General features: G+C 43.5%; 47 protein-coding genes and 1 tRNA gene (2 of these 48 only partly in view). 8 read left to right on the top strand and 40 right to left on the bottom strand.

The window, feature by feature from the left end; translation table 11 throughout:
- The 7 genes from HMPREF1212_RS03880 to HMPREF1212_RS03850 form a co-directional block, all read right to left on the bottom strand.
- A protein-coding gene (locus HMPREF1212_RS03880) for a hypothetical protein (protein ID WP_225607919.1) crosses the window boundary here: on the bottom strand, positions 1–212 show its 5' portion. 172 nt of this gene lie to the left of the window's left edge; only the first 212 of its 384 coding nucleotides appear in the window; its start codon is at positions 210–212; its stop codon lies off the left edge, out of view.
- Between the two features lie 316 nt (positions 213–528).
- Complete coding sequence (locus HMPREF1212_RS03875) at positions 529–2,061, bottom strand: sulfatase family protein (RefSeq protein WP_028726176.1); 1,533 nt, start codon at positions 2,059–2,061, stop codon at positions 529–531.
- An 11-nt stretch (positions 2,062–2,072) separates the two neighbouring features.
- Positions 2,073–3,293: a glycoside hydrolase family protein gene (locus HMPREF1212_RS03870; protein ID WP_157316946.1), complete on the bottom strand. Its 1,221-nt coding sequence runs from the start codon at positions 3,291–3,293 to the stop codon at positions 2,073–2,075.
- 20 nt (positions 3,294–3,313) lie between these two features.
- Positions 3,314–4,897, bottom strand: coding sequence for an arylsulfatase (locus tag HMPREF1212_RS03865; RefSeq protein ID WP_046148496.1), 1,584 nt, complete (start codon positions 4,895–4,897; stop codon positions 3,314–3,316).
- Between the two features lie 107 nt (positions 4,898–5,004).
- Positions 5,005–6,771, bottom strand: a complete 1,767-nt coding sequence (locus HMPREF1212_RS03860; RefSeq protein ID WP_052349760.1) for a RagB/SusD family nutrient uptake outer membrane protein — start codon at positions 6,769–6,771, stop codon at positions 5,005–5,007.
- Positions 6,772–6,782: 11 nt separating this feature from the next.
- Positions 6,783–10,199: a TonB-dependent receptor gene (locus tag HMPREF1212_RS03855; RefSeq protein ID WP_046148495.1), complete on the bottom strand. Its 3,417-nt coding sequence runs from the start codon at positions 10,197–10,199 to the stop codon at positions 6,783–6,785.
- Positions 10,200–10,432: 233 nt separating this feature from the next.
- Positions 10,433–11,452: a FecR family protein gene (locus HMPREF1212_RS03850; protein ID WP_046148494.1), complete on the bottom strand. Its 1,020-nt coding sequence runs from the start codon at positions 11,450–11,452 to the stop codon at positions 10,433–10,435.
- A gap of 128 nt (positions 11,453–11,580) precedes the next feature.
- On the opposite strand from HMPREF1212_RS03850, the gene HMPREF1212_RS03845 reads away from it, so the two are divergent.
- Complete coding sequence (locus HMPREF1212_RS03845; RefSeq protein WP_046148493.1) at positions 11,581–12,171, top strand: RNA polymerase sigma-70 factor; 591 nt, start codon at positions 11,581–11,583, stop codon at positions 12,169–12,171.
- Between the two features lie 4 nt (positions 12,172–12,175).
- On the opposite strand, the gene HMPREF1212_RS03840 is transcribed toward HMPREF1212_RS03845, so the two are convergent.
- From HMPREF1212_RS03840 to hisH, 13 genes are all read right to left on the bottom strand, one after another.
- Complete coding sequence (locus tag HMPREF1212_RS03840; protein WP_046148492.1) at positions 12,176–13,222, bottom strand: DUF3810 domain-containing protein; 1,047 nt, start codon at positions 13,220–13,222, stop codon at positions 12,176–12,178.
- A gap of 24 nt (positions 13,223–13,246) precedes the next feature.
- Complete coding sequence (locus HMPREF1212_RS03835; RefSeq protein WP_046150221.1) at positions 13,247–15,328, bottom strand: PAS domain-containing sensor histidine kinase; 2,082 nt, start codon at positions 15,326–15,328, stop codon at positions 13,247–13,249.
- An 83-nt stretch (positions 15,329–15,411) separates the two neighbouring features.
- Entirely contained in the window at positions 15,412–19,110 is a 3,699-nt protein-coding gene (gene metH / locus HMPREF1212_RS03830) for a methionine synthase (protein ID WP_046148491.1), read from the bottom strand.
- A 47-nt stretch (positions 19,111–19,157) separates the two neighbouring features.
- Positions 19,158–19,619: an SsrA-binding protein SmpB gene (gene smpB, locus HMPREF1212_RS03825; protein ID WP_028726166.1), complete on the bottom strand. Its 462-nt coding sequence runs from the start codon at positions 19,617–19,619 to the stop codon at positions 19,158–19,160.
- 13 nt (positions 19,620–19,632) lie between these two features.
- On the bottom strand, positions 19,633–20,199 hold the full coding sequence (locus tag HMPREF1212_RS03820; RefSeq protein WP_028726165.1) for a YIP1 family protein: 567 nt from the start codon (positions 20,197–20,199) through the stop codon (positions 19,633–19,635).
- A gap of 128 nt (positions 20,200–20,327) precedes the next feature.
- Complete coding sequence (locus HMPREF1212_RS03815) at positions 20,328–21,083, bottom strand: hypothetical protein (RefSeq protein WP_046150220.1); 756 nt, start codon at positions 21,081–21,083, stop codon at positions 20,328–20,330.
- 250 nt (positions 21,084–21,333) lie between these two features.
- Positions 21,334–22,491, bottom strand: a complete 1,158-nt coding sequence (gene lysA, locus HMPREF1212_RS03810) for a diaminopimelate decarboxylase (RefSeq protein ID WP_046148490.1) — start codon at positions 22,489–22,491, stop codon at positions 21,334–21,336.
- Positions 22,492–22,550: 59 nt separating this feature from the next.
- Entirely contained in the window at positions 22,551–23,867 is a 1,317-nt protein-coding gene (locus tag HMPREF1212_RS03805; protein ID WP_028726162.1) for an aspartate kinase, read from the bottom strand.
- Between the two features lie 64 nt (positions 23,868–23,931).
- On the bottom strand, positions 23,932–24,609 hold the full coding sequence (locus tag HMPREF1212_RS03800; protein ID WP_028726161.1) for a cell division ATP-binding protein FtsE: 678 nt from the start codon (positions 24,607–24,609) through the stop codon (positions 23,932–23,934).
- Between the two features lie 5 nt (positions 24,610–24,614).
- Complete coding sequence (hisIE, locus tag HMPREF1212_RS03795) at positions 24,615–25,211, bottom strand: bifunctional phosphoribosyl-AMP cyclohydrolase/phosphoribosyl-ATP diphosphatase HisIE (RefSeq protein WP_046148489.1); 597 nt, start codon at positions 25,209–25,211, stop codon at positions 24,615–24,617.
- Positions 25,212–25,224: 13 nt separating this feature from the next.
- Positions 25,225–25,980, bottom strand: a complete 756-nt coding sequence (gene hisF, locus HMPREF1212_RS03790) for an imidazole glycerol phosphate synthase subunit HisF (RefSeq protein WP_028726159.1) — start codon at positions 25,978–25,980, stop codon at positions 25,225–25,227.
- Positions 25,981–26,000: 20 nt separating this feature from the next.
- Positions 26,001–26,720: a 1-(5-phosphoribosyl)-5-[(5-phosphoribosylamino)methylideneamino]imidazole-4-carboxamide isomerase gene (gene hisA / locus HMPREF1212_RS03785; RefSeq protein ID WP_028726158.1), complete on the bottom strand. Its 720-nt coding sequence runs from the start codon at positions 26,718–26,720 to the stop codon at positions 26,001–26,003.
- Between the two features lie 6 nt (positions 26,721–26,726).
- Entirely contained in the window at positions 26,727–27,317 is a 591-nt protein-coding gene (hisH, locus tag HMPREF1212_RS03780; RefSeq protein WP_028726157.1) for an imidazole glycerol phosphate synthase subunit HisH, read from the bottom strand.
- Positions 27,318–27,615: 298 nt separating this feature from the next.
- On the opposite strand from hisH, the gene HMPREF1212_RS03775 reads away from it, so the two are divergent.
- A tRNA-Asp gene (locus HMPREF1212_RS03775) sits at positions 27,616–27,689 on the top strand.
- 63 nt (positions 27,690–27,752) lie between these two features.
- On the opposite strand, the gene HMPREF1212_RS03770 is transcribed toward HMPREF1212_RS03775, so the two are convergent.
- The 3 genes from HMPREF1212_RS03770 to HMPREF1212_RS03760 all read right to left on the bottom strand — a co-directional run bounded on the left by HMPREF1212_RS03770 (position 27,753) and on the right by HMPREF1212_RS03760 (position 30,417).
- On the bottom strand, positions 27,753–28,907 hold the full coding sequence (locus HMPREF1212_RS03770) for an acyltransferase (RefSeq protein WP_046148488.1): 1,155 nt from the start codon (positions 28,905–28,907) through the stop codon (positions 27,753–27,755).
- 82 nt (positions 28,908–28,989) lie between these two features.
- On the bottom strand, positions 28,990–29,553 hold the full coding sequence (locus tag HMPREF1212_RS03765) for a Crp/Fnr family transcriptional regulator (protein WP_028726155.1): 564 nt from the start codon (positions 29,551–29,553) through the stop codon (positions 28,990–28,992).
- Between the two features lie 111 nt (positions 29,554–29,664).
- Positions 29,665–30,417: a GNAT family N-acetyltransferase gene (locus HMPREF1212_RS03760; RefSeq protein ID WP_046148487.1), complete on the bottom strand. Its 753-nt coding sequence runs from the start codon at positions 30,415–30,417 to the stop codon at positions 29,665–29,667.
- 146 nt (positions 30,418–30,563) lie between these two features.
- Between HMPREF1212_RS03760 and HMPREF1212_RS03755 the strand changes: the two genes are divergently transcribed.
- From HMPREF1212_RS03755 to HMPREF1212_RS03745, 3 genes are read left to right on the top strand one after another with little or no spacing between them, the layout of a single operon-like run.
- A complete protein-coding gene (locus HMPREF1212_RS03755; protein WP_046148486.1) occupies positions 30,564–33,014 on the top strand; it encodes an outer membrane beta-barrel protein in 2,451 nt (816 codons plus the stop codon).
- A 13-nt stretch (positions 33,015–33,027) separates the two neighbouring features.
- Positions 33,028–34,065 carry a sensor histidine kinase gene (locus HMPREF1212_RS03750; protein WP_046148485.1) on the top strand — a complete coding sequence of 346 codons (1,038 nt, stop codon included), beginning with the start codon at positions 33,028–33,030 and terminating at the stop codon, positions 34,063–34,065.
- A 1-nt stretch (position 34,066) separates the two neighbouring features.
- Positions 34,067–34,771: a LytR/AlgR family response regulator transcription factor gene (locus HMPREF1212_RS03745; RefSeq protein ID WP_046148484.1), complete on the top strand. Its 705-nt coding sequence runs from the start codon at positions 34,067–34,069 to the stop codon at positions 34,769–34,771.
- Positions 34,772–34,779: 8 nt separating this feature from the next.
- On the opposite strand, the gene HMPREF1212_RS03740 is transcribed toward HMPREF1212_RS03745, so the two are convergent.
- Both HMPREF1212_RS03740 and HMPREF1212_RS26230 read right to left on the bottom strand, forming a co-directional pair.
- Positions 34,780–35,733, bottom strand: coding sequence for a nitrilase family protein (locus tag HMPREF1212_RS03740; protein WP_046148483.1), 954 nt, complete (start codon positions 35,731–35,733; stop codon positions 34,780–34,782).
- 94 nt (positions 35,734–35,827) lie between these two features.
- A complete protein-coding gene (locus HMPREF1212_RS26230; RefSeq protein WP_082099916.1) occupies positions 35,828–36,679 on the bottom strand; it encodes a helix-turn-helix domain-containing protein in 852 nt (283 codons plus the stop codon).
- Between the two features lie 796 nt (positions 36,680–37,475).
- Here HMPREF1212_RS26230 and HMPREF1212_RS03730 point away from each other — a divergent pair.
- The 3 genes from HMPREF1212_RS03730 to trxA are packed head-to-tail and all read left to right on the top strand — an operon-like array spanning position 37,476 to position 39,360.
- Positions 37,476–37,766, top strand: coding sequence for a helix-turn-helix domain-containing protein (locus HMPREF1212_RS03730; protein ID WP_046148482.1), 291 nt, complete (start codon positions 37,476–37,478; stop codon positions 37,764–37,766).
- Positions 37,767–37,769: 3 nt separating this feature from the next.
- Complete coding sequence (locus tag HMPREF1212_RS03725; protein WP_046148481.1) at positions 37,770–39,020, top strand: type II toxin-antitoxin system HipA family toxin; 1,251 nt, start codon at positions 37,770–37,772, stop codon at positions 39,018–39,020.
- Between the two features lie 40 nt (positions 39,021–39,060).
- Entirely contained in the window at positions 39,061–39,360 is a 300-nt protein-coding gene (trxA, locus tag HMPREF1212_RS03720) for a thioredoxin (RefSeq protein ID WP_046148480.1), read from the top strand.
- Between the two features lie 151 nt (positions 39,361–39,511).
- On the opposite strand, the gene HMPREF1212_RS03715 is transcribed toward trxA, so the two are convergent.
- From HMPREF1212_RS03715 to HMPREF1212_RS03645, 15 genes are all read right to left on the bottom strand, one after another.
- On the bottom strand, positions 39,512–40,666 hold the full coding sequence (locus tag HMPREF1212_RS03715) for a hypothetical protein (RefSeq protein ID WP_046148479.1): 1,155 nt from the start codon (positions 40,664–40,666) through the stop codon (positions 39,512–39,514).
- A 48-nt stretch (positions 40,667–40,714) separates the two neighbouring features.
- Positions 40,715–41,101, bottom strand: coding sequence for a DUF3244 domain-containing protein (locus HMPREF1212_RS03710; RefSeq protein WP_046148478.1), 387 nt, complete (start codon positions 41,099–41,101; stop codon positions 40,715–40,717).
- Positions 41,102–41,278: 177 nt separating this feature from the next.
- Positions 41,279–43,021: a tetratricopeptide repeat protein gene (locus HMPREF1212_RS03705; RefSeq protein ID WP_046148477.1), complete on the bottom strand. Its 1,743-nt coding sequence runs from the start codon at positions 43,019–43,021 to the stop codon at positions 41,279–41,281.
- Between the two features lie 123 nt (positions 43,022–43,144).
- A complete protein-coding gene (locus tag HMPREF1212_RS03700; RefSeq protein WP_046148476.1) occupies positions 43,145–43,924 on the bottom strand; it encodes a BFO_2992 family lipoprotein in 780 nt (259 codons plus the stop codon).
- A 42-nt stretch (positions 43,925–43,966) separates the two neighbouring features.
- On the bottom strand, positions 43,967–45,235 hold the full coding sequence (locus HMPREF1212_RS03695) for a porin family protein (RefSeq protein ID WP_046148475.1): 1,269 nt from the start codon (positions 45,233–45,235) through the stop codon (positions 43,967–43,969).
- A 9-nt stretch (positions 45,236–45,244) separates the two neighbouring features.
- Positions 45,245–45,772 carry an RNA polymerase sigma factor gene (locus HMPREF1212_RS03690; protein ID WP_046148474.1) on the bottom strand — a complete coding sequence of 176 codons (528 nt, stop codon included), beginning with the start codon at positions 45,770–45,772 and terminating at the stop codon, positions 45,245–45,247.
- Positions 45,773–45,959: 187 nt separating this feature from the next.
- Entirely contained in the window at positions 45,960–46,292 is a 333-nt protein-coding gene (locus HMPREF1212_RS03685; protein WP_046148473.1) for a cation transporter, read from the bottom strand.
- A 41-nt stretch (positions 46,293–46,333) separates the two neighbouring features.
- Positions 46,334–48,544, bottom strand: coding sequence for a TonB-dependent receptor (locus tag HMPREF1212_RS03680; protein ID WP_046148472.1), 2,211 nt, complete (start codon positions 48,542–48,544; stop codon positions 46,334–46,336).
- A gap of 155 nt (positions 48,545–48,699) precedes the next feature.
- Positions 48,700–49,137 carry a hypothetical protein gene (locus tag HMPREF1212_RS03675; RefSeq protein ID WP_046148471.1) on the bottom strand — a complete coding sequence of 146 codons (438 nt, stop codon included), beginning with the start codon at positions 49,135–49,137 and terminating at the stop codon, positions 48,700–48,702.
- 47 nt (positions 49,138–49,184) lie between these two features.
- The gene (locus tag HMPREF1212_RS03670; protein ID WP_046148470.1) at positions 49,185–50,663 is read right to left on the bottom strand and encodes a glycoside hydrolase family 10-like protein; all 1,479 of its coding nucleotides are present in this window, start codon (positions 50,661–50,663) and stop codon (positions 49,185–49,187) included.
- Positions 50,664–50,705: 42 nt separating this feature from the next.
- Positions 50,706–51,659 carry a thioredoxin-disulfide reductase gene (gene trxB, locus HMPREF1212_RS03665; protein ID WP_046148469.1) on the bottom strand — a complete coding sequence of 318 codons (954 nt, stop codon included), beginning with the start codon at positions 51,657–51,659 and terminating at the stop codon, positions 50,706–50,708.
- A 31-nt stretch (positions 51,660–51,690) separates the two neighbouring features.
- The gene (locus HMPREF1212_RS03660; RefSeq protein ID WP_046150218.1) at positions 51,691–52,365 is read right to left on the bottom strand and encodes an outer membrane lipoprotein periplasmic chaperone LolA1; all 675 of its coding nucleotides are present in this window, start codon (positions 52,363–52,365) and stop codon (positions 51,691–51,693) included.
- Between the two features lie 24 nt (positions 52,366–52,389).
- A complete protein-coding gene (locus HMPREF1212_RS03655; protein WP_046148468.1) occupies positions 52,390–54,915 on the bottom strand; it encodes an FtsK/SpoIIIE family DNA translocase in 2,526 nt (841 codons plus the stop codon).
- A 161-nt stretch (positions 54,916–55,076) separates the two neighbouring features.
- On the bottom strand, positions 55,077–57,170 hold the full coding sequence (locus tag HMPREF1212_RS03650) for a beta-galactosidase (RefSeq protein WP_028726137.1): 2,094 nt from the start codon (positions 57,168–57,170) through the stop codon (positions 55,077–55,079).
- A 34-nt stretch (positions 57,171–57,204) separates the two neighbouring features.
- Positions 57,205–57,671, bottom strand: the 3' portion of a protein-coding gene (locus HMPREF1212_RS03645) for a family 43 glycosylhydrolase (RefSeq protein ID WP_225607920.1). 1,969 nt of this gene lie beyond the right edge of the window; only the last 467 of its 2,436 coding nucleotides appear in the window; its start codon lies off the right edge, out of view; it ends in the stop codon at positions 57,205–57,207.

Here is a 57,671-nt window from a genome sequence, read left to right as displayed (position 1 = left end):
TGCATCAGGTCGATAAAAAACTCGCGGTGGTTTACTTTTATCAATTGATGATCTAAAATCAGGTCGGAACATCCGCAAGGCCCGGCTAATTGTTTTCCGTAGGTTTCAAAGAAAAGATGAGTAAAACGTATCTTCTTCGGATCGTCGCCGCCATCGGCCGACTCTTGCAGGAACCGGGCGCAATCCTGCAAAAATGTCATACTTTCTTCCATATTTTTAACTTGCTGTTTAAATCGAGCGAAGGAGCGATAGTATCCCCCGCAAAGGTGCGTTATTATATTTTCCATTCGACTGTTTATGTATAGCCGCTTTCTTCCGGAACCATCAAACAGGTAAAGGTAAATGACAATCATACAGTCTGTTAAATTTTTTGTTGACAATTTCGTGACAAATACGACAAAAACGTTTTTGTCGCATGACATGATAGTGGTAAATGTGGTAACACAGTAGTGCTAAAGGAAACAGGACTATAGTGTTATCTTAAACGACACTATAGTCCTACTTAAAAAAAGTACGGCAAACTACTTTTCAACGAGACATTTTCTTCATCCACGATAATTGTTTCCACGGATAAGGACCGTCGTTGTTTTGAGGTAGTCCCGGGGTGCTTCTTCCCTCTTCCACGTAGCGGATGAGCTGGTCGTGCAGGCGGCGGGCTATTTCGGGATTGGCACCGTAGACGTTACAAGTCTCTCCGGGGTCTTTCTCCAGATCGTAGAGCTGGCATTCGAGGGTACCTTCCTGCGGTTTGCGCGGCTCGCTCCAACCTCCGGAATAAGAAGAAAGGAGAAGCTTCCATTGGCCCTGGCGAATGGCGAAAGAGCCGTCAATGGAATGGTGGACGATCGCTTCGCGGACAGCCAGGCCCGTTTCGGGGGCGGTCAACAGAGGAAGGATATTGTAACTGTCTTCGGCCTCATCGTCAGCCAGTGGGTAGCCAGTGAGGGTGGCAAAGGTCGCCATGAAGTCCGTCAGGCAAATCGTCTGATCCACTCGTCGAGGTTCAGACTGTGCCGGCCAGCGGACAATACAAGGAACATGATGTCCGCCTTCGAAAAGATCGGATTTCATTCCACGGAAAATGTAGCTGGGGTCGTGGCCTTTCCGACCCAGCAGTTCGAAATCGGCACACGGCGAGCAACCGTTGTCGGATGTGAAGACGACAACGGTATTATCAGCAATTTTATTCCTTTCCAATACATCCAGAATACTACCTACCACGGCATCCGACTGCATAACGAAGTCGGCATACGCATTCAGTTTCGACCGGTCGGCAAACTCATCGGTCGGCACGATCGGCGTATGGGGCGATGTGAGCGGAAAATAGAGGAAGAAAGGCTTGTCGCCGACCGCCGACCGGTCAATATACTCCATCGCCTTCTTTTCTATCGTGGGTAATACATCTTTCATCTCCCAACCTTGCAATCCCCGCCCCGCACGGCTGTCCATATTCTGGTTGACCGGATAATACGTATCGGGCACCCCGTCCGTATGCCGATTTTCTATAAAACAATACGGAGGATAGTTGGGAGCATCGACCCCGAAGAAATAATCAAAACCGACATCGCAAGGCCCTCCGGTAATCTCTTTCGTGAAATCAAGATTATATTCATCCGGCTTGTCTACCGGCATCTTTCCGTCTTTTGTGGGGAAATTAAAACCAAGATGCCATTTCCCGATGCAAGCGGTGCTGTATCCCTGGTTACGGAGCATACTGGCCATTGTGGTGCGACCGGAAGGGATCAGGGGAGTATCATACCAGTGCAATACACCATTCTTCAAGATAGAACGCCAGTTGTAACGCCCCGTCAGCACGCCATAACGTGTCGGTGTACTGACGGCCGAACTCGAATGGGCATCACCGAAGACAACTCCTTCAGCGGCCATCCTGTCAAGGTGTGGAGTCTTGATCTTGCCGTTTTCATTCAGGTAAGAGAGGTCTCCATAACCCAAATCATCGGCCAAGATAAAGATGATGTTCGGGTGTTTCTTATCCCGGGCAACCATGTTCAGGGACATACCGGCTACAAAGCATGAGAATAGAATCGTTTGTGCTTTCATTTTATGTTCTTTTAGTTCACTTTCTTCAGAGGGATTTGTACATTAAACGAGCTTCCGTCGTATTTCTTGTTCAAGTCGTCAACGGAACAGGCGGAATATAACACCTGCGGATCGTCGTTTTCATCCAGAAGTAGCTGCGGACGTTCGAGGCGATCGACCTTCACCGTATCGCCCGAGGCTAGTAGCAGCTCTTTTTTCATAAACAGAGAGTTTCCAGGTAGCTTCCAGTCGATACCATCCTCCGAATACATGATGGCCAGGCAGGGACCAGACTGCGTGAAATGTCCGGTGAAGTCTTTAAATACAGCATAGAAAAGATGATCTTTCCGGTTATACCACACATAAGGATCTTCGGCTGAAAGTTTCTGCCCGTCAGTCGAAGGCAGGTCGAACACGATGGTATCCAGCGGGACGAAAGGTCCCACCGGTGAGTCTCCGAGCGCAACTCCGTGCACTCCGCGCCAATGCGGATCGTACAGGTTTCCTTTGAAGTAAAGAAGGTATTTCCTGTCTGACGGACGATAGACCACCGAGGGGTTTACCACGATGATGTTGTCCGGCTTCGGCCGGGTTCCTTCGGGAGACGGGTCGACTATATCGTTGGGTTTAACCCTTGTCCGGGGGGAGAGCAGCGGGGTTTTGCTTTTCACGAACTCGCCTTTCAGTAATTTGTCGAACGAATCGAACTCGAGGACACCGATACAGAGCATCTGCTGGATACGGCTTCGCTGGTCTAATGTGTCGGCCTTCGATTTTACAGGCAGGTCGCCGGCGTCTTTACCTCCTACATAATAGAGGTAGTATTTATTGCCGAAGCGGCGAAGATGCGGATTCATAACGGTCTGTGCATCCCAGGAAGAGGTGTCGGACGTAAAACCGTCCGCATTCAAGAAGAAGTCCAGTTGCCTGAAACCACCGTCAGGGCGGTCGGATACAGCCAGTCCCATCTTGGAGCCATACACCCAGGCATTGTTGAACGGATGCTCTCCGGCTTCGGGAGCCGAATAAACCATATAATATTTCCCGTCTTCTTCTGATTTCAGGACGGAAGCCCCCCACATGAAATGTCCGTCAACACTAAATGCGGAAGGACCTTCGCCGACCAGGCTTTCTCCCTTTTGAACAATCCCGATGTCAACCGGCGATGCCTCATAACTGCAATGGGGTACATTTGCTTCCCGGCAACCGACAAGCAAGGTGATAATACTAATACCTATTAATTGTTTATACATTGTTATATATCTTTTACTTATCATTTAGATGCTTCTTTCGGATAATTCGGGCTGTAAAGCAATGTTTTATCCCGTTTGACGAGTTGCCCGTTTTTAACAAAGCCGTCTCCTCTTTCCTGGAGGTGCTGCACCATCTCCTTCCGCATTTCCGATAATTGTTTCCGGTAGCGATCTGTTTTTGCCAGATCTTTCTTCTCGCCCGGATCGGTTGTCAGGTCGAACAATTGTTCTTCGCCGGAGTGCATGAACCAGATGTATTTGATCTTACCGTCGGTCAATGCGCACCAGTAGTTATCGGGCGAATAACAGGTTGCATGCTCCAAGTCGATGTATTTCCGCCATTCATCTTGTTTTCCGGTAACCAGTTTAAGCAGAGATTTTCCGTCCATATCAGCAGGGACTTCTCCGCCGGCTATCTCCAGGAAGGTGGGAAGGAAGTCACGCAACTCTACCGGTTGTTCCACTTTGGTTCCCGTCTTTATTTGTTTAGAAAGGGAAGAGGGCCATTTCACGACATAAGGCACTTTGGTCGACCCTTCATAGGCATAGGTTTTACGCCAATGATAGTGGTCGCCCAGCATATCACCGTGGTCGGCAGTAAAGCAGATCAATGTATTGTCGTACATTCCTCTTTCTTTCAATGCCTTGATAATCTCTCCGATTTGGTCGTCGATAAAAGTGACATTAGCATAATAGTGCCTGCGGGATTTGATGGCATATTCATCGCCCAAGTTGGCAAATGCCGCATCTTTCTTCACCTGGTCAGGTTCTTTGTGTTCAGCATATTTACCGCACCAGTCGCCTACCGAAGGAGCAGGTATATCGGCATTCTTATACATGTCGAGATAACGCTGCGGCGGATCATACGGACTGTGAGGACGGGCAAACGATACTTTCAGGAAGAGGGGTTGATCGTTGTCATAATTACGGATCAGTTCACAAGCTGTCTGTCCTGTCCAGGCCGTGGGATGCAGTCTTTCATCTAATTGGTACACACCGGCGACATGGTCGTTCCAACCGATACCAGTCAGGTCGGGATTTTTACCCGGTGCGTTTAGTTGGAACCATTCGCGGTAATCGCTTATGAAATCAGGACTTTCACTGCGTCCGCTCTCATCGACTAATGTTGCATGGAAGCCGTGCAATGTTTTCTGTGGAAACCAGTGCATCTTTCCAATACCGAACGTATAATATCCCAGTTCGCGCAACATCTTCGGCATCTCGTACTTATATTCGGTTGCCACCTGGCCGTATCCCAGCATCCCGTGGTTCCAGGGAGACAGGCCGGTCAGTAGGCCGGCACGTGCCGGAGTACTGCTCGGGGTTGAAGAATAACCGCTGACAAAGAGTGTTCCCTCGTGTGCCAAGCGGTCGATATTCGGAGAGATCACCGCTTCGTTACCCATGCAATGCAACGCGTCTCCGCGATGCTGGTCGCTCATGATAAAGACGATATGAGGCTGGCGGGTTGCTTTTGCGGGACTGATAACCGTTTCTTTCCATCCCGTTTTCTCCGCTTTACCTTCAGATGACTGAGCCAATGAATACCCGTTAAAGCCGACTCCTGCCACTAACGAGCTTTTGATAAAATCACGACGTTTCATACTATTTATTGTTTTTCAGGATATAAAAAACACCTTTTAAAGAATAAGTAAAGATAACCAATGTTCTTATCTTATAATCCTATTCTTTAAAAGGTGCATTCTATTATTTACCAGCCAGGATTCTGTTGCAGTTCCGGATTCAGTGTAATTTCATTTGTCGGGATACAATTCAGATAGTCCCTTTTTTCATCGAACTGATATCCGTTCGGTATCGATTTTTGAAAAGGATCCATAAAGCCTTCGCTATCTATCGGTGTAACGATCGGTTCCGACCATTCGTCTGCTTTGAAAGGGTATCCCTTAGGTCGTTTACCCTTAAATAATTTATGGGCGGCCCAACGGCGATAATCGTCAGAACGGAAACCTTCACAAGCCAATTCTACACGTCTTTCTCTGCGGATTTCGTACAATTCATCAGAAACCGGATAACCATAATCAATCTTTTCCACAGCCGACAGGTTTTGCGGAGTACTGAAATCGGGCATGCCAGCACGTTGTCGGAGGAGGTTAATCGATTTTGAATAATCGACATTACCGTCCAGTTCATATTTTGCTTCTGCATAATTCAACAAAACTTCCGCATACCTGAAGATGATAGCACCGGTTTGCGATGCGCCTCCGAAACCGGCACCTGAACCATCCGACAGGGGATCGACCCCTTTCCGTAACTGGAATCCGGTAGTATTCATAAATTCACCGGAGTTATCTAGGTAAGGTTTCTGAAATATGTTCTTACCATATTGGTTATTATCCCACATAACATCTCCCGGAATCCAGATCGTTTGTTGGAGACGACTATCGCATTCCGTGGCAATCAATGAGAGGTAATCGCTACCTTTAGTCTGGCCGGCAGCCTGCTTGTAATCATAAACTCCACCGTTTTTAGCCAGATATGAAGATACAAGATCCAAAGTCACATGTGCGTTGTTGGTCCCAACAGTCAGATATGACAAACAGTTGTGGGCCATGTTGAGTCCTTTATCATAATCTTTCCATAGCAACACCTCCTTGATCGGTTTATAATCTTCACGGCCCATCAAATAAGCATAATCTTCATCTGGCTTACCGGTAGAATAAATACCGACAGAATATTTACCAGGAGACATCAATTCTTCAGCTGCTTCTACTGCCGCTCTGAAATACTTATCGGGATCTGCATTGGCTGTAGCAAAGACCGTACCTTTATGATATTTTTGCCATGTTCCTTCAAATAGGGCAACCCTCGATTTAAACAACAAGGCCGCTTCTTTACTCAAACGGTTGCTTCCTCCGGGAGCTTCGGACAATGGAGACAAGTATTCAATCGACTTATCCAGACAATATAATATAGAATCAACAACTATTGTCCGAGAGACACGCGGCGCATATAATTCAGGAGAATCCATTTCCAGGGTTTTCGAAAACCAAGGAACGTCTCCATAGGCTTTTACTTTCTCAAAATACAAATAGGCTTTGAAGAAATAAGCTTCACCCAAAAAATGACCGTATTCGTTGATATCATCCTTACAGTTGGAATAATTATCGAAGAAAAAGTTTACCGATCGTATTTTATCCCATTCCCAATGTCCGTTACCTTTTGAGGTCACTACCGATCTTGAATTATTCAAAACATCGTTCGGATTGGTGGTAATCATATTATCGGAACCTTTGTTGGCATCCCAGCCGAAAGTGCCAAGATAACCACCTTCGGCACCGCCTCCTGTGAAGGAAGGAAATACCGTATAGAACTGTAATGTATAATTTGCCAGATCTTTTGATGTGCTCCAATAAGAATCATTTCCGATCTTGTCCAGCGGAGCTTTATCCAACAAGCCATCGCAGGAAGAAAACAACAGGGGGAGGCTGGCAATACTTGCTAATATAATCTTTTTCATTTCTATCCTTTTTAAAATTGTAAATCTATACCAAATGCAAACACAGATTGGGCAAAATGAGACTTGGAATCTCCTCTGGCTTTACTGTCAGTCAGTTTTTTAGCTGTCTCCGGATCCATTCCTTTCGGGAATCTTCCGGTTATGGTGAACAAATTCTCTCCGGTAAAGAAGAAACGTACTTTCTCCATTTTGATCTTCTCCGTTATATTTTTAGGCAGGGAATAACCGAACTGCAAGTTCTTCAAACGAAGATAGGCTCCATTCTGAAGATAACGGGATTGAGCCTGGTAGTTTTTATCTTTTTCATTAGACAAATAAGGACGGGGAAAATAAGCATTCGTATTTACACCCAAACCTACATATTTTTCTGATTCCACCTCCCGATAATAATCCAGATGTTCGGGGAAGATAGAACATTGTGCCCAGGAGTCGAACCCCCAGAACATATTGCCGGTAAGCCACAGATCGCGCTTGGCAACTCCCTGGAAAAATATCGACAAATCAAAATTTTTATAATCGGCACCCAAAGTCAGACCGAACTGATATCGGGGAGTCATATTTCCTATTACTTTCAGGTCACCGTGATCATCGAGTGTATTTTTGCCTTTGTCGATCACACCGTCATTGTTTCTGTCTACATATTTTACATCACCGGTTCTCCAGGTCGGATAGAAGAAATGCTGTGATTTACTATCCATGATTTGTTGGGCTTCTTCATCCGTTTGGATCAGTCCGGCGGTTTCAAATCCCCAGATTTCACCAACTTTCATTCCTTCGTAATTAGTAGTCAATATCTTTGTCGGGTTGTTATATTTCGTGATTTCACTTTGATAATCGAACAACATTGCACTGACAGAATACCCCAGTCCGCATTCCAAACGGTCCCTCCAAGAGATATTAATTTCCCAGCCATTGGTTTTCATAGTCGAGTTATTTTCGTTAGGTAGATCAGCTCCGATAACACCCGGTAATGCCCTAGCCGGCCCCAAGCGGTTTTTTGTCAGTCGTTGATACCAGTCTGCATTAATTATCAAACGATTGTTCAATGCTCCCAGGTCGAAACCGATATCGAATGTCTGTGAAGTTTCCCAGGTCAGAGACCGGTTGATGAGGGGAGGTACTTCGGTATAAACCGGACGCTGTCCGTCAATCATCCATTGCAGTTGGGTTTTGATACCTAATAAAGGTAAATCCTGATAGGCATCTACATTCTGATTACCTAATTGTCCCCAGGAGGTACGGATCTTAAGTGTATTTACCTTGTCTGACCATTTTTCCCAAAAGTCTTCACGGGCAACATTCCAACCTGCTGAGAAGGAAGGGAAAAAGCCCCACCTGTTGCCTTCAGCAAACTTGGAAGTCCCGTCATATCGTCCGTTCGCTTCAAACAAATACTTTTCTTTATAATTATATCCGACTCGGAAGAATGCACCAGCTGTAGCCCAATGTTCCATTTCATCCTCCAACTGTATATCGCCAGTCGAAGTAGAAATCGAAGGCACTCCCGGAGCAATCAAGTCATTCTTTCGTCCCCAAAGAGCTTCATTCCGTTGTGTTTCATACTGCACACCACCCATCACCGTAAAGTTATGCTTCTCAGCCAAAGAGAAATCATAGGATGTATACATATTCGTACTTTGATACAAATTATTTCTCTGACGCTTGGCTACATAAGACGGCACTGTCGTTGCAAGAGGTATCATCGTTCCGTCTACCATATCTTCATAAGCCGTAAAGTTTTCCGATGTAAACTTCTGGGCATTCAGGCGAATAGAATAATCCGCATTGATCGTCCACCCTTTAAGCGGAGTAAAAACCATTGCAAAACGTTGCGTCAAGACATTATCTATCGTTTTATCTGTTCCTGCATCTTGTGTCCAGGGTATTTTAGATTGTCCCGGATGTACGCCATTCGGAGTCCATTTGGCTTGTGTTGGGTAAGTACGGGCAACCTGATGGAATAGCAGTTCATAATCTCCCTGGTTGTCGTAGTTCGGTTTTTCACGGTTAGCCACTTCAAAACGGGTATTAGTAGTGAACTTCCACCACGATGTCAAATCAACATCTAATTTTGAATTTATATTAAAGCGTCTGTACGTATCTGTTCCGTAATTCAGGATACCATCATCATAAACATGGCCTGCTGAAACAAAATAAGCAGTCGTTTTGCCTCCCCCTCTGATACTTACATTTTCCTGATTCCTCAACCCCGAACCATAATATTCATCGAACCAGTCATAGTTGGCATTCGAGCCTTTTACATTTTCCCATACGCTTGGATTCGTTGCACTCGGAACTGTTTCCGGTAAACTAGGATCATTCTGGTAAGCAATGATGCGGTCGATCGTTTCATTTGTAAAGACCAATCCGCCACCATTTGTACCCGCCTCATTCATCGCACGGGCAAAGGTATACGAATCGACCATAGTAGGCATACGGTGCGGCTTGGCTATAGAAACATTCGCCGATACGCTTACCTGGGGTTTGGTTTCTTTTCCTCCAGATTTCGTTGTGATCAGGACTACCCCATAAGGAGCACGTGCTCCGTAAATAGCTGCAGCGGCAGCATCTTTCAAAACAGATACAGATTCAATATCATTCGGATTCAGCCGGTTCATATCTCCTTCTACTCCATCGATCAATACGTATGCACTTCCCTGTCCTCTGATCTGAAAATCAAGATCGGCACCAGGCTCGAAGCCATAGTCTCCGGCTGTAAAATTTACGCCCGACACTTGTCCCTGCAATGCTTGGCTAACATTAGTTACCGCCCTGTTCTGAAGTTTATCTCCTTCTATCGCTTCAACGGCTCCTGTCAGATTTACTTTTTTCTGTGTACCATATCCAACAACCACAACTTCATCCAACGCCTGTGAATCTTCCTTCAATGCAATAGTCAAATCCGAACGGTTGCCTACAGCAACGTCCTGCCCGATATAACCAATATAAGATACTTGTATTACAGCGTTATCGGATACTGTCAAACTGAACTTACCATCGATGTCCGTTATTACTCCGTTGGTCGTACCTTTCTCTATAACGTTTGCACCGATAACCGGCAACCCGTTTTGATCGTAAACAACGCCTGCTACTCTTTTTTCTTTACGACTCTGTTGAACACCTTGTTTCTCTGTCGATAAGATAATCTTTCTGTCTATAACCGAATAAGATACATCTGTACCGGCAAACACCGTTTCCAGCACTTTAAATATATCGCTTTTCTTGGCTACGACAGAGACCTTTCGATCCAGGTCGACATGTTTGATATTAAAGAAGAAAGAGAAGTCGGATTGTTCCTCTATTTCATCCAACACTTCCTTTACCGTTTGGTTCCGCATCTCCAGATTCACAGTGGCTTTCTGGGCATAGCTGCCTGATGCTTGCGCCAAACCTATGGAACATAATAGTAAGAAGACTGATAACTTCATAACTCTCGGTATTTTATTTAAAATAAACCGCAGAAACTCTGCTACCCAATACTGTTGGGTATTAAAATGTTTTTGCATAACTTTGTACTGATCTAATTAATAAAGTGATTTACTACTGCTTGTCTCCAAACAAGCGTTTTAAATTAAGTCTTTCCATCCGGTGAAATACTCCAATATTTCTCCGGATGTTTTTCTTTAAGGTGCTCTGCTTTCCATGATTTTTCCAAATTAGATTAATAGATTTCAATTCTCGTTCTCTCATTCGTCGTATCCCGGGTATCCAGGTAACGCCATTTTATATTCGATGATATTTTGAAGATTTCCAATATACGTTCCAAGCGTTGGTTGGTAAAGGAGCCGTTGAATGCTTCTCCCCGGAGGCGGTTATTAGATAAAACGAAAGTGACGTTAAACCGCTTTTCCAACATCCGTAATGCTTCCGGTAGCGGGGTTGCCTGGAAGATGATCTTTCCGTCTTTCCAGGCCGTTTCTGTCTCGCCGCTCGTTTGGATCAGTTTTACCTGCGAAGAAGTTGTATCATACATCAGCTTCTGTCCGGGTTTCATATCCACCGTGGCAGGTTGTTGGTTCTTCTGGTAGGCAAAGCGTACTTTTCCTTCTACCAGGGTTGTGGAGATAAACGAGTCCCGCTCGAACGCCTCTACATTGAATGATGTTCCCAATACTTCAATCTGTGTATGATGGGGGCCTGAAACGATAAAACGATGTTCGGGGTCTTTCTGTACTTCGAAGAAGGCTTCCCCTGTCAACTTCACGTCCCTTTTGTCTTTGCTGAAAAAGGAAGGATAGGTCAGAGAAGATTCCGAGTTCAGATAGACTTTAGTGCCATCCGGAAGATCGACGGTTGTTGTCATTCCCGGATTTGTTTTCACTTCTATCATCTGTGCGACCTCAGTTGGAGAGGGAGTAAAGTTCTGAATAGCGAAAGCGATAAGAAGAGGGATAAAAAGAATAGCTGCCGCCCGCTGTACCCAGGTAAACCAGGTTACATGCGAAGGAGCCTTACTCATTTTACGGCTTACGGAAGCCAATGCTTTCTCCATATCCACCTTCGACTCCATCTGCACCGTCCCCATGACCTGGTCGATGGTATACATTTGTTTGACAATCCGGTAATTTTCATCCGACTGCCCGATCCATTCCTCCACCATCCGGCATTCCTCTATCGTTGCCTCACCGGAACAATACCGGGGAAGGAGCTCTTCTATCTTATCTCTATTGAATGTTTCCATCTTCGTTTTTATGCCTGTTTATATATTAGACAAGGGAAGTCGGACAGATTACTAAACGGAATAGCACTTTTTTTTATATTTTTTTTCTTCGGCAAAAAAACTATCTTTGCCGTCAAGGAGAAAATAGTATGAAAAACACCTCACAAGCGATAGAAGATACACGCCTGCTCTCAGCCATGCAACATGGAGATAAGAAAGCTTATGGTACTTTGTTCAGGAGATACTATCCGATATTATGCACGTATGCGAATCGGTTTGTGAACTTAGAGGACGCGGAAGAGATCGTGCAGGATGTCATGTTGTGGTTATGGGAAAACAAAGAGACACAGATGTTCAATACCTCTTTCAGTCAATACTTGTACAAGACGGTCTACCACCGATGTATTAACCAACTCACTCGCCAGCAATCGCAACTGCGGGCAGAGACACGTTTCTATGAATATATGCTGGAAATGCTGCAGGATACCGATTTCCAGCAAACAGAGGAATTGAAAAAACACATCAGCCAGGCAATACATGCCTTACCGCCCAGTTACCGGGAAGCTTTTGTGATGCACCGCTTCGAGAATAAAAGCTACAAAGAGATTGCCGAGATCCTGCAGGTTTCCACCCAAACCGTAAATTACCGGATCCAGCAATCCTTAAAACTGTTACGGGTCAGCTTGAAAGATTATTTGCCATTGATCTTATTCCTATTTCCCAAGAACCTGCTTTCATGAAAGCTTACCGAATAGCCAGCAGCAGCGCCACCACTTCCGAATAATTCTTCTGGCCGGAAGGAATATTATTACCTTTCAGGAACCAGTTGTAGGCTGTATCCTGGATCTCACCGACCAGCGGACTGTATAAGGCCTGCCAATAAGCGACTTTTTGATTATACATTTCCTTTACTTCCGGGGAGATCGTTTCTGTCCATTGCTTAAATTCTTCTTCCGGCAATAGTTGATAGGCATTGCCTAAGACATAAGACAGCAGGCCGAAATAACCTGAGAAACGTATTTCCGGTACCGCTGAATGCGAGCAGACCAGAAAACCGTACAGGTTGGCTTCCGCCTCATTGGATATTCCCAACACATGGGCCATTTCATGGGCATAGGTAAAAGGATACTGGACAGCCAATAAGTCGCGGTTCAGGTTAAACTCATTCAGGAAGGGGCCCATATAACCCAACACACCTACACTGCTCATCATCGGAGAGATCAGCATCGGTTTGGCACGCAGGTGGCCGGACGGCTTGTTCATCCCGAAACGTCCGGCTATCTCCTCATAGCCCAGTCTGGTTTCTTCGGCTACCAGTTTAGGATCAATCTTCTCAAAGGAAATATAAGTGCTGTTTAACGAATCTGTATATGCCGTAAGAAACGATCGGAAAGCCTCTTCGGAATAGTCTACATAAGGTACTTGCGCACGGGTATAAAAGTCGGCTCTGAAATAGTTCATCCCCCAGGCCAGATAGAACCAGGCATATACCCAAAGCAAGTATTCAGCCATCCGCCCGAGCGTCCTCAGCCACGGACGGCGCTTCACGATCGCATAAGTCAGATAGACGATCAAGCCGACAATACTTCCATAAATAAAGCAATCGCCTACCGAAAAGGGGAAAAGAGAAGAAAAGCGGGATAAGACAGCCGATATCACCGGATAAACCGTACGGGCATACCACTCTCCTATGGCAGGAAAAGACATTACTATCCGGATGAATACCAGTAAAATAGCCAGGATAACCCAGCGTAAACGTATCTTTTTAATCAGTTCTGTTACCATTATCATGTAAACAAAGATAGATAATCCCAGTCACTCACCAAACGGATGTACAAATATAAACCGTGCCCCTCCCGTATAAGTCGGATCGACAGTCAGCGTACCTCCGATGAGATCGGCAATGGTACGGCAGATAGGCAGCCCCAGGCCGGCACCCTGTTTGAACTCGTCCACTTTCACAAAACGGTTGAAGATGCTCTCCTGTTTTTCCAGAGGAATGCCACAGCCGGTATCCGTTACGGAAAAGACGACTTGCTTCTTCTCCCTGTCCACCCGGTAATCGAGGTTGATCTCACCCTGCTCCGTGAATTTGGCAGCATTCGCCAGAAGATTCAGCAGCAATTGCTGTAAACGGAGCGGATCGGTTTTCATTACATAATCCTTATCCGAACAGGTCAGGTTCAGCTTAACGCCCGGTTGAACTTTGGGTTGTACACTCTTCTCCACGTTCCGGCAGCACTCATAGACATTACACTCCTTGAGCGTCAGATTATAAGCGCCTGACTCCAGACGTGACAAGTCGATCACATCATTTACCAGATCGAGCAACAGATCCGAATTATTATTGATGATCCGGATAAACTCCTTCCTCTCTTCTTCTTCCGCATCTTCCAGCAAACCGGAAAAACCGACAATGGCATTCAACGGTGTCCGTATCTCATGACTGATATTAGCGACGAAAGCAGTTTTCAGACGGTTGGACTCCTCCGCCTGCTCTTTGGCGATACGCAATTTATCCGTCGTATCGATCAATACACTACGCTCCTTTTGAAGGTCATTTTTCAGTTTACGGACATGGTAAACATAACGTAGCAAGAAAGAGAACAGGACTAACAGCACACCGAAGAAAATAAGGGTGATGGTCAGTTGGGTTTGTTTTTGTGCCAACTGTTTCTTTTGATAAAGCATGCTTTGCTCCTGCATCTTCTTGTCATTCAGATCGTGCAAAGTACGCAGTTGATTCAGCTGGCGGGTAAAAGCGGTGACGTTTGTTTGTTCAACCAAAGCAAGTAATTCACTGTGCAAAGCCAGGGCTTCCTCTTTCTTTCCGGCCGCTTTCAGGATATCGATCTTCACTTTAAGAACGTCCGGCGAATACTCTGCCGTCAGGGTCTTGTCGATCTGGCGAAGAGCCTCGGGATAATCTTTTACAAACAGATAATATCGGGCCAATGCCAGGTTGTATATGGAGATCAGGTAGATTTCATCTTTATTTTTCTCATTTACATATGAGGATGCTTTTTGTACAGCCTTATACGCTTCTTCCCGGTTTTGTTCTGCTACATATAAATTAATGTAATTGGAATACAAGATACAGAACATACGGGCAAACGGATAATAAATCCACTGTTTAGGGGCTTGTTTCTCCATATCCCGTAATAGATACTCATAGCGTTCAAGAACAGTCCTGGTTTTATCCAGTTCATTCAACCGCAGATAAGAAATAACCAGATAAGAGATGATCTGTACCTCATAAGTAGGATCATCACCCGATTCCCTTATCAGGGACAGTCCTTTTTCAAAGGCGGTAGTCGCATCTTTATCCCTGCCTATAACGAGATAAATCATTCCCAAATATTCGTTACTGGAGATGGCTCCCCTTAAGACTCCCGTTTCATCCGAGAGGATCTGAAGGCGTACCGCCTCATTCATCGCCAATTCATATTCACCATTGATCAGATAATAGCGACAATAATAATTGAGGAAGTCAAATAATTCATCAGGAGTATCCTTACGAACCTTCGTTACAGAGTCAAGTATCCCTCCCCAATAGAACAGACTATCCTTTTTATTCCTGTTACAATAATAGCGTCCTAAAGAAGAGAGGGCTTCGTAATAATATTTCATTGAGTCGACATCACCGGCCAATTGCACCAATTGCTTCTGATAACCGACTTCGGCCGGTGTCTGTCTGGTCAATCGGGTCAACTTGTACAGCGACCGCAATTTGACATTCACATCGGTTGTCTCCCTGAGAACAGACAACAAACTATCCTGATCTAATTTCTTTTGATTATCATCAATAATTGTATCAGAACAGTAGGCTTTAGTCCCCCATAAAAACAGACAAAACACGATAAATATCCCTCTATAATATATGCATTTGTTCCTCATAAAAGCGTCTATATCTATTGATTTCCAAAGATAGATGTTTTTATAGAACAACAGCGCAATATCCGGTATTTTTTATTCCCGGATTACATATTAGATATATTCTTATTCAACAGCTTCTTTGCCTCCGCTTCCGACAGGTTCCGACGGGCAGCATAATCTTTCATCTGCTCTTCGTCGATCGAGCCGATCATGAAGTATTGCGAGTCGGGATGGGCAAAATAAAGACCGCTGACCGTAGCCGTTGGATACATAGCCCCGTTTTCCGTCAGCTTCACTCCGATCTGCGACATATCCAGCAGGTTATCCAACGTATAGTTGAGCAACTGATCCGGCAGCGACGGATAACCGATAGCCGGACGGATACCCTGATATTTCACTTTATATAAATCGGAGATCGGTAAGGATTCGTCCGGTGCATATCCCCAGTATTCCTTACGCACCTTTTCATGCAGGTATTCGGCCAGGGCTTCGGCCAGACGGTCGGTCAATGTTTGAAGCAACATCGAGTTGTAGGTATCCCCCTCCTCTTCCAGTTGGTTCTTCAGAGACTCGGCACCGGCACCGGCAGTTACTACAAATGCACCGGCATAATCGGTACGGCCTTCGGATACCGGCAGGAGATAATCGGCCAGCGACTTATAGATACCTTCTTCCTTCTTTGCCTGCTGACGCAATACCGGGATCGTGATATCGCCCAGGCGGATATTATCACCGTCACTGTTGGCAGGGAAAAATCCGTAGATGGCCTTGCAATACTCGGCCTTCATTTCTACCAGACGATCGAGCAGCTTCACGGCATCCTTATACAATTGCATCGCTTCGGCAGCCTTCGCACGTTCTTCTTCCGGGAAGTCGGCCAGCCAGGATGCACGACAGCCGTCGCAACCGTGTATCTGCGTAATGGTGGCATAACGTCCGTTCAGCTTCCAGGCACTAAAGAAGAAAGTCCAGTGTATATAAGGGATGATCTCCTCCAAAGGAACATACGGAATAACATGTATGCCCATCCGGTTCGGAACCACCGGCGTATAGGCCGACCAGTCGAGCTTCTGCGGATTGGCACGGGCTTCATCCAGCGGAACCAGCACTTCTTTCTTCTTCTCCATAGAAGCACGCAAGGCTTCATATTCTTTATTGAGATTTTCTATATAAGCATCACGGGTATCCGGATTCAGCAACTTGGCTGCGATCAACGGATTCTGCGAAGCATCGAGCACGTGAATGACAGGATAGTCGTAATGCGGCGCGATCTTGATGGCCGTATGCAGCTTGGAGGTAGTCGCCCCGCCCACCATGACAGGGATGGTCAGGCCGGCTTTCTGCATTTCGTCCGTTACATGCACCATCTCTTCCAGCGAAGGCGTGATCAGTCCGGACAGGCAAACCAGATCCGGCTTTTCTTCGATAGCTGTCTTTATAATGACTTCGGCCGGAACCATCACCCCCAGGTCGATCACCTCATAATTGTTGCAGGCCAGCACGATCGATACGATATTCTTTCCGATATCGTGCACGTCGCCTTTTACGGTAGCGAAAACAACCTTTCCCGCTTTTGCCGAACCGGAAGCGGACTTCTCCGCCTCGATGGCCGGTTGCAGGATGGCAACAGCCTTTTTCATGGTACGGGCAGTCTTTACCACCTGCGGCAGGAACATTTTACCGGCACCGAACAACTCGCCGACCTTATTCATGCCACTCATCAGAGGGCCGTCGATGATATCCACGGCACGGGGATAGGCTTTCAAGGCTTCCGCCAGGTCTTCTTCCAGATGGTCGCCGATTCCTTTTATCAAGGCATATTCGAGACGCTCCTTCAACGGTTGCTCCCGCCAGGCTTCCTGTTTTTCTTCCGCTCCGCCCTGCTTTTCCACATGCAGGTTCTGAGCATACGTGATGAGTTCCTCGGCTGCTTCCGGACGGCGATACAGGATCACGTCTTCCAGCAGGTTACGGAACTCCGGTTCTATATCTTCATAAAGCACGGCTGATGAAGGATTGACAATCCCCATATCCAGCCCCTTGCCGATGGCATGGTAGAGGAATACGGAATGCATCGCTTCGCGCACATAATTATTCCCACGGAAGGAGAACGACAGGTTACTGATACCGCCGCTCACTTTCGCACCCGGCAGATTCTGCTTGATCCACTCGACGGCACGAATGAAATCGAGACCGTACCCGTTATGTTCTTCCATACCGGTAGCAATAGCCAGTACATTCGGGTCGAATATAATTCCATTCGGATCGAAATCTATTTTCTCCCGGAGGAGACGGTAAGCGCGTCCGCAGACTTCCGCTTTCCGTTCGAAGGTATCGGCCTGCCCTTTCTCGTCGAAAGCCATCACGACAACAGCCGCTCCCAGTTGTTTGATCCGGGCGGCATGAGCCAGAAAGGCTTCTTCCCCCTCTTTCAGGGAGATCGAGTTGACGATGCTTTTTCCCTGTACGCACATCAGGCCTTCTTCGATCACTTCCCATTTGGAAGAGTCGATCATAACAGGCACGCGGGCAATATCCGGTTCGGATGCCACCAGGTTCAGGAAAGTAGTCATTTCCTTTACCGCATCGAGCATACCGTCGTCCATATTGATATCGACTACTTGGGCACCGTCTTCCACCTGCTTGCGGGCAATGGTCAGCGCTTCTTCATAGTTCCCTTCCTTTATCAGGCGAAGGAATTTACGGGAGCCGGCTACGTTACAACGTTCGCCGATATTGATAAAGTTATTTTCTTTCTTTACTTCCAACAACTCTAGTCCTGACAGCCACAGGCAATCAGGTTTGGCAGCCGGGACATGCGGTTTCGCTCCTTTTATCAACGCCGGATATTGGGCGATATGAGCCGGAGTCGTACCACAACAACCTCCCAGGATATTAACCAGTCCCTCTTCAATGAACGGCTTCACATGACCGGCCATCTTTTCGGGCGTTTCGTCATACGTACCGAAACTATTCGGCAAACCGGCATTCGGATAGGCGCTGATATAATAAGGAGCATGTTTGGCCAGTTCCGCCAGATACGGTTTCATATCGGCTGCACCGAACGAGCAGTTCAGACCGATACTCACCAGATTGATATGCTGGACGGATGCCAGGCAGGCACCCAGTGTCTGACCGGACAGTGTACGTCCTCCCTGGGCGGAAAGCGTCAGCGACAACATGATCGGCAGTTCCTTCCCTTTTTCCTTCAGGGCTGTCTCGGCTGCTTCTAATCCGGCCTTTACATTCAGCGTGTCGAAGGTCGTTTCAAAAAGGATGATGTCCACCCCTCCGTCGATGAGGGCTTCCACCTGTTCTTTATAGGCTTTGTAGACATCTTTATAGGTGACAGCCCGGTAAGCGGGATTGCTTACGTCGGGGCTCATGGAAGCCGTCTTGTTGGTCGGGCCGACCGATCCGGCTACAAAAATAGTCCGACCGGGATGTTCCGCCATAAACCCATCGGCCACTTCGCGTCCCAACTTTCCGGCAGCCAGGTTTATCTCACGCACATATTCCTGCATGCCATAGTCTTCCATCGAAATGGCATTGGCATTGAAGGTGTTCGTCGCGAAGATATCCGCCCCGGCATCCAGGTACTGTCGATGAATGGATTTGATAACATCCGGACGGGTGATACACAACAGGTCGTTGTTCCCTTTCAGTTGCCCGGGAAAGTCGGAGAAACGATCGCCTCTGTAATCCTGTTCTTTCAGGTTAAATCCCTGGATCATGGTACCCATACCACCATCCAGAATCAGGATACGTTCCTGCAGGGAGCGTATAAATATTTCTTTAGTCATAGATATGTTGTTTCGTAGTGAAAAGAGAAACGGCAAGCAACTATATCTTACCGCTTGAATGCTCTGTCCATTTCCCGCTTATCGTCACGAGCCTTGATCGAGTCGCGCTTATCGTATTCCTTTTTACCTTTGGCGATAGCTACAACGACTTTGGCAAGCCCTTTTTCATTGATAAACATACGGGTAGGGATAATCGTAAAGCCGCTGTTACGGGCTGCACCGTCGATCTTGCGCAGCTCCTTCTTCGTAAGCAACAGCTTACGGTCACGGCGTGCCACATGATTATTATACGTACCATAGAAATATTCGGCGACATACATGTTCTTTACCCATAATTCGCCTCTTTCCATAATACAAAAAGTATCCACCAGGCTGGCTTTTCCCAGACGGATCGATTTGATCTCCGTCCCGGTCAGCACGATCCCGGCCGTGAACGTGTCGAGCAATTCGAAGTCGAATGTTGCCCGCTTGTTCTTTATCTGTATATTATTACTAATCTTTTCTTTCATCTTTCTTTATCTGTCAATAACGCAAGCCCGGCATCAACATGAAAAGTACAAATTCAATTACGGCTGGCGTCAGTAAAATAACAACGGTTGCTATACCGGCAAACTTCAGGCGTTCCTTCTCTTCCACCTGCATATAAGGGCCTGCTCCCTCCCAAACGATATAAAAGGTATAAAGTATGAAGATACGCAGGAAGAAAAATTCCGGCAACAGCATCAGGACGATATTCAACGCAAACATCAGTGACGAAGAATAACCGACAAAACGCTGGCAAAGTTTCATATCTTTCGTTCTTTTAAAGAATCCCTGCCAAAGCTCATTCAACAGATAAGCACTCAGGTAAAAACCACCGAACGATGAAACCAGGGTTTTAATGGAAGACTTCAAAGCCAGCTCTATGTCGAACTCTTTCCGCGTAAACAATACGCCCAGAAATGCAGCCGCAGTAACCAGCCCGATTAACGGGTACACGAATTTTGATAAGAATTCGTCACCCTTCTCTTCTTTCTTTGTCAGCATCTCCCACGCCTTCCCCGGCTGGGAAATGATAGCTATTACCCACTTTAATATCTCTTTATACATCTCTCCGTTTTCTATTCAAATGACAAAAGTATAAAAATAAGGGATATAAATAGTTATACAAAACCTTTTATCATTAATAACGGTATCCTCCCCCTTACCGTAAACTTCTATTTTTACCCGTATCCCTCTTATTCTTCAGTTCCGTTATCCAATGGATAGCTTAACTCCAAGATAGACCATTCAACCCCAGTCGTATCCTTATTCGGTTTTGCAACATAATTAACTGCAATAGTAAGCGTCTTCGACTGATTGGCTGTTTCCATCTCCAAAGCTTTATTGAAAAAGCTTTCGATATCGAATGCTTCCGTATGAGGCACCAATGTCGAGTCTGCATCTGCCGGAATCTCCGACTTCCGGATAGCGCGCAAATACAGGTTGTATGTACGAAAACCATCTGTCGTCTTATACAAATTAACACTATCATAATGCATTACAAAACTATCCCGCTGGCTTTCCGGCTCATTGAGCTGCGGCCAGAGGAAAAGACGTCCCTTGATATAAGGTGTACGCGTCCCAATCTTTGCTATATATTGTTCGTCTGTCAACAGAGTATCCGATGGGACAGTTCCTTCCACTGTCCACAAAGGGACTTCCGTAGGCTCACCGAGTAATTCCACCGACAAGCTGTCTGTCTTTTGTAATTCAGGATTGGAAGTATCAAAAGAATATTGCACCATAAAACAGTCGCCCGCATCCGCACGCAAAGAGTTTATGCTGGAAGAATAGATCAGACGACCACCACTCAGAACAAGTCCCCTGGATGGACGAACCTGATAAACAGCTTCCTGCTCCCCTACAGTTATCCGGGTATTGGAATCACCCAGACAGGATGATAGCATGATAAAACAAACCGCAAATACCCAATATAAATCTTTCTTTCTCATTTCACATTTCATCTGTTAATCGTTTATGCCTTACAAGACTCCACACAAAGGGATCGTACAAAGGTAGTAAAAAAGAAAACACAATAAACAAGAAAACCGGGAACCTTTGCAAAAACAAAGAAACCCAGTTCACTTCCCGTACCGAAAACGGTACCAGGACAGTAGTGCCAGTCCCAATAACACTACTATGCTAAGAATACTAACACAGTAGTATCAAGACAGTTTACACTACTATGTAAAAGTATGATTTTTAAATCGTATCCGAATAATAAGCTTTCGGCAGACGGCGGCAGTTATACTGGGAAGCCATCACTTCACCGTAAGCACCGGCAGAACGCAAAGCGATCAGGTCACCGCGATGTGCTTTGTTCAGTTCGACATCTTTACCGAATACATCGGATGATTCGCAGATGGGGCCCACCACATCGTAGAGCTCCACTTCCTCATCACTGGAGATATTTTCGATCCGGTGATACGCGTCATACATAGCCGGACGGATCAGTTCGGTAAAACCTGCGTCGAGGATAGCAAATTTCTTCGTCTCGCCAATCTTCACATACAGCACCTGTGAGATCAGTGTACCGCACTGTGCCACCACCGAACGGCCCGGTTCGAAGTGAACCTCTTGTCCGGGACGAACCTTCAGCAGTTTGTTGAATACCGCGAAATAATTATCGAAAGCAGGAATAGGCAGATGGTTCGGATGATAATAATCGATACCCAGACCGCCACCGAAGTTCAGATTTTCAATAATGATACCACGGGCTTCCAGTTCTTCCTGTATCTCATTCACACGGATCACCAGGTTACGGAATGAAGACATATCCGTGATCTGTGAACCGATATGGCAATGAATACCGATCAGCTTCACGTTCTTCAGTTTTGAAAGATTATCCAATACTTCCCCAAGCTGGCTCAGATTGATACCGAATTTATTTTCTTTCATACCGGTCGTGATCTTGGCATGCGTATGCGCATCTACTTCCGGGTTGATACGGAGAGCCACAGCGGCTACTTTATTCTTTGCGGCTGCCAGTTCGTTCAGGATATCCAGCTCGACGGCAGACTCGACATTGAAGCAGAAGATATCGTTATCCAGCCCTAGGTTGATTTCCCAGTCGGCTTTACCGACACCGGCAAATACGATCTTATCAGAAGGGAAACCGGCATCCAGAGCGGCCTGTACTTCGCCACCGCTCACACAGTCGGCACCCAGTCCGTTTTCGGCTATAATAGAAAGGATACGCGGATTGGCATTTGCTTTCACGGCATAATGTACATGGTAATTGTACTTGCCGGCTTCCGTTTTTACCATATCCAGGGTGTCCTGCAATAATTTCACATCATAATAATAAAAAGGCGTAGGAAGTGCCTTCAGTTTATCTATCGGGAATGTTCCTTTGAGCATATTATTATATATTATATAAATTAAAGAAGGGCAGTCTGAATAGGCTGCCCTCGGATTATTTAGTTGTTAAATAAATGATCGCTTAACGCCTGTAGCGCTTTTACCTTATCAGTGGCTTTCACCAGAAGCGAAACGTTGTAGTTGCTTCCGCCGTATGAGATCATACGAACCGGCACGTCTTTCATCGCCTGTACGATACGGGCTTCGAAACCGACGTTGTCCCATTCCAGGTCGCCTACCACACAGACAATCACCATGTTTTCATCAACGGTAACTGTTCCGTATTTCTTCAGGTCGTCTACAATTTCTTCCAGATGCTTGCGGTTGTCGATCGTTACGGAAACACCCACTTCAGAAGTGGTAACCATATCGATCGGAGTCTGGTAGTTTTCGAAGATTTCGAATACCTTACGCAGGAAACCGGTAGCCAGCAGCATACGGCCGCTCTTTATCTTAATGGAAATGATATTGTCTTTTGCCGCAACAGCCTTGATCTTTCCTTTTTCCGTTTCGTTGGAGATCAACGTACCGGGAGCTTCCGGCTGCATGGTGTTGAGCAGACGAACCGGGATATTGTTCAACTTGGCCGGCAGGATACAAGTCGGGTGCAGGATCTTGGCACCGAAGTAAGCCAGTTCTGCTGCTTCTTCGAAATGCAGGTTACGAACGGGCGATGTCTTGTCGACAATACGCGGATCGTTGTTATGCATACCGTCGATATCTGTCCAGATTTGGATTTCTTCTGCATTGAGAGCTGCACCGATCAGAGAAGCGCTATAATCGCTACCGCCACGTTGCAGGTTATCTATCTCACCGTAAGCGTTACGACAGATATATCCCTGGGTGATGTACAGTTCCGCATCCTTATGTTCGTTCAGCAATTTGCTTAAACGTTCCTTGATATATACAGGATCCGGCTCAGCATTTTTATCCGTACGCATATATTCGAGTGCAGGAAGCAGGACAGACTTAACACCTGTTTCATTCAGATACAGGTTCATCATGCCGGTAGAGATCAATTCTCCCTGTGCCAATACGACTTTTTCTTCAAACAAGGTGAAAAGGTCTTTCGTAAAGGTACGGATATAGTCGAAATGAGATTTTACAAGTTCTTTGGCCTTCTGCTTATATTCGTCGGTGCTATACAGTTCTTCGATATGTCCGTAATACTTCTGTGCAAGCTTATTGATGATCTCGTTTGCACCATCCGGATTTTTCTTGTACAGGTAGTCGGATATTTCAACCAACGAGTTGGTTGTACCAGACATGGCAGACAACACCACGATGTTACGGTCGCCTGAGCAAATGAGCTTTGCTACCTCTTTCATTCTCTGTGCAGATCCCACAGAAGTACCGCCAAACTTTAAAACTTTCATTTTCTTTTCCTATGATTAAATTGTTTGTTCCTTGCTTTTTGCGTGTGCAAAGTTACATAAAAAATTATTCTCCCACATCACCCAGACAGGCATTCTCACATTTAACTATACGGGCCGGATAATTATGTACCAGTGTATAGTTATGTGTGGTCATTATCACGGCCGTACCTTTCTGGCAGATATCATGCAGAAGCTGCACGATCTGACCGCTTGTTTCCGGGTCGAGGTTGCCTGTCGGCTCGTCGGCCAGTATCAGCTTCGGATCGTTCAGAAGCGCCCTTGCTATGACGATACGCTGTTGTTCGCCACCCGATAGTTCGTGCGGCATCTTGTATCCTTTGTTATGCATCCCGACCTGATGGAGCACATCGTCGATGCGCTCTTTTATCTCGCTCTTCTTCTTCCATCCGGTAGCCCGCAGGACGAACTCCAGATTACGGATCACCGAACGGTCGGTCAGCAACTGGAAATCCTGAAAGACAATCCCCAGCTTACGGCGGAGATAGGGTATATCTTTCCGCTTCATCTTACAAAGATTATAGTCGAGCAGCCAGGCTTCTCCCCGGCCGATCGGGATTTCGCAATACAATGATTTCAACAGACTGCTCTTTCCGGAACCGACTTTTCCGATGACATAGACAAACTCTCCGTTACGAAGGGTAAAAGAGGCGTTGTGGAGTATGACATTTTCGTCGCGGCAGATCTCCACATCTTCCAGTTTGAGCAGTATTGTATCTTCCATAGTAATTATGCTTTATGTCTTTTCTTTAATTCGCGTGCCAGATCCTCCAGACGAAGGCCTTTGCTTGTAAGTAATACGATCAGGTGATAAACCAGGTCGGATGCTTCGTAGATAAAGCCGTCTTCTGTACCGTTGGTCGCTTCGATCACTGTTTCGACAGCTTCTTCGCCTACTTTCTGAGCCATACGGTTCACTCCCTTCAGGAACAGGGAAGTAGTGTAAGAGCCTTCCGGCATCTCCTGACGGCGCTGTTCGATAAAGTCCTGCAGATATTTCAGGAACATGATATCCTCGATGTTCTTTTCACCGAAACAAGTATCGGCACCTGTATGGCAAACCGGGCCGGCCGGAATAGCTTTGATCAGGATCGTATCGTTATCGCAATCCACCATCATACTTACCACCTGCAGGATATTACCGCTGGTTTCCCCTTTCATCCACAAACGGTTCTTGGTGCGGCTGAAGAAAGTCACCTTTCCGGTTTCTCTTGTTTCCTCATAGGCTTCTTCATTCATAAAGCCCAGCATCAATACTTTGTTGGTATTGTTATCCTGAACGATTGCCGGGATAAGTCCGCCCATTTTTTCAAAATCTAATTTCATCTTATTCTTGTAATTATATTCTTACATTGATTCCTTCCGTATGAAGGTATTGCTTTAAATCGGATATGCCTATTTCGCCGAAGTGAAACACGCTGGCTGCTAATGCGGCATCCGCTTTCCCTTCAGCAAAGGTATCACGGAAGTGGTTCATCTTTCCGGCTCCCCCGGAAGCAATGACCGGGATATGCAGGTTATCGGCCAATACGGATAATGCTTCATTCGCATATCCATCTTTCACGCCGTCGTGTGTCATACTGGTAAACAGTATCTCACCGGCTCCACGGCTTTCCGCTTCGGTAGCCCACTGGTACAAATGTTTATCCGTAGGGATACGTCCCCCGTTCAGATAACAGATCCAGTCGCCGTTTTCGTTGTTCGCATCGATGGCCACAACGCATACCTGGCTTCCGAAGTTCTTCGCGATCTCCTCGATCAGCGAAGGATTACGCAACGCAGCCGAGTTGATCGAAACCTTATCGGCTCCGGCGCTCAACAGACGGTCTACGTCTTTCAGTTCATTGATCCCGCCTCCTACCGTAAACGGAATACTGATATTTGCCGCTACTTTCTTCACCAGTTCCGTAAATGTCTTACGTCCCTCGTGCGAAGCGGTTATGTCCAGGTAGACAAGCTCATCGGCTCCTTCCCGGCTATATTGCGCCCCCAGCTCCACAGGGTCTCCTGCATCGCGAAAGTTCACAAAATTTATTCCTTTTACTGTTTTTCCATCTTTAATATCCAGACAGGGTACTATTCTCTTCGCCAACATACTTTGATCTCCCTTAATTATCAAGTAAAACGAAGCAGATCTTTCAAATCGATCTTTCCTTCGTATATCGCTTTGCCGAAAATAACCGCCGGTATTCCCGCCTCAGCCAGTTTTTCTATATCCTCAATAGAACTGACCCCGCCGCTGGCTATGATATATATAAAAGGTAATGCATCCCGTATTTCCTTATACAATTCGATAGCCGGCCCTTGCAACATTCCATCCCGGCTGATATCCGTACAGATCACTTTTGTGATGCCTTTGTCGTAATATCCCTCGATGAAAGGAATCAGTTCCTCATTAGTTGTTTCTTCCCATCCGCTGATCGCTATTTTTTTATCTTTGGCGTCAGCGCCTAATATAATCTTCTCGCTTCCGAACTTAGTGATCCATGAAGTGAACACTTCGGGATTCTTTACGGCGATACTACCGCCCGTCACCATCTGCGCCCCGCTTTCGAAAGCGATCTCCAGATCGTCTTCCTGCTTCAATCCGCCGCCGAAATCGATCACCAGCGAAGTGCGCGTAGCCAGCCGTTCCAGTATACGGTAGTTAATGATCCGTCCCTGACGTGCCCCATCCAGGTCTACCACATGCAGACGACGGATACCATGTGCTTCGAACATCTTCGCCACTTCGAGCGGATCTTCATTATACACTTTCTTTGTGTCGTAATCGCCTTGCGTAAGACGTACACATTTTCCGTCAATCAAATCTATAGCTGGAATAAGCTCGATCATATATCTTTATAGTTTTAGAAAGTTCTTTAGAATTACTTCACCGACAGAACCACTCTTTTCCGGATGAAACTGCGTTGCATAAAAGTTATCCTTATGCAGCGAAGCGCTGAACGGAAGAATATAATTAGTGGTTGCAGCCGTATACTCGTTCACCGGTACATAATAACTATGTACGAAGTAAACAAATTTGTTCTCTAATTGTGCGGTAAATAAACCGTCTTTAACTTGCATGATCGTGTTCCATCCCATGTGGGGCACCTTATCCTCATGACGGTGAGGGATGAACCGCTTCACTTCCGTATCAAAAATTCCCAGGCATTCTGCATCTCCTTCTTCAGAATGACGACACATTAATTGCATACCCAGACAAATACCCAATACGGGTTGTTTCAGGTCCCTGATAACAGCATCCATTTTATGTTCTTTCAGATAAGCCATAGTGGTCTGTGCTTCCCCTACTCCCGGGAAGATCACCTTATCTGCTTTACTTAATATTTCCGGGTCCGCTGTAATCACAGGACTTACGCCCAATCGCTTCAGTGCATAACTCACTGAGTAGATATTTCCGGCATTATACTTAATAATGGCGACGTCCATTTTCTTTCTCCGTTTTCTTTTTTATATTGAGTTGCAAAAGTAACAAATTATCATAACATATCACTGTATGGTTTATGAAAAGTTGCCAAACAGTGTAGATTTGTGACAAACCTGTTTTAATTCGCCCCTTCGAGGACTCTGGTATCTTTGAAAAGGAACGAAAAAAATCTTACTTCTTAACCTGCTGCATATCAGCCATGATCTAAAAAAACATACATTTTCTTTCTCTGAAGTATTGCAAGATTAAAAATAATACTTACCTTTGCACCGCAATCGAGAGAGATTGATAATAAAAAGAGGTTCGGTAGTTCAGTTGGTTAGAATACATGCCTGTCACGCATGGGGTCGCGGGTTCGAGTCCCGTCCGGACCGCTTTCAAAGAAAGTAAAATAAAGTAAAGCTCTGTAATTTAGTAATTACAGAGCTTTTTCTTTATTATCCGAATATCCATTTTGAAGCCTTAGGAATCAGTCGGTAGAAAAGTGCGACAAACGCCCACGATATAGCAAATACCATGACTGCCGTTACCGGTATCTTTATCGAAACGGGTATGGATAACGCATTGGCAATAGCATAACCAAGCCCGACAACAAAATAATGTACCAAATAAATTCCGAGTCCGCATTTGGTGATATTCGCAAATAGGGCTACATATTTTTCGGAGCTGAATTTCACTTGACGAACCAATAGAAACAGCGCAACAGTCATCAGTGCCACATTAGGGGAACAGTACAAAAAGAAAAGCTCCATCTCCTGCTCCGTACAGTCGGGATTCGCAGTCATAAATTTGAAGCCGATATAGGTGACTACATAACCTATGGCAAACAAGGGGAGCGCAACCGCAATTGTTTTACTCCAGCTCCATGGCTTCACGTCTTTTGTCAGATAATACCCTAGCAGCAAATAGCCGTTAAATCCTGCAAAGTAGTAGAATGTCCCAAATGTATTCCACGCACTAAGCCCGAATAGCTCGTGCGAAAAGAAAGTGTAAGCATAAGGCATAAAGAGAGTAACCGCCCAAATGGAAAGGAATATCTTTTTTTGCGAAACAGTCGCTTTCTCGACCCAAGCCGAGAAGAAGGGCATATACAAATAGAGCCCGATGAGCATATACAAATACCACATCGGCACGGTGTAGACATTAAATTGAAATGGGATGAGCGCAATGTTTTTCATAGCGTCACTGAATGATTGTGAGGCATCGGATGAAGCATACGCAAACACATCCGAGATAATCGTCGGTGACAATCCCAACAGACCGGTTACCCACGGGAAAAGATTGTACAAGACAGACCATATCAGAAAAGGCACTGCAATTCTGAAAAGCCGTTTTTTGTAGAAGTCACCTATGGATAGATTCACGGGTAATAGCAACAATCCTGTAATCATAACAAACAACGGAACACAAGGGCGGAGAAATGAACCGTAAAGAGAACCCCAAAAATTGAATTCTGGATTGGAACGAGCTTCGGCTGAGACATTAAAAGGGTCGGAACAGTGAATGCAAATCACCATAAAGATGGCGATAAATCGAAGAACATCCACCCAAACGATTCTGGATGGTTGGATTAAGTGAGTTTTTTGCGACATATCTTTGTTACTTATGTGAAAATATCCACAAAGGTACAAAATTGCCTTTCGCGACTTTTTTAACTACTTAAAGAAAACGTATTCATTTCCTTAATGCACACAATGTGACATGTGACATTCCAAGATAAGAAGCGATGTAGCCTAAATTGACACGCTGAATCAGATCCGGGTTTTTCTCCACGAAATCTTTGTAACGTTCCTCTGCCGACATATACAGGCGATAAATGAGCCTTCTTTCCATCTCGACAAACGCTTTTTGGTGCAATATGCGCAACCAATTTGCAATGTCGGCATCACTTGAACACAGGTTTTCGAGTTTCGCTATCGGAATATAGTAGAACAGGGAGTTTTCAAGCACTTGTACCGCTTCGTTTTCGTACCCTGGGGTTTTACCGTAAAAGCTATTTGTCGAATAGATTAGATCACCCTCTTTGCTAAACCAGGAAGTAACCTCCTTGCCTTCAACCAGATTATATGCGCGAGCGATACCTTTTTCAATGAAATAGACATTCGTGTCTTTTTTATCAGGAGCAATTAGTATTGTCTTTTTCGATATGTTGATAGGGTGCAAACAAGAGGTTAACTTTTCGATAGCATTTTCACTAACATTGAAAGTTTGCTTTATTGAGCTAATGATTCTGTCCATAGTATATATAACTGCCTAATATATAGCACAAAGGTATAAAAATAAGATTTTATTTTTATAGCAGAGCTACACCTTGAATTTTTTCGTTCTTTCCAATATATAATCCTAATTTTATTTCTTAAGTATTCTCATTAAGCTGGCAGCATCCTGCAATAAATTCACCGTCTCAAAACATCCTTTATAAAACACAGCCCAGTTGTTGAATACACAAGGTAGCTCCTTGGCTTTTTGTAGTGTATCCACCAGGATGAAAGATACAGGAACATCATTCATTTCACAATACTGTCTGACAATATCAATTTTTTGATCGATATAAGGACACTGCATATCATAATAAATTGTCAGCTCTTTGCTTTCAATGACTTCTTTCTTAGCATTTTGCGCGAACTTCGGCATTGTGCCGTCAAAAGAAAGCGCAAGCAATTCATATCCGCTATCGGTTACATCAACAACCTCAAACCCGAACTTCTTTGCAAACGACTGGTCAGAAAGCCAGGATTTTTGTTTTTTTGCCCCGAGCATACAGATACCGGATTTACCCTTTTCTTTAGCATCGACTATACAATACTCCATCAGTGCCCGCCCATATCCTTTTCCTTTATAATTACCCAAAGTCCATAAACAATAGAGGTAATAATAGTTATCACCTATTATGGGAACCCAGGCTGTTTCCAAAGGAGCATACTCGATAAAAACCGTCGCTTTTTCATTTAACTTTCTAAAGACATGACCTTCACTCAGTCGATCAGAAAGCCATTGACGTTTTGCCTCAACACCGGGATGAGGCTTTTTAGTACGGATAATGCAACACAAATGCTCATCTGCCAGGTTCTCCGCTGTTAAGTTTATAAAATCAGTATCCATATGTATCTTCGCTTCAGAAGTGTAAATGTAGTAAATTTATACGGATTCTACCATTTACCTCAAAAAACATACAATTCGTCAATCTTATTTGAAACCAGCTTCCCCACCTCATAGCTTTGCCGATAGATTATTAAACGACAAAAAATATGAAAACGAGAAAGATTATTCAGATACTGCTTTTATGTTTACTGACTTATCCTTTATATGCACAGCAAGCAGAAATCAAAGTTTCCGGTAAAGTGACAGATGTCAATAATGAAACACTGGAAGGAGTAACCATCTTACTTAAAAGTTTAATTGACTCCGCCTATATTAACGGAACTATCACAGACACTTGCGGGGTATTTGTTCTTCCTAAGGTGAAACCGGATAAATACCTGTTAGAGTTTTCAATGCTGGGATATAAAAAACAATACATTACAATACAAATAAAAGAGAGTCAGGCCCTTCCTTCAGTCATAATGGAAGAGGATGCTCAACTACTTTCAGCCGTAACAATAACCGGTATGCGCAAACTGATGACGATGAAACCCGGAACGACCTCTTTCGATATGGACGCAATGGTACTCGGCTCTCAGGGTAACGTACTGGATGCATTAAGAAGCCTCCCCGGGGTAATGGTAAATGAAGATGGCAGTGTGATCCTGAACGGACAGAGCGGCATTCAGGTACTGGTCAATGGAAAAAGTACTTACCTGAGCGGAGACAAGCTGGTCAATTATCTACGCTCAATGCCTGTTTCATCCATAAAAAACATCGATCTGATTACCAGCCCTTCCGCCAAATATGATGCTGCCGGAAAAACAGGGCTGATCGATATCCGGACACAAAAGGTTACCATTGAAGGCTGGACAGCCCAGGCTAATACAAGCTATCAGCAATCAGCCGATGGCAAATGGAACGTCGGAGGACGCTTGACCTACCAAAAGAATAAACTAGGACTTTTCCTCGATTATTCTCATTACCAGGGAAAATATAAATCGACACTGGATATCTTCCGCGAATACAATCTGCAAAATACAACATCCTCTCCCATGATGAACATCAACCAGAATTCAAGAATGAAAGACCATAACCGGGGAGACTGGGCTCGCCTGGGAATGAACTACGATATAAATGACAACTTCTCTTTTGAGGTATCCACCAACGGGACACTTTTTACTAAGCGCATACCCGGCAGCACCGATACATACATTCAAAAAGCCAACAGCCCTGTCGATTCTTCCCTTCATACCCAAAGCCGGACTTATACCAAACAACGGGCTATTTCCGGTGGTCTTCTTCTTAACTACAAAAACGACAAGGATCAGACAGCCGACTTTTCATTCGATTATCTGCTGCATGAGCATAAACAAACGCTCTCCATGTTGAACGAAATGAGAAACCCGGAAGAACAGATATTAAACAGAGACACATTAAAAGGCGATATGAGCAGTAACATACGCATGTATTCCGCACAAGCCAACTGGGGTATGCCTTTACCGGCTGAATTCAAGTTCTATTCCGGACTGAAGTTCACCTGGGTAGACCTGGATAACAGTGCATTATATGCAAACCTAAGAACCGGGCAATGGTTCCCCAACAACAGCCTGAGTAACATGTATAAATACAATGAGAATATCAATGCCGCCTATATCCAGGTAAACGGACAGGTCGGAACATTCAGCCTGGAAGCAGGTTTACGCCTGGAGCAAACCCGTATCAGCGGAACGCAATATTCACCGGACATAAACCGGAACGACTCTTCCTATACGGACAACTATATCCACCTGTTTCCATCCCTGACCGTGCAATATAATATTCCGGAAACAGACAACAGTATCTCCTTTTTATACAACAAAAGGATCATCCGTCCCAACTATGGCGACCTAAGTCCGTTTAATTATATATGGGATGATTATACCCGTTCAACCGGCAATCCCAACCTAAAAGCCGAGCTCACGGATAATATAGAGCTTGCCTATATTCACAGGAAAATGTACCGCGCAACCCTGTTTTTCTCATACACCCAAGCCCCCATCATGCAGAATATTGAAATAATGGAAAACAATGTCGCTGTCGTCTATCCGGAGAACTTTAAAAATAACTCAAGGATAGGGCTCCGGCTGGATGCAGGCGACCTGATCAGAAAAAGGTGGTGGAGAATGAGTGCTAATGCCACCCTGTTTTATAGCTTATATAAGTGGAGAGATACCGGAAAAACCATTGAAAAGAAACTGTTCACCCCATCTATCAGCATCAACAACCAGTTCATACTTCCTGCCGGACTGAATGCCGAGATATCCGGTTTTTACAACGGACGTATGGCATTCGGACAAGCCACTGTCAATCCGCACTGGTCTGTATCGATGGCCATACAGAAAAAAGTCTGGAATGATAAACTCACACTCCGTTTATACGCCAACGACTTGTTCCAAACGAACAAACAGGATCTTGACCTCGATCTGTCCGGGAATATCGGCAAGGCATCCACCAAACAGTTCAACGATTATCGCTGTATCGGTATCTCCGTCTCAATTAATTTAAAACAAGGCAAACAATCTAAAAAAAGTAGCCGCGATACAAGCATAGATCAAAGTAAAAGAATAAATTTATAGTTTGAAATCAGTTATGAAAATAAAATACAACATCCTGAGTCCGTTGCTTATGACCATGCTGGCAATCTGCTGCTTGTGGATTGTCACGGACATGGCCTATGGAGTACGTATGTGGGAACTAGGTGCATCAGCCTGGTTCGACCGCATAAAGGCTCTCGCCCTCATAATGATAAATATTATCCTGGCCTCCCTGTTCTTCAATAGCTTGGCCACTATTTTCTTCGACAGAAATAAAGAAAACAAACTTCTTCCGAAAATAATAGAATATTTCTGGGTGATCCTGTTTATCATTGTCACACTCAATATCAGTCTGTACGTAATAATTATTTTCATCAATGAAACGACTTACCGCTGGGGAGAAGCCTTACTGATCAATGCCACAGCCCTACCCATATTCCTTTTTTATTATACTTCGATCAGAAATACAATCCTAAACAAGCATTACACAGAAAAGATCATCCAGTTGGAGAAATTAAAAGTCGATCAACTGGATGCAGAACTGAAACTATTACGATCACAGTATCATCCGCATTTTCTATTTAATGCCCTGAATACCGTCTATTTTCAGATCGACGAAGAAAATGAGGCTGCTATCGAATCGATCGAACTGCTTTCCGACCTGCTCCGTTACCAACTATACGATATAAATACGAAAGTGACGATCAAACAGGAAGTCGATTACCTACAAACTTATATACAATTTCAGCAGCTCCGTATGACGGAACGACTGAAATTTGAATCATCTTTCGATATGAATCAGAAAGATCAAAAAATACATCCGCTACTATTTCAGCCTTTATTGGAAAATGCCTTTAAATATGTAGGAGGAGATTACCTGATACAAGTTCAAATGCAACAAAAAGATTCAACTATTCATTTTATGGCTAGAAACACCATTATACCTGACACTGACAAAAAAGAAAAATCCGGTATAGGTATCGAGAACCTCAGAAAAAGATTGAATCTACTTTATCCCGGTAAGCACCGGTTAGACATTACAAACGACGGGATTTATTTCACCGTTAATTTATTCATCGATTTATCAGAATAATATGGAAATAAAATGCATTATAACAGACGATGAACCTATCGCCCGGAAAGGTTTGAAGCGATATATCAACAAGGTTGATTTTCTGACAATAGCCGGAGAATGCGAAGATGCGGTACAACTCAATAACATGCTCAAGACTGTTCATGCAGACTTGCTTTTCCTCGACATCGAAATGCCCCATCTGTCGGGACTGGATCTTTTAGCCGATCTGCAAAATCCACCCCATGTAATCATCACCTCAGCCTACGAGCAATATGCCCTGAAAGGATACGAGTTCGATGTAGTGGATTATCTGCTGAAACCTATCCCCTTTTCCCGCTTCCTGAAAGCTGTCAACAAAGTACATACAATGATAGAATCCGAATCGAAAAAAGAGGAGGATATATATATCTTTATAAAAACAGAGAAACAGCTAAAAAAAATCTATCTCAAAGAAATACTCTTCATTGAGAGCATGGAGAATTACATTATCATCCATACACCAACTACCAAAGATACAGCCAGCATCCGGTTGAAATCCATACTCGACACGCTTCCGGTAACTTCCTTTATGCAGGTGCACCGTTCATTCATTGTAAACCTATCCCACATACAGGCTATCGAAGGAAATCAGTTAGTTATCGGAGAACATAAAATTCCGGTATCACGCCCGATGCGGGAAGAGGTGTACAAAGCGATTATCAATAATCAGTTGATTACAAAATAACCATAGGTTCATTCATTTGTTTCTGTCAACCACGCCACCTTTTGCTCGGATTCATGCGGGCGACCGATTATATCCGCATAAAGCTCCGGACGACGGGCATTCCGATAACGATAACCTCCGGCTTGCTTTAATTTATCAGGGGTAGCTGTAGCAATTACGAAATCATCTCCCAACTTACGGCATTCCGCCAATATATCACCAAAAGGATCCAGAATCATTGAACAACCGTTTTTAACTTCATTATAGTCACGTCCGATCGGGTTGGAGAACACCACATACACGGCATTGTCGTAAGCTCTGGCGGGAAGCCATTTCATCAGCCAGGCACGACCTTTCAAACCATCAAACTCCTGCCGCAAACTCGTAGGGTCAATCTCCCGGTTTTCCCACAACTTCATATCTACCAAACCTGCACCAGGCCGTGGAGATGGCGTACACATCGTCACATGAGGCATAAATATAATATCCGCTCCCAACAAAGCCGTGGCACGAACATTCTCAACAATATTATTATCATAGCAGATCAATATACCACATTTCCACCCTTTGATATCGAACAATACATATTGATCGCCCGGTAAAATATTTGGATTGATAAACGGATGCAATTTTCGGTACTTCGCTTTCAATCCATTGCCATCCACACAAACTTGCGCTTTATAGATACGATCCTCCTCTCTCTCAAAGAATCCGGCTAACAAGGTGACACCAAATTCTTTAGCGATAGCAATTAGTGCTTGCGTGCTTTCCCCAGCAGGAATCGGTTCAGCAATAGCCAACAATTCCTCACGAGACAAATCCTTGGCAAACGTATATCCGCACACCGAGCATTCGTGAAAAGCCACCACGTCCGCACCTTCAGCCGAAGCTTTCCGACACATCTCCCGGATAACGGAAAGGTTATACACTTTGTCATTATCCCGTGTCTCAAACTGCACGGTAGCGATTTTCAATAATTCCATTAATATGTTGATTTATTAGGTTTACATATTATTCAATAGAGTCGTAAAGATAACAATTATCTTTTTCCCCAACCCGATTTCAGTAATAAGTTAATTACAAAACAGCTCGTTTAATTTTCAGCTTACCTGATCTTGATATAACCACAGTATCACCGGCAAAAGCATCTCCCTGATAAACATCGTTCAGGTATATTCGATTATCTCTTTCTTTGAAAGTATAAGGCCCCGATTGGAAAGTGTCTCCACTGTCATCTGTAAATCCGCTAATAGATTGGGGAGTTACGAAAACAATATCTTTGTATATCAAAGATGCTTTCATTACATATGGCTTAATAATAAGCGACTTTTTAGTAAACAGGTTTCCCTTTTTAAATATTATCGTATCGTTTTCCTGTACATGGCCAACAAAAGCATTATTCAGAAACAAAAATCCTTTATGCTCTTTGATCAACTCCTTCCCTGCCCTGATAAAAACGGTATCATTATTTATATAACTTCCATAACCGGGGAGTCCGCGGGGAAGTTGTATCTCAAACCCTCCGGTATTGTCAGTTACAAAATTCATTTTCATCATTTGCTGTGCGTTACATTTGGTGCCGACTGTATACAAACTAAAACCTATAGCCAGACATGCCGTTGTTAAAACTGATAATTTTGCCATTGTGTGTACTTTTAAGTTAAACAAATCTTTCAAAACAGATTTGAATGACAAATGAACCGAGAGTTCAGCTTTACCGACTTCCTGAACCTCCGGAGCAGCTAACAAGTCACAATCCAACGCAGTAGCAATTAGCCTCAATGTATAACTTCTTGGCACCACTTTTCCTGACTCGATACGTTGCAAAGTTCGGACACTAATATTACATTTACTTACCACTTCCTCTTGGGTCAATCCTTTCGTTTCCCGAAGCCCTGCAATGTACTTACCTAATTCCGGTTGTTTCATCTTCATTCAAATTTTCGACAAGATTATGCATAACTCAAACATTCAACAAATAAAGCAGCAAACTTTCACCCGACATTTACCCGACATTTGGCTATAACGCGGTTTATTCATACAAAGTTAACAAAACATCAGCGGAAAGACTATTCTTCCTCCGACTATTCCAACAAAAGACTTAACTCTTTATTTTTCAACACATTCTACACCTTTCACAACACCGATACGGTTAACTAATTTTAATATTAGCGCTTGATTACGAATGTGCAACGACAACACATTGGTTAACTGACAGTTAACATGTATTCTGATTAGAGGTCGTTGACGGCTTTATTTTTCTCTTTAATATAGAAAGAATATTCTTTATAAAGATTTATAAGGCAATCGGCATTTTTCTATTTTAAAAAGATTCAAAGAACGCATTTCATTTTACCTGGCAAATACAGGTATCTTCCATATCCCTGTGCTACTGAAAGCAGCCTGTTTTATTTCAGTGTTTACACAGACAATAGTCTTCAGTTACAAATACAATTGTATTTGATTTGAAAAACAGTTGTTTTTGAACACAAATACAATTGTTTTTATAGACGGAAATCAATTAAAAAACTTCCGGAAAATCGACTATTATTCCCATTGGGTTCCATCCAGTCCATCCGCTCCATATCCACCTCATATCTTTGTAAAGCATTTCAAGAGAATAACATCGGTTAAGCTCGATCAACAACAGATATATCTATATTTTTCCACCATTCTTTGATGTTATTATAGATTTACCTATATTTGTAAGCAAACAAGAGAAAGTATGTATAGTGAACTATATGAAAAATCCGGAAGTGATATAATCCGGGAATTGGGAAAACGGTATAGTGACTACCGAAAACGGATGGGGTACACACAAAAAGAAGTTGCAGAGAAATCAGGACTGAGCGTGTTTACCATAAGTTCCTTTGAGAACGGTTCTTCTACCGGTATTACATTGGCTTCGTTTATAAAATTGCTACGGGCAATCGACAGTCTGGATGAAATAGAGAAACTATTGCCGGAATTACCGGAAAGCCCACGGAGCTTATTTAAAAAACTAAGTAAACAATAACCTATGGAAACAAATGTAGTTAAGGTAAAACTATGGGGAATGGACGTAGGCTATCTTTCATGGGATAAGAAAACAGGAGCAGCTATTTTCGAATATGAACCTTCATTCCTTGAACAGGGATTGAATATCGCTCCATTGACAATGCCTATAGATTCACCTCGAAGCCAAAAGCAACTGCCGTGGATAGGAAATAAAGAGAAGCTTTATCAGGGACTCCCTCCCATGATTGCCGATTCTTTGCCTGATAAATGGGGAAATTCTTTATTTAAGGCATGGCTGCGGGATAACAATATTCCGGCGAAGAAAACAAGTCCTGTAGATCATCTCTCATTTATCGGCAGGAGGGCTATGGGAGCATTAGAATATGAACCTGCACAAAAATTAGGAGATGATTCTGCTTTTTCAGTCGATGTACAAAGATTATATGAGTTTGCCAAACAGGTATTAAACGAGCAGGAGACAACTATCTTAAATCAGGAGAACTCTATTCTATGGCAGGATTTAGTAAAAATAAGTTCATCTCCGGGAGGAAAACGTCCCAAAGCGATTATAGCCCTGAATAAAACAACGGGAGAGGTTATCTCCGGACAAGGAATAATCCCCGATGGATTTCAGCATTACATTCTTAAGTATGATGATAATTCAGTATATCCTTTTGCCAAACTGGAGTATGTTTATTATCGAATGGCGCTGGATGCCGGAATTAATATGATGTCATCGGAGTTGAGAACATACGATGGAATAACACATTTCCTAACTCAACGTTTTGATCGTAATGGAAACGAAAAAATACATACACAAACACTGGCGGCTATGTCACCGACAAGTGATAGTTATGAGGATATATTTGCAGTAATCCGTCGACTAAATCTACCCTATGAAGACAGTAGACAACAATACCTGCGAATGATATTTAATGTTATCGCCCGGAATGTCGATGATCATTCCAAAAACTTTTCGTTTTGTATGAATCGTACCGGAACATGGCGGCTATCACCTGCATACGATTTAACTTACAGCGTAGATCCAACTGCTCCTCCATATTCAAACAGGCACTCATTAACTGTAAATGGCAAAAACGAAGACATTACCTATGAAGATTTTGAAACTATAGCTTTAAATAACGATATACAAGATTATAAAGCATTAATTGATAGTGTTTCCAATGCGATCGCTAATTTCGAGGATTATGCAAAGGAATTGGCCATCCATGAAAAATTGATTGAAAGCATTAAGACTGACTTTATATTATGAACAAGCATTACATTCCAATTGTTATAAATTAAAAAACAATATGGAAACTTTCAAAGATATTATAAACGGGGACAAACCTGTATTGGTAGACTTTTTTGCAACCTGGTGTGGCCCTTGTAAAGTGATGAGTCCTACGGTCGAAGCTTTAGGGAAAGAATTAGTTGGACAAGCACGTGTTCTGAAAATTGACGTGGATAAGAATGAAGCGGTAGCCAATCAATATCGCATTCAGTCTGTTCCAACATTAATTATTTTCAAAAAGGGAGAAGCTGTTTGGCGCACGTCAGGGGTAATGGAGAAAGGGGCTCTTTTGCAGGAGATAAAAAAGTTTTTAGATTAATTTCCAATAGCCATTCAATCTCTGCTCATAACAAAGATTCATTGTTATGAACAAAGATTGAATTTATCATAAAGTATCTTTGCCTACAATCCTAATAAATCAATAATATGAACTAAAAAGTTTATTACAAATAAATAGACATCAACAGCTTTCAATTATTATTTTCTACTATTTTTTCAACATATAAATTACCCGATTTACTATTTGAAACTCCAACATATTTAAATTTAGATCCCATAGTACCGGTCCATCGTCCTTTTAATCGTATACTTCTTCCTGTTACATTTCCAACAAGAGTTCCTACATAAGATACATCAAACTTATATACCATCATATAAACTTGCCAACGCATATGTGTATTAGCTGGTATTATAGTCGTAAGATCATCTTTCCAGGAATACGATTTGGATTCAGTATCCGTAGTTGTAACAGACCAAGTACTCTCTGTTAGACTTTCAAAATTAACGGAACCACTAATATCTATTGTTGGTAGCCCTGTTTTAAATGTCGTGCTATTTGAAATTTTATTCGACATATTTAAACCTGTAACTTTTGAAAACAGAGAAGTCGTTGAATAAGTTTCTTCGATATGAAAAGTATGAGTAATAGGATTTGGATTTGTTCTATTATCCATATCATAATTTCGTATAAAAACCAAAGAAGAATCAACTCTATCACCATAATCCATAAAATAAGTTACATCTTTTAGAGTAAAATTCTCTACCGGAACAATCTCCCAGACATGACGTCCTCCTGTTTTTTTTTCTTCTGCAAAAGCCAAATCTATATTTACCGCATCCTTTGAATATAAATACTCTTTAGTTGGATAAATACTTGGATAATTAGGATTTTTGACATAAATATAAAAGGTTGACTCTATAGCCCCTTCTTCCATACCAACACCTAATGGCATAATATTATTCAATAATTTAGGGATATAACTACCTGGATCTCCAATCGGTGTCAAATAACCATTAGTTTGTGCACCTCCTTCAACTTTTATCAATGATCCAGATGAAGTAATAAGCCATCTCTGTCTCAAAGATCCATCATCTTCACTATGCAAAACCACCTTATTATCCTTAGGTCTAGCCGATAAAAATGGATTCCTCAAATTACCTCCTTTCATCTTGATATTTACTGGAATTCCTGACAATTGTGATAATACACTAGGAGCACTAACACTACTTTTGGTTTGAAATGCATTAGATAAATCCTTATCTAAATTATCATCAAAATCATTTTGGCAAGAAATTAAAATTAATGCCGAAAGAAAGACTAATCCTTTTTTTGCTAAATTTTTCATACTCTGTATTTTTTAATTAGACAATTCTCTATTACCCTAAATAGTATACTATTCGGAACCCTCTTTTGAGACAGAAAACAAAGCACTAACAACATTCAACTCGTTAGATATTATAACTTTATAGCTAGAACATTTTGAGACCTCATTCAATTTAACAAATTGAGTAGGAACATCTGAGCTATCTATTCTCATATTATAAATAATACATCCATTAGAAGTAGTGATACAAATATCAACACAACCAATATTCTCTAAAAAATGAATTGAAATTTCTTTATTATCATCTTCTAAATAAATCCGAATAGGAATCTCTGTAGAATAAGATTTTTCTATTCGTTTCCAAGAACCAGCCAACTCGATATTTCTTCTAGCAAAACAAGGCATAGATAAAAATACACATAGAATAAGGATAAACGCCACTTTTAATTCTTTCATAATAACTTAAATTAATAACATTTGATGCCAAATGTATATTAAATGCAGAAAAACATAGCAACCAAACTCATAAAGACCTTGGACGGATCACTACTGACAATCAAGCATATACATATTAAACATTGGACATTAAGAGATTAAAGCATTCTTATAACACACTATAAATAAACATATTATCTAAAATTCAGAGAAATAACAATAAATAGATATATTTTCACCTGATATTTGTAGTTTTTGGCGGATTCTAAAACGAAGTTTAGAAACGGACTCAGGATTTATGTGTAAAATAACAGCTTCTTGATTTTTGTCTAATAACAAAAGTGAAAGATAGCAATAACGCATCTCTACAGATTCTGGTTTAAATCCTTTACTAAGCAACTTCTCTTGAAATAAAAAATAAATCTCATCAACTTTATTCATTAGTATTTTCCAATCCTTCATAGTTAATGGAGATTTGGTTGCACCCGGAACAACTATTTGAGATAATTTTATAACCTTTTTCACTATTGGTGTCGAGATTAATATTTTATTTCTCAGAGAAACAATCTCTTTACGAATTTCTACTATCTCTTTTTTTTGCTTTCGGCATACCACCTCCTGCTCTTCAAAAGAGTTTAAAAGTGTATCATGCTGATTATTTAAAGAAAGTAAAGTTGTGATTTTTTGTAATTCTTTTTCTTTCGTTTCTAAATCAACAACTAGTTGTAACAATCTTTTTTCTTTGCGATCCAATTCTTTTTGCTGATTATGTAATATTTCATTATCACGTTTAGATTTTAACTGATAAAGAAAAGCCCAAAACAGACATCCTGTTACAGCTACAATCATCATAATGACATAGTATAACTGATTTATACGTAACTGATCATTTTCATTCAATATTTTTATATGATTATATTTTTTCTCTATTTCATCAATACGAGCTTCATTCTGTAATAATGACACTGAATCTGAAATTTGACAGTATGACTCTAATAAAGATAATGCCTTATAAGGGTTATCTAGTTCTTTTTCCAATAAATAATCTTGATATGTTATCCCTGCTAAGGTATATCCATTATTTATGTTCATTTTAGATTTTTCCAAATAATATTTTGCGCTATCAACATTACCACTATTCTTATACATTCGGCTTAATGCCAAATAAGTAGGTGCCATATCATTCTGGTCATAGTCCAAAGATTTTAATAAATATTTCTTTGCAGTATCAAGACTATCCATCATTTCATAAACATTACCTAAAGCATTTGCTATAGAAGAATATGCAATAGAGTCATTCCATGCCGAAACTATTGATTCTGCTTGTTTCAAATATTGTAATGCTAAATAGAATGAATCCTGTAGGCAATAGGTATAACTTATATCTCGCAAAGCAAGAGAGTAGCTTCTTTTATTATGAGCTTTCAGAAAATAGTCTGCGCCTTCTTTATATTTTAATCCTGCCTGACTTGGTAAATCTTTAAACACATACAGATCAGCCATATAACTACATACAAATCCTGCGACATTATATTCTTTTCCTCTCAAAGCAATATCTAAAGCATTTACATAACACCTCATGGCTTCATCATACTTCTTATCCTCTACATATGAACGGCCTAAATATAAACCGATTTGCGCCTGCTCATAGATAGTTCCATATCGTTCATACCAAATTTGTGCCTTTAATAAGAAAGAGGTATAAGGCATATCTTTGTGCAAATTGTCTGCCACTTCTCCTGATAACATACACCAATAGGCAAACAATCTATCATCCAACTTATCAGGGGTTATTATGCTCTCCAACAACAAATAGGTACTATCTGGATTCGTTTTCATTAAAGCCTCTGCTCGATTTATAATATGATGTTCCTTCTTATTACTTATACATCCGGTATAAAAGAATATTTGAATAATAAAAATAGACAATAAAAGTTTCATTGATATTATTTTTTGATTAATAACACAATATAAAAACTTTATTATTCATTGCGAAGCATTATCCCATAAAAAAAGGAATTCATTATTGAATTCCTTTTTCATATTTAATAAGTATATTGTTACTTACGATTCCTTTGGTATAGCAAATTTAATAATTTCAGTTCCCCAACTAGTAATCCTTGTAGTATCTTTATCAAACTCTTTTACATAGTTCAAACGTAAGTTCAAACTTTCTGCATTAGAAGCCTTTTCTATATTTAGCAAACGAGAGAATTCATTCCTTCCATCAAAAGTGACCACCTGAGTCGCATTCTGTAGTGTAGCCCCTTTTCCATCTTCAGTTTTAACTACACGTATAAAGAAATCGTATACACGTTTGCCATCTACGACTACCGGCTCCTGACTATAATTATAGGATAAATCAAAACGATTCTTTTGATCATTAACAACAGTCGGATAAGTAACACTCAAAAACAAAAAATTCTTTATTTTACTATAGCCACTTTGAGCAACATCCCTTAGTGTTAATTCGTTATCTAATGGCTTTATCGTATCCGTTAGACCGGGAATAATACTATATTTATCCAGTTTTGTATATCCACTTGCTGCAGTTGCCGTATAATAACCATTACTAGCTGCATTTGCATTCTCCTGACTATCGAAATCTATATGTAAATTTGCAACAAGACATTCACTATCACCCATAAAGTTAGGGTCATTAGCCAATGACGGGATATAATAAGCGACCTCGTCTGCAGTGAAAAACATGTTTTTACTGAACTTAGACTCATAGCTCAAAACGCCATAAGCAGTAAAATCTTGTTCATTCTTTCCCCCATCCAAGCAAGAGGTCAACAAAACTGTAGCCATAGCTACCGCACCTAAAAACTTAAGTTTCTTCATTTTTTCTGTTCTTTTTATTTTATGTTATTAGTATTTGTTTATTTAGAAACCCAGGCGGAATCCGGCCTGAAGACTTACATTAAATGGTTTTTCGGAACGTACGGTTTCAATCGTACTTCCATTGTCAAAGTAATAGTCGACACCCGCTTCCGCATAAAGACTTACAAAGCGAAGCAATGGATAGCTTACACCTGCACGGGCATTGACAGACCACATCCACTCTTTCATACGGATATGTTCGCTCTCTTTTCCATATAACTCTTTACCTGAATATTTCTCTGTAATCAACTTACCCGACACATTCACTTCTGTCATGGCACCTGCTGCGGCATACACCTGGAAACGATTCCATTCAGCAATCTTATAGGACAAAGAAACCGGAATACCGATAAAATGAAGCTTTTGTGCTGTCTTATTATAATATATCGGGGCATCCACATCCCAGGTAGAAGACAAAAACGTATAATTCAACCCCATCAACAAGGCAAACCGGTTATTCAGATAACGGCTTACAGAAAAACCCACAGATATCGGTGTCTTATGATGTATGTTTGTCTTCGGATATGTATTATTCTCAAAGTTAGCAGCATTGAGGAATAATAACTCCTGATCTGTCATCATCGTATTTTTCAGTGCGTATGTATTCAACGAGTTATTTGTACCCGCTGTCACACTACCACCTCCCATACCGAATCCCCATTTACGCGGAGACACTTCTTTTTCTTTTTTACCCACCGGAGCAGCATCTGCTATCAACGACCGGGTAGTAGCAGAACCCACTTCCGGATGATCCTGTGCAACTTCCTCTTTTTCAACCACTACAGGTTCTTCATCCGGATGTATTATTACTTCTGCTTGCTCCTCCAAATCATCATCTGAAGAAATAATGGCAGGTTCAGTATCGGCAACCTTTACGGCCGCCTTATATGTTGACTGCACCTTAACCGGCTGTTGCACTACGGCTACCGGCGATGCAGTTACTTTTTCCTTTATCGGCTCTACTACTGGTGCGACCGGAGCTTCAGCCTCTTTAGCCAGCTCAGTCTCCACCTTTTTAGTCTCTTTCTCTATCTTCTCTGCGATCGGAGCCACTTCTTTCTCCGAGTTAAACATGTAAACGCCTCCTGTTATCATCAATAATGAAATAACTGCCGCAGCAGCCCAGTAGCGAAGCGTTCGACGGAAAGGTACCGGTGCTTTTACCGGTAAACGATCGGCAATAGCCTCCCAGTCCCCCGGCATCGTATCCACTTCAAAATCCTGCAATTTCGAGCGGAACATATCATCAAATGTATCTCTTTCCTTTTCCATTTTCTCCTTTCAATACAAAGCGTTAATCCTCTTTTGTAACATCTGTTTGGCGCGCGTAAACTGTGAACGTGACGTACTTTCTGTAATATTCAACATCTCACTGATCTCCTTATGAGAATATCCTTCAATTGCGAACAAGTTGAATACCGTACGGAAACCGGTTGGCAACTCTTGTACCAACTGCATCAGCTCCGCTGCCGACATACTTGAAATGACCGAACTGTCGGGCTGGATCAACTCCGCCGTATTATCCAGATCGGTCGATTCGCGCAATACATCTGATTTACGCAAATACTCCAATGCACAATTTACAAAGATCTTCCGCATCCACCCCTCGAATGAACCAGCTCCCAAATAAGAGTCCATACTGGTAAAAACCTTTACAAAACCATCCTGCAACAAATCTCGGGCAGTCTCCCTGTCGTTCACATAACGCAGACAAACCCCCATCATTTTGCGGGAATACCTCTCGTAAAGCTCTTTCTGAGCCAGCCTGTCCCCCTTCCTACAACCTTCTATTAGTTGTGTCTCGTCCATTCAGTGTGTGCCTTCTCACCTCTTACGAGGCCGTACAAATATTATGATGTTATTCTCGTACAAAACGCTGCATGTTTCATGAACTTTTTTTCATAAAAGAGGCGGACACATAGATCCGCCCCATACAGGTATGCTTTGCAAAGATAAGATGTTCTAACGAATTTCCGTGTTAACGGATATAGACTGCTTAATTTTTTTTCGCAGGATTAACCGGGCAGCCGGCACCGTCGTCGACAGGCACTGCTTCCATTCCAATCTTTTTAAAGGCTGAAGCCAATTTGGTCTTGGAAGTCTTATCTGTCTTATAGGTTACGTTTACCGTACGAGTTTTCAGATCGCACTTCAGATCGGTCACCCCTTTCTCGAAAGCAATATTCTTTTCTACCTTTTTCTGGCAATTGGCACATTCCATTTCTTCCACGAAGAAAGTTACCGTGTCCTTTTTCTTCTTTGCATCCTGTGCATAGGCCGTAGAAAGCGTAAATACGGCACAAATCAATGCTACTACTAACTGTTTCATAATGTATTTGTATTAATTGGTAAATAATTTATCTGTTATTTTTAATCGCGGCTGATGTTAAAACGCAAGCCGGCATATATCTTTCGTCCGTGAACAGGGCCCCAAACCATCGAGCCATCGAAGTTATCCCCCCGCGGGTTTTCCGCATCGATGATCGGATGAGACTGCTTGTAATCGAACAGGTTCTCGGCTCCGATATAGATAGACCAACGGCGGAAATACCGGGTGATCTGTGCATTGACAACCGTATAAGCATTAAAGTTCGGTTCCCACAGCGGATTCGTCGCATCCGGAGTCGGCATACGTCCTCCCCCGTTAAACTGTCCGGTCAGGTCGAACTGCCACTTCTTCAACGGAGTCTGATAAGAGGCCGTTGCCAGCGCTTTATAGTCGCTGACCAGCGGTTTCTTCAGCCTCCGGGTCACTCCTTCCGCATTCCGGTAATCCGTTTTGGCATCCGTGTAACGATAAGCCGCAGTCAGGGTAAATCCACGGAAGAAAGGGTAAGTCGCTTCTACCTGGAAACTGTTGGAATACGATTTTCCATCCAGATTATAGAAGCCCACAGCATGCGGATCACTATCCATATCGACAACCACCTGCTTCAGGAAATTGGTGTAATACCATTCCCCGTTCAAAGATAATTCTTTTCCGAACAAAGGGATATAGAACGACAGGTTCAATCCTGTATTCCACGCCTCTTCCTGATCCAGGTTTTCGGCAATATTCATTTTACGGCTACTCGACAACAGGAAGTTGTTTTCAGCCAGGATATTGGCCGTACGGAAACCTTTCCCTGCCGAAGCACGGACATGGAGCCAGTCGAACGGATTATACTTAATATGTACGCGAGGCGTAACAAAGAAATCGTATAAAGAGCTGTAATCGGCACGGACACCTCCCAGAACGATCAGCTTATCATTCAGATTGTAAGTGTACTGCACATAGGCACCGGGAACAACTTCGGTACGGTCGAACACCTTACGCGTTCCTGCCTGTAAAAGGTTTTCATTGAAACCGTCGTAATTCATACTCAATCCGGTGCTCAGGCTGTGTGCCGGAGAAAACTCTTTTTCATACAACAAACTGGCATACACATTATTCTGATAGACATTGTAGGGCGTACGGTCGTACATGGACTTTTGTTCATGGTAAGAGCCGGAAAGGATCAGCGCCACGCTCTCCACTTTTTCCTTATCGATGATATAAGCCTGTTTGGTATACAGTTCCGCACGGTTCGTTTCCAGATGCACCTGATACGGGTCGGCGAAATCATGGTGTTTGGTAGCCTGGCCACCGGTACGGTTTTCATGCAGATAACGTGCTCCGTACTGCGCCACATAATTATCCAGTTTATGATACCAGCGGTTCATCAGGTTGACCTGTTCCTTTAGCGGAGTATCCAGAAAACCGTCGTCGTTGCCGTCATGCTGCTTCTTATCATTGGAATAATGAACCAGCAAGCCGGTCGATACCTTATCGTTGATATGCCACGAAGCATCCGCATTCCCTTCATAACGCCCGGCATCGCTACCGAACAGGTTCACTGAGAAAATATCCGCCGTAGGTGGTTTCTTGAACTCCACATTGATCTGTCCGGCAAGGGCTTCATATCCGTTCTTAACAGAAGAAGTGCCTTTAGACACCTGTATACTTTCCATCCAGGCACCGGGCACATAGTCCAGTCCGTACAAAGACGCTGCCCCGCGGAAGTTCGGATAATTCTCCGTCAACATCTGGACATAGGTTCCTGCCAGCCCCAACAGTTTGATCTGGCGGGCTCCGGTAGCCGCATCGGCATACGATACGTCTACAGACGGGTTCGTCTCAAAACTCTCGGCCAGGTTGCAACAGGCGGCACGGCATATTTCATCATAGGTAATCTTTTGCGTCTGCAATACGCTGGTACGGGAAGCGATCGTTCCCATTTTACGTTCGCTGATCACGACTTCTTCGAGGGCGACTTCCCCTTTCAAAGTGATTTGCAACGGCTCATCAGGGTTAGTCACCGGCATCACAAAAGTGGTATAGCCGATATAACTAACGACCAGGTTATTCGTACTTTTTCTTGTTTTCAACTTGAAAGCGCCGTCCACATCGGTCGTTGTCCCCTGCTGGGTTCCTTCCCAGTACACATTGGCACCGATAACCGGCTGGTTATTATCATCAAACACATGCCCTTTTACTTCATCCGCCCGGGCAGAAATGGCGAAGAAGGTTATTAATAGAATAAGATAGAGTTGTTTCAACATTACTTTACACTTTGATTCAATAAGTATTCGATTAGCACTATAGTCCTACCCCTATCAGCACTAGTATGCTAACACTACCAGCACGATAGTATGAATGGGGCTGACACTACTATCCTGTTTCCATAGCGGATACAGGCCGGAGTAGTTTCGGTCTACTAAATCAAAAGTGTAGTAAGCAGGTTCAGGTAAATACGCGGACAGACAACAGGTGGCCCGTCCTGATCCTGCGCAGTATATTCTTTTATGGAAGGAATAGGAAGCAATGATGCCAACGGAGAAGCGAACGATAAAAGGTCGATCACTACCGGTTGTAATTCAACTACCGGATTAGCGGAACTGCTCCAGTCGAAACTGATGCGCTCCAACCCACAGCAATCGTCTTCGCAACAGCCGGAATTACAGGCAGTAGCTTCGACTGCCGCATCGCAACAGCTATGTTCGTGCACTTCGCAACAGTTATCGTTCAGCAATACGGCAACACCTTCTGTGCGGCAATCACCAAAACAATAGGTAATTAAGTTTACTCCGGCACCTCCATAGAAGATTAGAGTCGCCAGAAAAACGATAAACAGATATGTCACAGTATTTTTCATCCGACACAAAGATAGTGCTTTCGTTTTAGCACTCCTATGCGTTAATGTTATTTAAGAAATCGGGAGAGATAATAATATGTTTCAGGAGAAACGGCACTCTCGATATGGTAGCGGGTGGAAGCAGAGACACTGAAAGTGTAACCTCTCTCTTCATTCGGAGCAACCGGAAGATAAAGTACCGTGTCCCTCACTCCGGTAGCCAGAATAGATTTGGCCGATGCCGTATCGATAGAGTCCGTCAACGAATAATAGATGGTATATGTCAGGTCTTCCTGCTCCGCTGCCGGCTTTTGCCAGGACAGTTTCAACTCGTTATCCACCTTTTCCACACGGATCTCTGCCGGAGCAGCCGGCACCTTGTCGCTTAGCCAGGTGAGCGGTAATAACTGGGCCGGATATTTGTAGTAATTGTCTCTCAACTCTTCATAAAGTCCTTTCGTATTATCCAATACATTCTCACAACGGAAAAAAGTACAACCCGCCCCGCCATAATAACGGCTGTAATCTATCTGGTCGGTAATGTCGTTCACAGTCCAGTCCGCTTCATTCTTTTCCATACGGTAAGCACCCAAGCCGGGTACAACCAGACGACCGTTACAATTCTCCACCCAATTGTCTACAAACGGGAAAAAGTTGTCATGCAGATAATACATCATGGGAACGATCATATCTTGTTTTCCTTTTTGCATCCACATCTTCGGATCCTGGAAAACACTTTCGTAGGCCGTCCAGCCGGCATTGGGAACCCGTTCGATACGGTTATATTTACCCAGCGGCGAACTGCTGACCTGCACCCAGGGCTTTGCCTGTTTTACCCAGTCATAGATACGGTACACCATCTTGTTGATGTTCTCGCGCCGCCAGTCCGGCAACTTCTGCGATTTACCATATTTATTATGAACCGCTTTATCCGGAAAACTCTTTGCCTGCTCCGGATAACGGATATAATCAAACTGGATACCGTCGATATCATAGCCGTTAACCAGCTCTTTCACCAACGACAGAATGTAATCGGCAGTCTCCGGCACTCCCGGATCGAGATACCATTCCCCATTATGGCGTTTGCATAACTTCGGATGGCGTTTAACGACGGACAGTTTGCCTTGTTCCTTCACAGCCTTCTCCGTACCAACAGGAAATGTCACAAACCAGGCATGGCATTCCATCCCCCGTTTGTGACATTCTTCTATCGCAAAAGCCAACGGATCATATCCGGGCATTGTTCCATATTTACCAGAGAAAGTTTTGGAAGCCGGTTCAATTGCCGAACGGTAAATAACATCCCCCCGCAGACGCACCTGCAAAAAGACGGTATTGAAATTCGCATCGGCCAACCGATCCAGTATATTGCATAAATCCTGTTGCTGGGCTTTCCTTCCCGCCTCTGTTGTAGCCGGCTTTTTAGGCCAGTCCAGACCATAGACGGTGGTGAGCCAGACAGCACGGATCTCGTGCTTCGGAGATTCAACCGCTCCTATTGTCTGAAGCAGTAAAAGTACCAGAAATAACAGGCAATACTTTCTCATTTCCACTTATTTATTTAGTGGCGCAAAGGTAGTATATTTTCGTTATTTACCAATTTCAGATAAATATCTCTCTGCTTCAATAGCGGCCTGGCAACCTGTTCCGGCAGCTGTAATGGCCTGACGGTAATGCGGATCGGCAACGTCGCCTGCGGCAAAAACGCCGGGCACTTTGGTACGCGGTGTTCCGGGTACGGTCTTGATGTATCCTACTTCGTCCGTATCGATCCACGGCTTGAAGATATCCGAGTTCGGTTTGTGTCCGATAGCCAGGAAGAAACCATCGATAGCGATGTCTACCTTTTCTTCGTCCGCTTCACCCATGCGTTTTACCAGGTGGGCACCTTCCACGCCGTTTTCACCAAACAGGCCGATCGTATTGTGCTCAAACAAAACCATAATGTTCGGCGTATTGAATACGCGTTCCTGCATAACTTTCGATGCACGCAAGAAAGGTTTACGGACAATCAGATACACCTGCTTTGCCAGTCCGGCCAGATAAACAGCTTCTTCACAAGCCGTATCTCCACCGCCTACAACAGCAACCACTTTCTTACGGTAGAAGAAACCGTCGCAGGTAGCACAGGCTGAAACACCCATTCCTGCATATTTCTGTTCGTCAGGAATACCCAGATATTTAGCAGTCGCACCGGTTGCGATGATCAAAGCTTCTGTCTCAATCACTTTTTCTCCGTCGATCGTCACCTTATAAGGGGCGGCAGAAAGATCGGTTTCAGTAGCAATCCCGAAACGGATATCAGCACCGAAACGCAATGCCTGCTGTTTCAGGTCTTCCATCAACTCCGGGCCGGTGATGCCTTCCGGATAACCCGGGAAGTTTTCAACCTCCGTAGTAGTAGTCAACTGTCCCCCCGGCTGAATGCCTTCATACAATACGGGAGATAAATTAGCACGTGAAGCATAGATTGCTGCTGTATATCCTGCAGGGCCGGAACCTATAATCAGGCAACGAACCTTTTCATTTATTGAATCGCTCATACTTTTATATTTGAATATTAATAATAGACTATTAACGAAGATCGATGATCTCGGCATCCGGGTAATCGCTCTCTTTGAAAACAAAAAAATCATCCGGTTGGTTTACACCTGTCTTCAACTTACTGATATGAACCGTGTTACTGATTCCGTTTTTTGCTTCGACCTTGATCGTAGCCGGGAAATTGGAGAACTTTTCTATCTGTAACTCCACACGGATGATATCCCCTTTTTTCTTTGGCGTCAGTTCGATATCATAAGCCGATTTACCATTGGCTGCGGTACTTTCACCGATATATTTAGGAGTAAATCCTTTTTTATACATACGCAGCAGTATGGCCGGATTGGTCAACTGCAATTCTTCCCCGGTAGGAGTGCTTACGTTCACTTCGTCGTTACGTTCCACATAACTCCACTGTGTCGTTCCGTCAAACCAGGTTGTCATATCAGGTGTCACCAGGGTGAACTTGTCCCCTTTCATATGAATCGTCCCTTCAAAACTTTCCGACACCTTCTGAACATCCGAACGGGTATTCAATGCAAAAGAAGCCGAAATGCCATTTGAATTCTCATAAGCGGAAGCTGCCTTGTCGAGAATAGACACCGGATTTTGCGCCCTGCCAATCACTCTGACACCAAAAAGGAGACATAACAGAAGACCAACAAAAGCAATCCCCCGCCATATTCTAATTTTCTTTTCTCTTTCCATAAATAACATTTGCTGGTTAATACATTATTTCAGGGAATTCAGCAATTGCTCCAGATTGTACTCATCCTGGATCAATACCTGACGCGCCTTACTTCCTTCAAACGGCCCTACGATTCCGGCTGCCTCCAACTGATCCATCAAACGTCCGGCACGGTTGTAACCGATGGCGAACTTACGCTGGATAAGCGAAGTAGACCCCTGTTGCTGGATAACGATCAGACGGGCAGCTTCATCGAATAAAGGATCACGATCCGACAGGTCGACAGAACCCGGCGCTTTATCTTCTCCACCCTCTCCTACATATTCAGGCAACAGGAAGGCAGTAGCATAACCGGCCTGGGCAGAGATATTGTTCACGATCTGTTCCACTTCCGGGGTATCGACAAAGGCACACTGTACACGGTTGGTTTCACCGCCCTGTGAGAACAGCAAGTCACCACGACCGATCAACTGGTTCGCTCCCGGAGCATCCAGGATCGTACGCGAGTCGACCATCTGCATCACGCGGAATGCCATACGGGCCGGGAAGTTCGCCTTGATAATACCGGTAATGATATTGGTAGACGGACGCTGTGTAGCGATGATCATATGGATACCGACGGCACGTGCCTTCTGGGCAATACGGGCAATCGGCGTTTCGATCTCTTTGCCGGCCTGCATGATCAGGTCGCCGAACTCATCGATGATAACGACGATGAACGGCATGAACTTATGTCCCTTCTCCGGATTCAGATGGCGGGAGACAAATTTGGCATTATACTCTTTAATGTTACGCACGTGTGCTTTCATCAGCAACTCGTAACGGTCGTCCATTTCCTTACAAACAGAGTTAAGCGTCATGATAACCTTCGTGCAGTCTGTAATTACAGCCTTATCCGCATCCGGCAGTTTCGCCAGGTAATGACGTTCCAGGTCGGAATAGATGCCGAACTCAACCATTTTCGGGTCGACCAGCACAAACTTCAGTTCCGACGGATGCTTTCTATATAATAAAGAAGTAATAACCGCATTCAGACCGACTGATTTACCTTGTCCGGTAGCACCTGCCACCAGCAAGTGAGGCATCTTACAGAGGTCGAACATGAATATATCATTCGTGATGGTCTTACCCAGCACAACCGGCAGGTCATATTTGGATTCCTGGAATTTACGGGACGCGATAACCGACTGCATAGATACGATCTGCGGGTCTTTGTTCGGCACCTCGATACCGATCGTACCTTTACCCGGCATCGGCGCGATGATACGGATACCCAAGGCCGAAAGGTTCAGGGCGATATCGTCTTCCAGATTCTTGATCTTCGAGATACGGACACCGGTATCCGGTATCACTTCATACAAAGTGATGGTCGGCCCTACTGTCGCCTTGATGGAAGCAATGCTGATACCGAAACTTTCCAGCGTCTGCTTGATTCGTTTCTGGTTGGCCATCTGTTCTTCCATATCGACCTGGTGGTCGCTTACATCATATTTCTTCAACAGTTCGATCGGCGGATTACGGAAGCTGGACAAGTCCAGTTTAGGATCGTAGTCACCCAGCATAGAACCATCGTATACTTCATCGTCCGAAGGCACTTCCACCGTAAATCCGGGATCTTCCGGCAGGTCGGCAGGGTTTTCGGGTTGGGTGTCTGATTCCGGCATATCGTAAGGTTCATCTCCCTGGGGCACTGTCACTTCAAAAGTATCGTCTTCTGATATAGTCGGTATATTTGAGTAAGTTTCTGTTTTCGGTTCTGTTTTCCGGCGGTTCTCCTCCTTATCGGCAAAGGCTATTTCCTTTTCCGTATCGAATACAAAATCATCCGTTTCCGGTTGTTCATCCGGTTGGTCGGCGATAAGGCCTTCCGCTGTATTATCCTCTTCCGAAGCACCGTCTTCTTCGCCTTCCTTCTTTTCCCTCTTGAGGCGGTTCTTCAACCAACCGAAAGAAAGTACGCTTTGCAGGAACGGTATCGTTTTCTTACTGGAGAATATAGCAATGATCAGGAACACTCCGGCCAGCAGCAGGATCGTTCCGGGAATACCGATATTGGTGATCATCATTTCAGACAGATAATATCCGTGCTGACCTCCCAAATAAATAAAGGTATCTTCATATCCGGTGATAAAAACAAAAGCAAAGAATAACGATCCCCAGACCAACATGGCAGCACTGAACAGGAAACGTTTCAGCAGGGAGACCTTGCGTAGGTTCATCATCTTTGCCCCGACCGATCCCAGGAAAAACAGGATCATAAACGAAGAGATACCAAACCAGCGGTTCATCAGCAAGTCGGCCAGGAATGCACCTCGTACTCCCGTCCAGTTCTCCACCGATCCCCTGTTTGTCAGAAGATCCGACAGCGGAACATTCTCTATCTTGCTCTGATCGGCTCCTCCCGTAAAGAAGAAAGAGATCAGGGACAGTCCTATATAAATCGTGATAATCGCAATTACCAGTCCGGTAATAAAACGGGTACGTTCGTTGGTGAAGAACATCTTCATCATTGCAAACTTACCCGGTTCATTATTATTATTTTGTTTTGTTGTAGTTGCTTTCTTTGCCATATAAATCCTCGTATATATTTAAGTAAAAAGAGATTTATCCACCCTCTCCTTATTTTATAACATGCAAATATACGGGATTTCTCCAAACTGCCACGCAAAAAAAATCTTTTATTCCGGTTTAATACTTTTCGCTAAATTCAACGATTTATATATCCAATCCGCTAATCCTCTTTCCATACCACAACACCTGCCGGCTCCAACACCCTACTACCTATTAATATTTTAGCACGAGAAGGGATTGCTATATTTTGAGTAATCGAAGTGTAATTCAAAGCCACATAAAATCCATCGCGCCATTCTTTCACAACCCCATAGGGAAGGTCATCGACAGTCACCTTCGCTTCTTCGTAGACACGGCGCATCACATCCTTTTCCAACTTTCCGTCATCCGTATCTGTTCCAATATAAGTAACAGTTCCCTTTCCCAGCTTATGGTGAACAACAGAAGCCGATCCTTTATAAAACTGATCTGCATAAGTAGCCCACACTTCCGTCCCCTTTTTCGGCGTGATAACATCAGCCCAATTGTTCCAATCGTACTTTTCCGTACCGAAATTCACCCCGCCTTGCAGACTTTCAGGCAAATGATCATAAAACAGGTTGTCTATTCCGGCTAAAAAATGAACAGGTGCAGCCAAAGGAGCCTCCCAGAGTTTACCATTCCGATCTTTTTGTCCCGTACGGCAAGTCAAAATCAAATGTCCTCCCTGTTCTGCATATTTCACCCATCGCTCCACCAACATGCTGTCCAGTAATTGATAAGCCGGTGCGATTAAAAAAGGATAACGGGAAAAGTCTTCTTTCTCGGATATAATATCGACAGGGGCAGCGAAGGTTTTCAACAGGTTATAATATTTATGAATATGCGACATCGTGTTCCATTGATCCGTTTGTTTCTGGAAATCTGTTTCCCAATAATTATTCATATCGAAAAGCATTCCGATGCGACGTGCCGCCAAATATTCCGGCATTTCGCTATCCGGATCATAAGCCATTCGTAACTGCTCCATTTCTCCAGCCACCTGCCGATACTCTTCACCTCCGGGAGATAAGGTAACCCCGTCTGTCATGACCATTCCGTAATGATACTGTTCGCTTCCTTTCAACGGTTGCCTGAAACGATAATTACATACGAATTTTCCTCCTCCGGCAAATACATGATATATCCACATACGAACAGCCCCCGGCATAGGTTGAGGATTGTAAACGCCCCAATTCACCTGCCCCGGTTGTAATTCCATAACTCCAAATGTTTTCCCAGCAAAATTTCGGAACTGATCATTCGGAAAACCGATATCTTCCGGAATTCCCAGCCGAAATCCCAGTTTTCCTATTCCCTTTTTATGGCCTGTTACTAAATAACGTGTATAAGTCGTAAAGTCCAAATGGTCCATCCGCACAGGATCCACAGGATTAAAGACCGGTATCAAATTGGTCGTTATCCATTGTTTTTCACTAATATTTTTATGTAAAACATCCGCTTGCATATTAACAAATCCGGCTAACTCGTCTGCCATAAACCGATTCATATCAAGCATGGCATGCGGATTCGGTTTCTCCGGCAATTCCTGTTGATTCGGTAAACGGATCTGGTCAAAATGCTGGTAGCTTTCACTCCAGAAAGTATTCCCCCAGGTTGCATTCAACTGATCTATGGTTTTATACTTCCGACGGAGCCAAAGACGAAATTTCTGTTGAGCATTCTCGCTATAATCGACTAAACCATAGTGTCCCGGCTCATTATCGATTTGCCAACCTATAACTGTCGGATTTTTACCATAACGTTCCGCCAGCTTCGTGACTATATTTTTCACAAAATCACAATAACGTTCGCTACTCCATGATGCATGCTGCCGACGTCCGTGTTGAATATTTACTCCATTATCCCTCCGGATAAGAATATCCGGATATTTTTTCGACAGCCAAACCGGAGGTGTCGGACTCGGTGTACACATTATCACTTTTAATCCATATTTTCCTGCCAAGGCAACTGCACGATCCAACCATTCAAAATCGTATATACCTTCTTCCGGTTCCAGTGTTCCCCAGGCAAATTCAGCAAAATGGGTAAACCGGATTCCTATTTCCGACATTTTTTTCAGATCTCTCTCCCACTGGGAAGAATCCCATTGCTCCGGATAATAATAGGAACCTAAAGCAAACATATTCTCTTTAGGAAAAGATATTTCAACCGGTGATTGGGCATAAACCCGCCAACACAAACACAGAGATAATAATAAAATCAGTTTTTTCATTTTTCATTAATTACATATTCAACTCCTTTATAAATCACCAGTAAACTTGCCGGGGCATAGCCGAAGGGCCGTCTGTATGCAATTTACCTTCTTCATCAAAAAATAATCGGTCCATACATACAACCCGATCCCAGTTCGGCTTTTGACAAGACGCATCGGCATGGCGATGGTAAATGATATAAAGGTCTCCATCCGGAGCTTCCACTACTGAGTTGTGCCCCGGTGCTGAAATACCATTTGATATGTCGGTAGCCAGTAGCGGGTTATCTCCACTTTTCGTCCAGGGTCCCAACGGATTGTCTGCATAAGAGACTCCTACTCCGTACGACTCATATCCCGTATCATTTGCGGAATAAGTCATATAATAAGTCCCGTTTCTCTTAAATACATAAGCGCCTTCGTTACACCTGTTCCTGCCCCAGTTTACTTTCTCCCAGGGCTGAGAAGCACCGGAAATAAAAACGGGCTCGCCAACAAAACCGGAAAGATCATCTTTCAGTT

The organism is Parabacteroides sp. HGS0025 (assembly GCF_000969845.1).
Lineage (GTDB): Bacteria > Bacteroidota > Bacteroidia > Bacteroidales > Tannerellaceae > Parabacteroides > Parabacteroides gordonii.
This window is presented reverse-complemented; position numbering and strand designations above follow the sequence as displayed.

What these genes read in the sequence shown, in the direction of transcription:
- HMPREF1212_RS03875 (WP_028726176.1), bottom strand. Translation starts at nt 2,061, where the DNA reads ATGAAAGCACAAACGATTCTATTCTCATGCTTTGTAGCCGGTATGTCC.
- HMPREF1212_RS03870 (WP_157316946.1), bottom strand. Translation starts at nt 3,293, where the DNA reads ATGTATAAACAATTAATAGGTATTAGTATTATCACCTTGCTTGTCGGT.
- HMPREF1212_RS03865 (WP_046148496.1), bottom strand. Translation starts at nt 4,897, where the DNA reads ATGAAACGTCGTGATTTTATCAAAAGCTCGTTAGTGGCAGGAGTCGGC.
- HMPREF1212_RS03860 (WP_052349760.1), bottom strand. Translation starts at nt 6,771, where the DNA reads ATGAAAAAGATTATATTAGCAAGTATTGCCAGCCTCCCCCTGTTGTTT.
- HMPREF1212_RS03855 (WP_046148495.1), bottom strand. Translation starts at nt 10,199, where the DNA reads ATGAAGTTATCAGTCTTCTTACTATTATGTTCCATAGGTTTGGCGCAA.
- HMPREF1212_RS03850 (WP_046148494.1), bottom strand. Translation starts at nt 11,452, where the DNA reads ATGGAAACATTCAATAGAGATAAGATAGAAGAGCTCCTTCCCCGGTAT.
- HMPREF1212_RS03845 (WP_046148493.1), top strand. Translation starts at nt 11,581, where the DNA reads ATGAAAAACACCTCACAAGCGATAGAAGATACACGCCTGCTCTCAGCC.
- HMPREF1212_RS03840 (WP_046148492.1), bottom strand. Translation starts at nt 13,222, where the DNA reads ATGATAATGGTAACAGAACTGATTAAAAAGATACGTTTACGCTGGGTT.
- HMPREF1212_RS03835 (WP_046150221.1), bottom strand. Translation starts at nt 15,328, where the DNA reads ATGAGGAACAAATGCATATATTATAGAGGGATATTTATCGTGTTTTGT.
- metH (WP_046148491.1), bottom strand. Translation starts at nt 19,110, where the DNA reads ATGACTAAAGAAATATTTATACGCTCCCTGCAGGAACGTATCCTGATT.
- smpB (WP_028726166.1), bottom strand. Translation starts at nt 19,619, where the DNA reads ATGAAAGAAAAGATTAGTAATAATATACAGATAAAGAACAAGCGGGCA.
- HMPREF1212_RS03820 (WP_028726165.1), bottom strand. Translation starts at nt 20,199, where the DNA reads ATGTATAAAGAGATATTAAAGTGGGTAATAGCTATCATTTCCCAGCCG.
- HMPREF1212_RS03815 (WP_046150220.1), bottom strand. Translation starts at nt 21,083, where the DNA reads ATGAGAAAGAAAGATTTATATTGGGTATTTGCGGTTTGTTTTATCATG.
- lysA (WP_046148490.1), bottom strand. Translation starts at nt 22,491, where the DNA reads ATGCTCAAAGGAACATTCCCGATAGATAAACTGAAGGCACTTCCTACG.
- HMPREF1212_RS03805 (WP_028726162.1), bottom strand. Translation starts at nt 23,867, where the DNA reads ATGAAAGTTTTAAAGTTTGGCGGTACTTCTGTGGGATCTGCACAGAGA.
- HMPREF1212_RS03800 (WP_028726161.1), bottom strand. Translation starts at nt 24,609, where the DNA reads ATGGAAGATACAATACTGCTCAAACTGGAAGATGTGGAGATCTGCCGC.
- hisIE (WP_046148489.1), bottom strand. Translation starts at nt 25,211, where the DNA reads ATGAAATTAGATTTTGAAAAAATGGGCGGACTTATCCCGGCAATCGTT.
- hisF (WP_028726159.1), bottom strand. Translation starts at nt 25,980, where the DNA reads ATGTTGGCGAAGAGAATAGTACCCTGTCTGGATATTAAAGATGGAAAA.
- hisA (WP_028726158.1), bottom strand. Translation starts at nt 26,720, where the DNA reads ATGATCGAGCTTATTCCAGCTATAGATTTGATTGACGGAAAATGTGTA.
- hisH (WP_028726157.1), bottom strand. Translation starts at nt 27,317, where the DNA reads ATGGACGTCGCCATTATTAAGTATAATGCCGGAAATATCTACTCAGTG.
- HMPREF1212_RS03770 (WP_046148488.1), bottom strand. Translation starts at nt 28,907, where the DNA reads ATGTCGCAAAAAACTCACTTAATCCAACCATCCAGAATCGTTTGGGTG.
- HMPREF1212_RS03765 (WP_028726155.1), bottom strand. Translation starts at nt 29,553, where the DNA reads ATGGACAGAATCATTAGCTCAATAAAGCAAACTTTCAATGTTAGTGAA.
- HMPREF1212_RS03760 (WP_046148487.1), bottom strand. Translation starts at nt 30,417, where the DNA reads ATGGATACTGATTTTATAAACTTAACAGCGGAGAACCTGGCAGATGAG.
- HMPREF1212_RS03755 (WP_046148486.1), top strand. Translation starts at nt 30,564, where the DNA reads ATGAAAACGAGAAAGATTATTCAGATACTGCTTTTATGTTTACTGACT.
- HMPREF1212_RS03750 (WP_046148485.1), top strand. Translation starts at nt 33,028, where the DNA reads ATGAAAATAAAATACAACATCCTGAGTCCGTTGCTTATGACCATGCTG.
- HMPREF1212_RS03745 (WP_046148484.1), top strand. Translation starts at nt 34,067, where the DNA reads ATGGAAATAAAATGCATTATAACAGACGATGAACCTATCGCCCGGAAA.
- HMPREF1212_RS03740 (WP_046148483.1), bottom strand. Translation starts at nt 35,733, where the DNA reads ATGGAATTATTGAAAATCGCTACCGTGCAGTTTGAGACACGGGATAAT.
- HMPREF1212_RS26230 (WP_082099916.1), bottom strand. Translation starts at nt 36,679, where the DNA reads ATGAAACAACCGGAATTAGGTAAGTACATTGCAGGGCTTCGGGAAACG.
- HMPREF1212_RS03730 (WP_046148482.1), top strand. Translation starts at nt 37,476, where the DNA reads ATGTATAGTGAACTATATGAAAAATCCGGAAGTGATATAATCCGGGAA.
- HMPREF1212_RS03725 (WP_046148481.1), top strand. Translation starts at nt 37,770, where the DNA reads ATGGAAACAAATGTAGTTAAGGTAAAACTATGGGGAATGGACGTAGGC.
- trxA (WP_046148480.1), top strand. Translation starts at nt 39,061, where the DNA reads ATGGAAACTTTCAAAGATATTATAAACGGGGACAAACCTGTATTGGTA.
- HMPREF1212_RS03715 (WP_046148479.1), bottom strand. Translation starts at nt 40,666, where the DNA reads ATGAAAAATTTAGCAAAAAAAGGATTAGTCTTTCTTTCGGCATTAATT.
- HMPREF1212_RS03710 (WP_046148478.1), bottom strand. Translation starts at nt 41,101, where the DNA reads ATGAAAGAATTAAAAGTGGCGTTTATCCTTATTCTATGTGTATTTTTA.
- HMPREF1212_RS03705 (WP_046148477.1), bottom strand. Translation starts at nt 43,021, where the DNA reads ATGAAACTTTTATTGTCTATTTTTATTATTCAAATATTCTTTTATACC.
- HMPREF1212_RS03700 (WP_046148476.1), bottom strand. Translation starts at nt 43,924, where the DNA reads ATGAAGAAACTTAAGTTTTTAGGTGCGGTAGCTATGGCTACAGTTTTG.
- HMPREF1212_RS03695 (WP_046148475.1), bottom strand. Translation starts at nt 45,235, where the DNA reads ATGGAAAAGGAAAGAGATACATTTGATGATATGTTCCGCTCGAAATTG.
- HMPREF1212_RS03690 (WP_046148474.1), bottom strand. Translation starts at nt 45,772, where the DNA reads ATGGACGAGACACAACTAATAGAAGGTTGTAGGAAGGGGGACAGGCTG.
- HMPREF1212_RS03685 (WP_046148473.1), bottom strand. Translation starts at nt 46,292, where the DNA reads ATGAAACAGTTAGTAGTAGCATTGATTTGTGCCGTATTTACGCTTTCT.
- HMPREF1212_RS03680 (WP_046148472.1), bottom strand. Translation starts at nt 48,544, where the DNA reads ATGTTGAAACAACTCTATCTTATTCTATTAATAACCTTCTTCGCCATT.
- HMPREF1212_RS03675 (WP_046148471.1), bottom strand. Translation starts at nt 49,137, where the DNA reads ATGAAAAATACTGTGACATATCTGTTTATCGTTTTTCTGGCGACTCTA.
- HMPREF1212_RS03670 (WP_046148470.1), bottom strand. Translation starts at nt 50,663, where the DNA reads ATGAGAAAGTATTGCCTGTTATTTCTGGTACTTTTACTGCTTCAGACA.
- trxB (WP_046148469.1), bottom strand. Translation starts at nt 51,659, where the DNA reads ATGAGCGATTCAATAAATGAAAAGGTTCGTTGCCTGATTATAGGTTCC.
- HMPREF1212_RS03660 (WP_046150218.1), bottom strand. Translation starts at nt 52,365, where the DNA reads ATGGAAAGAGAAAAGAAAATTAGAATATGGCGGGGGATTGCTTTTGTT.
- HMPREF1212_RS03655 (WP_046148468.1), bottom strand. Translation starts at nt 54,915, where the DNA reads ATGGCAAAGAAAGCAACTACAACAAAACAAAATAATAATAATGAACCG.
- HMPREF1212_RS03650 (WP_028726137.1), bottom strand. Translation starts at nt 57,170, where the DNA reads ATGAAAAAACTGATTTTATTATTATCTCTGTGTTTGTGTTGGCGGGTT.